Here is a 57,671-nt window from a genome sequence, read left to right as displayed (position 1 = left end):
TGAGCCAGGACAGCGACGGGCACACCGTCGTCCGCCGTGCCCGTGACGTCGTCGTCGCGCTCGGGYTGGAGCCGCGGCTGCCGGCCGGCGTCGCGCTGGACGACCGGGTGTGGCACAACCGCGACCTGCTCGACCGGCTCGGCGACCTGCCGCCGCTGCGGCACGGCCGTTTCATGGTCATCGGTGCCGGCCAGAGCGGCGCGGAGGTCACCGACCACCTGCACCGGACGTTCCCCACCGCCGAGGTCCACGCCGTCTTCGCCCGCTACGGCTACAGCCCGGCCGACAACAGCCCGTTCGCCAACCAGATCTTCGACCCGGACGCCGTCGACGACTTCTTCGACGCGTCGCCGGACATCCGCCGGATGCTCACCGACTACCACCGCTCGACCAACTACTCCGTCGTCGACATGGATCTCATCGAGGACCTGTACCGGCGGGTCTATCAGGAGAAGGTGCGCGGCCCGCGCCGCCTGCACCTGCTGCGTGCCTCCCGGCTCGCGCGGCTGGAGCGGCTGGACGACGGCGTGCGCGCGACGGTCGAGTTCCTGCCGACCGGCGAGCGGCGCGACCTCGACGTCGACGTCGTCGTGTTCGCCACCGGCTACCAGCCGCGGGAGCCACGCGCGCTGCTCGGCGAGGCCGCCGAGGCGTTCCGGTTCGACGACGCGGGCCGCCCGCTGTTCACCCGCGACTACCGCCTGGTCGCCGCCGGTCCCGCCACGGCCGCCGTCTACGTCACGGGAGCGACCGAGCACACCCACGGCATCTCGTCGACCCTGCTGTCCAACGTCGCCGTCCGCGCCGGCGAGATCTCCGCCTCCATCCTCACCCGCGCCGGCTCCCCCGGCAGCCCCACGGCGCGGGACGACTCCCTCACCGGTGACCATCGCCTCGTCTCCGCGCCGCGCTGACACCGGGAGCTACGCGGGGTGGTGGCCGCCGAGGAGGAGGTGGCGGTAGCCGGGAAGGTCGGGGTACCCGGTGGCCTGGTAGAGCGCGTCAGCGACGGCGCGGGCGAAGGTGTCCGCGGCGGCGGCGAGCAGCTCGTTGAGGTTGCCCGCCGGGCGTGCGCCAGTGGCCAGGGCGAAKACGGAGTCGCCGTCGACCATCGTGTGCACCGGGCGGATCGCCCGCGCCATCCCGTCGTGCGCGCTCGCGGCGAGCCGCCAGCACTGCGCCTTCGTCAGCGTGGCGTCGGTCGCGACGACACCGATCGTGGTGTTCATGAGCAGGCCAGAGACCCGCGGGTCCGGAGGCGCCGAGCCGCCCCGCGGGCCGGACTCGCGGGCCGTCGTGGCGAAGTCCGGCGGAAACGGCCTCGGCGCCCGGTCCGAGGCCAGCCAGGCCGCGAGCAGCTCGGGGTCCGGCGACGGGAGCTCGGCGTCCAGGTCGCCGTAGAGACGGCCGGTGCGCGGGTCGACAGCGGAGCCCGCCGAGTTGACCACGGCCAGCGCCGCCACGATCGTCCCGTCGCCGAGCGCGGTCGACGCCCCGCCGACCCCGCCCGCGAGGGCATCGCTGACCGCGCCCGTCCCGGCGCCGACGGTGCCGCGCGCCACGGGCCCGGCGGTCGCGTTGTCGTACGCGAGCGCGCCCAGCTCGGGCCCTGGCACCGCGTGTGACGCCGGCGAGGCACCACCACGGCCCAGATCGAAGATCACCGCGCCGGGAACGATCGGGACCACCCCCGCCGGCCCGACCGGAAAGCCGATGCCCGCGTCCGCGAGCCGGCGCATCACCCCGTCCGCGGCCGCCAGCCCGAAGGCGCTCCCGCCGGTCAGCACCACCGCGTGTACCAGCTCGACGGCGTTGCGCGGGTCGAGCAGATCGGTCTCCCGGGTCCCGGGCGCCCCGCCGGCGACGTCCACGCCGCCGGCCGCTCCGCCCGGCGGCGCGAGCACGACGGTCACCCCGGTCCGCCACCCGTCGTCGACCCGCCGCGCATGCCCGACGGCGATCCCCGGCACGTCCGTCAGCGACCCGCCGAGCCCCGAGGCCGTCCGCCCGCTGGCCGCGCCCGGAGGCGCGCCCGGGTCCGCGGCCTCCGCTGGTCGGCTCGACAGCTTCATCACCCGCATCCTGCCGGCCCTCGGCCTCCCGCGCGACCGGTGCCGCGCGCCGCCAGCACCAGCCGCGTCCCGCGGGACAGCACCCGGCCTGTTTTCCCCGTCAGCCCGGTTTGGGCACTGTCCGGCTGACCCCCGTGACAGCTCAGCGCTCGGCGCTCGGCGCTCAGCGCTGCCCGGGCCACGCGGTCAGCCGATCGAGGATCGCCTCCGTGAGCGCCGCGACCGTGGGCAGCTCCAGCACCAGAGCCGCGGGCAACCGCAGCCCGGTCGTGACGGAGAGCCGGTTGCTCAGCTCCAGTGACGTCAGGGAGTCCATGCCCAGCGACCACAGGTCCTCGTCGGGGGTGACCGCCGTCCGCACGGCCCGCGTGTCCGGCTTGTCGGCCGTCAGACCGAGCACGGCGGCGACCTCCCGCAGGATGAGTCCCTCGACCTCACCGCGACGAGCCCGTGCGGGCATCTCCGCGACGCGGCGCGCCCACCTGCCCGCGTCCGCGCCGGCCGGCCTACCACGATCCGGCCCACGGGGCCTGACAGCGCCGTCAAGGCCACCAACGCGTCCCTGGGACCGCGCCAGGTCCGCGAGGATCGCGGGCACGGCGGGATCCGCGGCGTCCAGTGCCTTCGCGTCGAGCGCCACCGGCGCGAGCACGGGCTCCTCGCGGGCAAGGCAGGCGTCAAGCGCGAGCAGCGCCTGATCCTCGGGCATCGGGGCGAGGCCGGACCGCGCGAGCCGCGCCGTTTCGACATCGGAGAGCCGACCGGCCATGCCGCCCGGATGGCCCCACGGTCCCCAGGCCAGCGAGACGGCGGGCGCGCCGCCGTGACGACGCCGCCGGGCGAGCGCGTCAAGGAATCCGTTCGCCGCCGCGTAGGCCGCCTGGCCCGCGTTGCCGGTCAGCCCGATGACGGACGAGAACAGCACGAAATGCGTGAGCGGTGTCCGCTCCGTCAGCAGGTGCAGGTTCCACGCCGCGTCCACCTTGGGGCGCAGGACACGGTCCAGCCGGCGGGGACTGAGGTCCCCGACCAGGCCGTCGTCGAGCGCGCCGGCGAGGTGGACGACGGCGGTGAGTGGTCGTGACCGCCCGGCACGCTCGACGACCCGCGCGAGCACGGCCCGCTCCGAGGCGTCGCCCGCCTCCACGATGACCTCGGCCCCGAGGCCGGACAGTTCGGCGACCAGCTCCGGTGTCCCCGGCGCGGCCATCCCTCGCCGGCTGAGCAACACCAGATGGCGCGCACCGTGCCGACGGACGAGGTGCCGCGCGACGGCGCCGCCGAGGGCACCCGTGCCGCCGGTCAGCAGCAGGTTGCCGCCGGGATCCAGGGGACGGGCCGCCGGTCGCGGGCCATCATCGCCGACGGGCACCAGACGGGGACGGAGCAGTTCGCCGCCGAGGAGGGCGAGCTGGGGCTCGCCCAGCTCGACGCCGGCGGCCAACGCCCGGTCACGCGAAGCCCGGCCAGGCCCAGGTCCCGCGGCCGCCGCGTCGGCCAGGTCCAGCAGCCAGAACCGGCCGGGATGCTCCGTCTGCGCCGCGCGCACGATGCCCCACACCGCGGCGCCCACCGGGTCCTGGGGCCCCGTGGCATCCCCGGCGCCGACGGCCCCCGCCGTGACGAACAGCAGCGCGCCGCCGTCGAGCCGGTGGTCGGCGAGCCATTCCTGGATCAGCAGCACGGCCCGCGCGGTCGCGGACCGGACCGCCCGGGGAAGGTCGTCCCCGGCGTCCGCGCCTGCCACGGAATCCGCCCCAGCCACACCACCCGCGCCAGCGACGTCGTCTGCGCCGGCCGCACGCCGACCGGTAGCGCACACCGCGACGAGGCCGGGGCGCCAGCCCCCGCGCAGTCGCGCGTCGAGCGCGTTCAGGGTCGGACAGACGGCCGGCTCGGCCAGCCTGGCACCGATCCGCGCGGTCGCCAGCGCGAGCGGGTCGGAGCCGAGCACGGCCCAGTCCGGGCCGGCGGCGGCCGGTCCCCCCGTCCCGGGAAAACCGCGAACCGCGGCCGGGAGCGGGACCCAGACCGGCCGCAGCACCGTTCCGGCGCTCGCCGCGGCGAGGGCACGCAGCCGCGCGGGCTCGACCGCCCGGACCGTGACCTCGTCGACGGTGACGACCGTTCGTCCATGCCGATTCGTGCCGAGCAGGGACACGGTGCCCGCCGCCCGCCGCCGGACCAGAAACCGTACGTGCCCGGCATTCTCGGCGTGCAGCCGGATCCCGCGCCAGGTGAACGGCAGGAGCAGCCCGTCGCGCCGGTCGAGCATCGGTATTAGGGCAGCCTGCAGCGCCGCGTCGAGCAGGGCGGGGTGCAGCCCGTGGCGGCGAGCGGGCCCGGCCACGCTGCCAGACTCGTCAGCAGCGTCAGCGACGTCAGCGGCGCCAGCCGGCAGGTGATCCGCGTCCTCACCCCCCGTGTCCGTGCCACCGACGCCTRCACGGTCGGTCTCCGCGTCCCCGACATCCCAGCCGTCGATGTCCGCGCCGGCGTCGGCCAGCAGGCCGTGCTCGCCCCGCCGAAGCCGCCTCAGCCGCCGGAACGCCGGTCCGTAGTGGTAGCCGCGCTGATCCAGCGTGGCATACACGTCCGCGACGTCAACGTCCTTGCCGACCGCCTCAAGCTCGTCGCGGATCGCGTCAGGTTCGTCGGACCCGTTCTCGCCGGCGCCGGCGCCGGACGACCCGGCGCCGGCGGCCGGTCCGAGGCCCATGGCCGGTTCGGCACCGTCGCCCGGCGCGAGCACGGCGGCGGCGTGCTCGGTCCAACCGGGTCCAGCGAAGGCGCCTGTCCCGCGCGAGTGCAGGCGCAGCGACCGCCGACCGGCGTCATCCGGACCGTCGACCGAGATCCGCACGGACACCGGGTCACGGCGAGTCAGCACGAGCGGCGTGACCATGGTCAGATCCTCGACCACGCCGCATCCGGTCAACGCCGCCGCGTGCAACGCCCAGTCGACCACGGCCGCCGCCGGAAGAAGCACCACGTCGGCCACGACGTGGTCGGCCAGCCAGGGAACATCGGCCAGGTCGAGGCTCCCCGTGAGCATCAGCCCGCCGGCGGGCAGCTCGACGATGGCGCCCAGCAGCGGATGCGACGAGGGGGTGAGCCCGGCCGCGGCGAGCGCGCGCCGCGGCGAACGGGACGGCGGGCCGGCCGGGGACCGCGCCGGCAGCCAGTACCGGGCAGGGCGCACCCGCGGGTGAGCGGGCGGCCTGGTCGGGTCCACCGCTGCCACCGCCGCGCCGTCGAGGAGACCCGCGTCGTCCGACGGCTCTTCCAGAACGACGTGGGCGTTGGTGCCACTGATGCCGAAGGCGGACACTCCGGCGCGTCGCGGACGGTCCGAGCTCGGCCACGCGCGCTCGCGGGTGAGCAGCTCCACGCCACCGCGCGACCAGTCGACCTCGGAGGAGGGAGGATCGGCGTGCAGGGTGCGCGGAAGCCGGCCGTGGCGCATCGCCATCACTATCTTGATCACACCGCCGACGCCCGCGGCCGCCTGGGCATGCCCGATGTTCGACTTCAGCGACCCCAGCCAGAGCGGCGCACCCGGCGGCCGGCGCTGCCCGTACACCGCCAGCAACGCGTGCGCCTCGACGGGATCTCCCAGCCGGGTGCCGGTGCCGTGCGCCTCGACCGCGTCCACCTGCTCCGGCACCAGCCCGGCATCGGCGAGCGCGGCCCACAGCACCTGCCGCTGCGCCGAGCCGTTCGGCGCCGTCAGGCCGTTGCTCGCCCCGTCGGCGTTGACGGCGCTGCCCCGCAGCACCGCGAGCTCCCGCAGGCCACGCCGGCGGGCCCGCGACCGTGTGGCGAGGACCAGCACGCCGACGCCCTCCGCCCAGGCGGTGCCGTCCGCCGCCGCGGCGAACGGACGTGCCCGGCCGTCCGGCGCGAGCGCCCGCTGCGAGCTGAACTCCAGGAACATCTCGGGGTCGGCCATCACGGCCACCCCACCGGCCAGCGCCAGGTCGGCCTCGCCGCCGCGCAGCGCCCGTCCGGCCATGTGCAGCGCCACCAGCGACGACGAGCAGGCGGTGTCGACCGTGAGCGCCGGCCCGCGCAGGCCGAGGACGTAGGCGATCCTCCCGGACAGCAGGCTGAGCGTCGATCCGGTGAGGCCATATCCGCGCGACCGGTCCGGCAGCTCGCCACCGCGGGCGTAGCCGCTCGCGGTGGCGCCGACGTAGACGCCGGTACGGCTTTCGCGCAGCCCGGCCGGATCGACTCCCGCGCCGGCGAGCGCCTCCCACGCGACCTCCAGCAGCAGCCGCTGCTGAGGGTCCATCGCCAGCGCCTCCCGCGGGCTGATGCCGAAGAACTCCGCGTCGAACTGGTCCGCGTCGCGCAGGAAGCCGCCGCGCCGGACGTACGTCCGCCCGGGGCGCCCGGGTTCCGGATCGTACATGCGTTCCAGGTCCCACCCGCGGTCCGTCGGGAACGACGACGTCGCGTCGACGCCGTCGTCCACCACCCGCCAGAGGTCGTACGGGGTGCTCACGCCGCCCGGGAACCGGCAGGCCATTCCGACGATCACTACCGGGTCCGCTCCGGCGCCGTCGACGGAGGCGCCGTGAGCAGCGGTGGCGTGAGCAGCGGTGGCGTGAGCGGCGGTGCCGCCAGCGCCCGGCCGTGGCCGGGCGGGCACCCGGGCGATGCCGGATCCCGGCCTGGAACCAGGGCCGTCGCCATGGGCGGCCGTGGTGCTCGCGGCCTGCTCGGTGAGGAACCGGATGAGCGTGCCCGGCGTCGGATGGTCGAACACCGTCGACGTCGGCACACGCAGACCGGTCGTCTCCTCGAGCCGGCGGCACAGGTCGGTCGTACCGAGCGAGTCGAAGCCGTGGTCCCGAAACGGCCGGTCGTCCTCGATGGCCGCGGGCGCGCCGTGGCCGAGCACGGCGGCGATGGCCGCGCGCACGGTCGCCGCCAGCGCGTCACCGCCGGCCGGCCGGCCCGCCTGGAGCCCGGCGGCCTTCTCGGCGCGCTCGGCGCGCTCGGGTCCAACCGCGCGCTTGGGCTCACCGGCGGTCTCGGGCACGGCGCCGCTCTGCGGCGGTGGGGCCTCGCCGGGTGCATGGGAGCCGGCGAGCGGCGGAATGTCGGCGGATGCCGCTTCGGCCCAGTAGCGGGTGCGGGCGAACGCGTACCGGGGCAGCTCGACCCGGCGAGCGGCGCCGGGGAACGCGCGCCGCCAGTCCACGGGCGCGCCGAGAACGTGCGCACGGGCGAGGGCGGCCAGCGCGCGCGTCCGCGCGTCCGCATCCAGAGCACGGTCCGCGGCGTCGTCCCCACCGACGGCCACGTCCTCGCGCGGGTCGAGGTGCCCGTCGGGGAGGTGCCAGCTGACGCCCCGGTCCCGCGGGACCCGCCTGCGGCCGGCGACGGCGACGCCGCCGTCCGGCAGGTCGAGGACGTCCACCGCGTCGTCCCCGCGATCCCCACCCGGACCGGGGCGATCCCTGTCGGCGTCATCGCCGTGGGCCTGATGGTTGTCGGCGTCACGGTCGGCAGGGCCGGGCCGAACGGTCCGGTCGGCTATGGCGCGCAGTCCGGCGAGCAGGTCGGCACGGCTACGGGCGATGACGACGGCACGGTTCTCCAGCGCTGCCCGGCTGGTCGCCAGCGTGTGGCCGACGTCGCGCGGGGACTGGTCGGGCCGCGCGGTGAGATGCGCGTGCAGCCGGTCGGCCTGCCGGCGTAGCGCGGCGTCGCCGCGCCCGGAGACCACGAACGGCACAACAGCGGGCGGGACAGGCGCGACCGGCGCGGTCCGGCCGGCCGGCGGGGCCGCGAGCACGACATGGCAGTTGGTGCCGCCGATGCCGAACGAGCTGACGCCGGCCACGCGCGCGCGGCTGGCGTCCTCGCCGTCCCCGGACACGCTCGCCGTCGGCCACGGGGTCGGCTCGTCGACCACGGCGACACCGAGCCGGGCGAGGTCCGGGTGGCCGGAGCCGGGACCGTCACCGCGGGCCCGCGGCGCGATGGTCCCGTGCCGCAGGGACAACGCCGCCTTGAGCATCCCGGCGACGCCGGCGGCGCCTTCGAGGTGGCCGATGTTCGTCTTCACCGAACCGACGGGCAGCGGCCGGTCGGGCCGCCGGCCGGCACCCAGCACCGTGCCGAGAGCGCCGGCCTCGGAGCGGTCGCCCGCCCTGGTCCCCGCGCCGTGGGCCTCGACGTAGTCCACGTCGCCCGGTTCCACACCGGCGCGGCGGCAGGCCTCGCTCAGCAGCTCCTCCTGCGCGGCCCGGCTCGGCACCCAGGGCTGCTCGCCGAGGCCGTCGTTGTTCGTCGCGCTGCCGAGGATGACGCAGTACACGTCGTCGCCGGCGGCGAGCGCCGCGGACAGCGGCCTGAGCAGCAGGACGACGCCGCCCTCGCCGCGTACGAAGCCGTCGGCGCGTGGGTCGAAGGCGTGGCAGCGCCCGGTCGGGGACAGCACCCCGAACCGGGCGGCATGCTCGGCGCTGGCGCGGACGAGATTGAGGTGCACCCCGCCGACCAGGGCCGCGTCGCACTCGCCGGACCGGATGCTCGCGCAGGCCAGGTGCGCGGCGACGAGCGACGAGGACTGCCCGGTGTTCACCACCAGGCTCGGTCCGCGCAGGTCGAGGACGCGGGAGATCCTGCCGGCCAGCAGCGCGTCCTGCGTACCGGTGAACGCGTACCGCGCCACCCCCGCGGCTTCGTGGCCGCGCGGGCGCGGGTCGTGCGGGCGCAGGTCGTGCAGGCGCAGCGCGTGGTCATGAGCGCAGGCCCCGACGAACACGCCTGTCCGCCGGCCGTCGAGCCGCGCGGGCGGGGTCCCGGCGTCCTCCAGCGCCTCCCAGGCCAGTTCGAGCAACAAGCGCTGCTGCGGATCCATGGCGGTCGCCTCGTGCGGTGACACGCCGAAGAACTCGGCGTCGAACCCGGTCACGTCGGCCAGGAAGCCCCCGACGTCGATGCCCTGGCCGTCGATGCCCTGGCCGTCGATGCCCTGGCCGTCCGCGCGCCGCGCGGGTGGCCAACGGCCAGGTGGCACCGGGCCGATCGCGTCGGCGCCGGAGACGAGCATGCTCCAGAGCTGGTCCGGATCGTCGGCTCCCGGAAGCCGGCAGGCGGCGCCGACGACCGCCACCGGCTCACCCGCCGGCGCCGGCGACGTGCGTGGGGACATCAGTTCACCCGGCGGTCCCGGCCCGCCCAGAACGGTTCCCGCAGCGTCCGCCGGAGGACCTTGCCGCTCGGGTTGCGTGGAAGCCCGCCGGCGAAGTCGAACGCGGTCGGAATCTTGAACGGGGCAAGCTCGCCACGCAGGAACATCATCAGCTCCCTGGCCGTCGCCCGGTGGCCCGGGCGCAGCACCACCACCGCGTGCACGGCCTCGCCCCACAGATCGTGCGGCACGCCGATGACCGCCGACTCCAGGACCRCCGGGTGCCGCGCCAGCGCGTTCTCCACCTCGACCGGGTAGACGTTCTCGCCCGCGACGATCACGGCGTCCTTGATCCGGTCGCGGATGAACAGGTAGCCGGCGTCGTCGACGTAGCCCGCGTCACCGGTGTGGATCCAACCGTCGACCAGTGTCCGCCGGGTGGCCTCGGGCAGCCCCCAGTACCCGAGCATGTGGGCGGGCGTGCGGAGGCGGACCTCGCCGATCTCGCCGGATCCCAGGGCGCGGCCGTCGTCATCGGCGATCATGACCTCGACGCCCGGGTAGGGGCGGCCGGCCGCGCCGCGCCGCGGACCGCCGGGGACATGGTCGGCCGGCGGAAGGCAGATGGCGGTGTTCCCGGTCTCGGTCAGCCCGTAGATCTGGGCGAACTCGCAGTCGAGGATCGCCGCGCACTCGTCGAGCAACGACGGCGAGATCGGCGCGCCGCCATAGACGACCTTCCGGACGGAGACGAAGTCCGCCTGGCTCACCCCGTCCTCGGAGATCATCATCTGCAGCATGGCCGGCACGACGCAGGCCGTCGTCACGCCCAGGCCCCGGATCGCGTCGACGGCGCCGCGAGGCGTGAACACCCGCATCACGACCAGGGTCACGCCCTCGGCGAAGCCCTGCGTGGCCCACCACAGACCGCCCACGTGGAAACCGGGGATGCCGACGAGACTCACGTCGTCCGCGCGCCAGTCGATCCAGGTCAGCCCCGCGGCCGCCATGGCCGCCCGGACGCGGAAGAAGCTGCGGTGAGCGAGCACCACCCCCTTCGGCAGGCCGGTGGTACCGCTGGTGTAGAGCTGGGCGACCGGATCGTCCGGCCCGGTCGCCGGGCCGGGCTCATGGGCGTCGGCCGGCGGGAGCTCCCCGGGACCTTCACCGAAGGCGTCGGGAAGGTCGCGTCCCGCGTCCACGGCGACCACCCGCGGTCGCGGGTCCAGACAGCCGGCCGCGTCGCTGACCTGGTGGCGGAAGTCCAGCTCGGCGAAGACGACCCGGGCCTGCGCGTCTCCGACGATGTGCCGGACCTCCGGCGCGGTCAGCCTCCAGTTGATCGGGACGAACACCGCGCCGACGCGGGCGCAGGCGAGAAACACCGCGTAGTAGTGCTCGGACTCCTGGCCGAGGTAGGCGACCCGGTCTCCGCGCCGCAGGCCGGCCGTGAGCAGGGCCCGCGCCAGTCGGCCGCTGTCCCGGTGCAGCTGGGCGTAGGTGACGACTCGGTCCTCGCACCGGATCGCGGCGTGGTCCGGGCGGCGCGCGGCCTGCCGGGCCACGGCCTCGTGCACGGTGCCGTCGAGGCACCGGACGACGGACGCGGACGCGGGCTGGCTGTCAGGGGCTGGGCTGTCAGGCATGGTCGGCGGCCTCCGGTTCCGGTGCGCGCAGTCGCTGGTCCAGGAACTCGGCCAGCCGGGACACGGACGGGTAGTCCAGGACGACGGCCGCGGGCAGGGGCAGCCGCAGCGTGGCCTCCAGGGCGTTCTTGAGCTCCACCGCCACCAGGGAGTCGAGCCCCAACTCGCCGAAGGGCACGTCGGGCGGCACGTCCTGAGCGCTGTCGAAGGCGAGCGCGGCGGCGATCCGGCCGCTCAGGAACCCCTCGATCGTCTCGAGGCGTTCGGCGCGGGGCTGGGCGAGCAGCGCCGGCACGTCGATCCGCTCGTCCGCGGCCTCGTCGCGCGCCGCCAGCAGCCGGTACACCGCGTTGGCCGCCGGCCGGGTCGCCACCAGCCGTTCCCAGTCGAACCGCCCGACCAGCAGGTGCGGCGCCGCGGTCGACATCGCCACGCTCAGTGCGGAGCTCGCCTCTGACGGCGAGAGGAAACGGATTCCCTGGTTGACAAGACTGGTGGCGCGCTGCTCCTGAAGAGCGGCGCTCATGCCCACCTCCGACCACGGTCCCCAGCTGATGCTCAGCGCTGGCAGGCCCCGCGCGGCCCGCCAGCGCATCAGGGTGTCCAGGAACGCGTTCGCGGCGGCGTAGTTCGCCTGGGCAGCCGAGCCGATCATCGAGGCGACGGACGAGAAGACCACGAAGAACCGCGGCTGTCCGACGGAGGCGAGCGCCTCGTGCAGCAGCCAGGCGCCCCGCACCTTGGGCCGCGCGACGGCCTCGACCTCGGCCCATCCGAGAGCGTCGACGGGGCGGTCCGTGAGCACGCCCGCCGCGTGCACGACGCCGCCGAGCGGGCGGGCCGAGCGCCGCAGTTCGTCGGCGATCCGCCGCACGTCCTCGGCGACGGCGACGTCACCCGAGCACACCGTCACCGCTAGCGGGACGGCGCCGTCATCACCGGCCTGGCCGCCCGGCGTGGCCCCGCCCGAGGCGTGCGCGGCGAGGCTGTCGGCGAGGGCCGCGGCCCGCTCGGCGGAGACCTCGCGTCGGCTCACCAACGTCAGGTGCCGTGCCCCTCGCCGGACCAGCTCCTCCGCTGTCGCCAGGCCAAGCCCGCCCAGGCCACCGGTGACCAGGTAGTTCTCGTCGGGTGAGAGCGCCAGCGGCGGCGGGGACGCCGCGGCCACGGCGACGGCGACGGCGGGCGCCTGCCCACCAGGGCGGTGCCCGCCGGGCGTGCGCTCGCCTGAGAGCTGGTCGGGAATGGTGAAGACCAGCTTGCCGATACTGCTGCCCCGGCCAAGGACCGTGAACGCGTCCTCGATCTCGTCGAGCCCGTAGCTCGTCGTGGAGACAGAGCGCAGCGAGCCGGCAGCCAGGAGGCCGGTGACCATTCCCATGGCCTCCTGGTTGAGCGCCAGCACCTCCTGTTCGGGGAACTCGCTGAGGTCGAAGCGGTGGTAGTCGACGTCGGCCCGGACGGCACGCACCTGCTCGGGCGTCCAGACGCCGATGCGCCCGAGTTCCAGGAAGCGGCCGTTCTTCGCCAGGCAGCGCAGCCCCGCCGGGATGAACTCCCCGTTGAGGCTGTTCAGGACGATGTCCACGCCCGCGCCGCCGGTGATCCGCTCGATCTCGTCGGCGAAGTCCAGCGTGCGGGAGTTCATGAGGTGCTCGATGCCGCCCACCTCGCGCAGGAAGGCGTGCTTGGGCGTGCTGGCCGTGGCGAACACCCGGGCGCCGGCAAGCCGTGCGAGACCGAGCGCCGCCTGCCCCACGCCGCCCGCGGCCGCGTGGATCAGGACCGTGTCGCCGGCCTTCATCCCGGCCAGGGTGTGCAGCGCGTAGTAGGCGCTGATGTAGGCCGTCGGCAGCCCGGCCGCCTCGGTGAAGCCCACCTCGGCCGGCTTGCGCACCGCCGCGCCCGCGGGGACGTTCACCAGCCGCCGCATCGAGCCGATATGGCTGACGATCACGTCGTCACCCACCTGGAAGCCGGTGTCCGGCCCCGCGTCGACCACCGTCCCGGCGCCCTCGAGGCCAAGCGGCTGCTCGGTGTAGGGGACGCCTCGTTCCTCGGCGTCCGCCCGCAGCAGACCCAGGACGTTCAGCGCGTCCTTGAAGTTGAGACCCGCGGCGCGCATCCGCACCTGGATCTCGCCGGGACCGGGGACGGGCGGCGCCGGCACCGCGACCGGCCGGACATCCCGGAACTCGCCGTAGCCGCCGACGGCCAACTCGAAGTTCCCGGCCACGGGGCGCGCGTCCCCGGAGGCCGGCGGCGCGTCCGCCGCCGGCGCGTCCACCCCACCGGTCGGCGGGGRCACGTCCCCGGCCGCGGGCAGCGCGCCGGCCGGGCTGAGGACGTCGGCCAGGACCGGGTCAGCCGGCACGATGCGCCGCACGTGCCGGACGCCGGGGCCCCGGTACGCGATCTGGAACTCCTCCGGTTCGCCCTGTGCCCACTCGTCCAACAGCGCCCAGCGCCCCCGGCCGCCGCTCGGCAGGTCCACCAGGGTCACCCGCCAGGTCGGGCGTTCGGTCCACAGCGACAGGCCGAACCCCCACAGCAGGGAGGCGGCGAGGTCCACGCCAGTGCGCAGGCCGTCGCCGGGTTCGTCGCCTGGCAGGACCTGTGCGCTCTCGGTGACCAGCCACAGACGCTGGTCCCGGCCGAACCCGGCGCTGTCGAGTGCCGCGACCAGCTCGAGGAAGCCACGGCTGTGGCGCTCCGCCTCGTCGCCGAGCCACTCGACGTCGCCGAGCCGGTCGAGGCTGTCCGGGAGATCGACAAGGCCGCGTTCGTCGACGCCGCCGGGCCGGCTGACGCCGGAGCGTTCTCCTTCCGCGGCGGCGAGCGAGCCGGCGGGAATGGTCGCGCGCCGCCAGAACCAGCAGACGTCCGCCGGCCGCGCCCGCAGCATGTCGACGGCCGCGCCGGCGTCGGCGGCGAACCGGAGCGACACGCCGGCCGCGGCCGCCTCCGCCGTGAGGCCCGCCCGGACGGGCGCGTCCGCCCCCACGACCACCACATGCGCGGACCGGCGTTCCATGTGCTGAGGCAGGGCGCGCTTCACCCAGCGGGACTCGTGGAACATGCGGCTGTCGTCGCCCGCGGCACGCCGCTCGGTTCGAGCGGGCCGGGACGTTCGCCGCACGGTCAGCCCCTCCACCAGGCAGACCGGCCGCTCCCCCTCGAGCAGCACCAGATCCAGCCGCACGTCCCGGCCGGCCCCGACCGCCGCGTCCGGGTGGTCCGGGCCGTCGGGCCCGCCAGGGCCAGGCGGCATGACCAGCCGCATCAGGCAACGCAGCGCGGCGCCTCTGGGGCGGCGCAGGTGCCGGACGCGGTCGAACGCGATGGGCAGATGCGGTTCGTCCAGGAGCGCGACGAGGGCCTGCATCGCGCAGTCCAGCAGGAACGGCGGGAGCTGGTCCAGCGGGCCGGCGTCACCCCCGCGGATGTCCGCCGAGACGACGCCGGCGCCGTGCCGGACGGCGCCGCGCACCCGTCGGAAGGCCGGGCCGTAGTCGAGCCCACGGGCGACGAGCTCCGCGTACACCCCGTCCCGCGGCATGACCGCGTCAGCGGGGGCCGGGCCGGCGCAGGCCGCGCGCAGCTCCTCCACGACCTTCTGGACATCGCCGCTCGGGACATCGACGCCTGGAACGTCGCCGGCGAGCACCGCCGTCACGTGCCGCCGTTCGAGCGCGTCRCCGGCACCCGCCACCACGCTGCTGATCTCCATCTCGGCGCCGCCGTCCGGACGGGGCCGAACCCGGGTCCRCAGCTCGGTCGCCTCCTCGCCAGCGAGCATGAGCGGTTCGAGGATGCGCAGGTCCTCGATGGCGCGCCCGGTCTCCCCGAACACCGCGTCCTGCGCGGCCAGAAGGATCTCCACGAAGGCGGCGGCGGGGAAGACCACCTTCCCCAGCACCCGGTGGTCACCCAGGTAGGCGGGCCGGTCCGCGGCCACGTGCGCGGCGAACACACGCTCCACGGCGGCGCCGCCCGCCTCGTCGACGACCGGCACACCTCCCGGCGTCATCTCCCTGTCCGCGCGTGCGGTCGGAGTGGTCTCGGCGCCGAGCAGCTGATGATGGACCCGCGACGTGTCCGTGGCCACGCCCCGCGCCCGGCCGGCCGCGCCCACCCACCAGTGCCTGCGCCGCTCGAAGGGGTAGGGCGGCAGCGGGGCGCGGCGAGCCGCCGGGCCGCCGCGCACCGCCGGCCAGTCGAGGTCGGCCCCCGCCTGGTAGGCCTCCGCGACGGAGCCGAGGATGACCTCGTCGGCGGCGGCGCCCGGGCGCAGGCTCGGCAGCCACAGGTGCTCCCGGGGCCGCGCGACGCAGCGGCGGCCCAGCCCCAGCAGGGTCGGTGCCGGCCCCAGCTCGACCAGCACGCCGTCGCCGCGGCGTTCCACCGCGCGCATCCCCGCCTCGAAGTTCACCGGGGCGCCGATGTGGCCCACCCAGTAATCCGGATCACTCATCTCGCCGGCGCGGGCGACCTCGCCGGTGACGTTGGAGACCACGGCGATCTCCGGCTCATGGAAACGAATGCCGGCCAGCTCCGCCCGGAACGCGCCGAACACCTCGTGCATCAGCGGCGAGTGGAAGGCGTGCGAGACCGCGAGCGCCCGGACGCGCGCGCCGGCGGCCTCCAGTCGCGGGGCGACCTCGGCCAACGCGTCCCGGCCGCCCGCGACGACGCACTGGCCCGGCGCGTTGAAGGCCGCGAACGACAGGTCCGGATACTCGTCGACGAACGGGGCGACCTGATCCGCGGGCATACTCACCGCGATCATGCCGCCTGGCGCCTGGACCGACTGCATCAGCCGCCCCCGCGCGGCGACCAGCCGGACGGCGTCCTCGGTCGAGAACACCCCGGCGACGGCCGCCGCCACGACCTCGCCGATGCTGTGGCCGATGAGCGTGCTCGGCGTGACGCCGAACGAGTGCCACAGCCGGGCCGCCGCGTACTCCAGCGTGAACAGGGCCGGTTGGGTGTAAGCGGTCTGGTGCACCGCGTGGGAACGGGACTCCTCGTCGCCAGCGGGCTCCAGCAGCAGCGATCGAACGGAACGCCCGACCAGCGGCGCGAACAGCGCGTCACACTCGTCCACGCATGCCCGGAACACCTCGAACCGGCGGTACAGGCCGCGTCCCATCCCCGGGTACTGCGAGCCCTGCCCGGTGAAGAGGAAGGCGACCCGGCGCCCCAGCCGGGCCGCCGTTCCAGCGCGGGCCGAGCCCGCGGACGCCGAGCCCCCGGAAGGTGAGTCCCCGGACGTGTCCGGGTCCAGCCGATCGCCAAGCCGCGAGAGCAGCGCGTCGAGCCCGGCGCGGTCGCGCACGACGCCCGCGACCCGCTCGGCGAAGTGGGCGCGACCGGTCGTGCTCGTCGCGCAGATCTCCGCCAGGGGCAGGTCCGGGCGGTCGGCGAGGAGCCGCCGATGGTCGCGTACCCGCGCGCGCAGCGCGTCGGCGGTGCGCGCCGACAGCGCGAACACCCGCGGCACGTCCCGCCCCGCCTCGTCGTCGCCCTCGCCGACGCCCGCCCCGGTCGTGTGCTCCGCGACGGCGAGGACGGCGCCGGCCGGCGCCTCCTCCAGCACCGCGGAGGCGATCGTGCCGGCGAAGCCGAACGAGTTCACGATCGCGCGGCGGGGCCCCGCGTCCCAGCCGCGGGCCTCGGTCGGCACCTCGACCGGCAGGGTGTCCCACGGGATGTGTCGCGACGGGTTCACCAGGTGCAGGTGCGGATAGATCTCCCGGTGGTGCAGCTGCAGCACCGCCTTGATCACGCCGCCGATGCCCGCCGCGGACTCCATGTGCCCGAGGTTGGTCTTCAGCGAGCCAACCGTGACCCGTCGCTCCATGCTGTGTGAGGCCGCGAAGACCCCCCGGATGGCGCCCATCTCGATCGGGTCGCCCAGCGCCGTGCCGGTCCCGTGCGCCTCGACGTAGGAGATGTCCGCCGCCTCCAGCGGAGAGCTCGCGATCGCCGCTCGCATGACGGCCTCCTGCGCCGTGCCGCTGGGTACGGTCAGCCCGGCGCTGCGGCCGTCCTGCCGGACCGCGGACCCGCGGACCAGGGCGAGCACCGGATCGCCGTCGCGCAGCGCGTCGGACAGGCGTCGAAGCACCACCGTGCCGCAGCCCTCGCTTCGGGCGTAGCCGTCGGCCGCGTCGTCGAACGTCTTGCACCGCCCGTCGCGGGACAGCATGTTCGCCTGCGAGAAGATGATGTGGTTGCGCGGATGGTGGATGAGGTTGACCCCGATGGCGAGCGCGACGTCGCAGATCCGGCGGCGCAGGTCCTCCGCGGCCAGGTGCAGCGCCACCAGCGAGGACGAGCAGGCCGTGTCGACCGCGATACTCGGGCCGCGCCAGCCGAGGAAGTACGACAGCCGGCCGGGAACCGCGCTGTGGGCGGTTCCCGTGCCGATGTAGGCGTCGAGCTCGGTGTCGGGCAGCTCGGTCATCTCCACCGCGTAGTCCGCCGAGGTCACGCCGACGTACACGCCGCCGCTTGACCAGCGGCGGTCGAACGGGTCGATTCCGGCGTCCTCCAGCGCGTGCCAGGAGGTCTCCAGCACGAGCCGCTGCTGCGGGTCGATGTACCGGGCCTCCTTCGGCGAGATGTTGAAGAAGCGCGCGTCGAACTGGTCGATGCCGTCGACGAACCCGCCCCCGGCCGACCGGATGCGGCCGGGCGTGTCCCCGTCCGTCAGATAGGCGTGCGCGTCCCAGCGGTCGGGGGGCACCGGCGTGGTGCACGACCGCCCGCGGCGCAGCGTCTCCAGGAGATCCGCCCGGCTGTTGTTACCGCCGGGGAAACGCAGCCCCACGCCGACGACGGCGATGGGCTCGTACTTCTCCAGCAGCAGCTCGTCGAGAAGCTCACGGTCATCGTCGGCGAGTGCCGGTCCGGCCTGGGCGGGATTGGTCTGTGGCAACGACATCGTCTCGTCTCCTGCTCGCACCGCCGGCTCGCCGCCGGTCAGGTCGTCCGACCGTGCACGGGAACTCAGCCGCCGACGCCGAATCTGCCGATGAGCTCCTCCACCCGGCTGCGCCGCGACGGCGGGCCGTCAGGCTGGACGTCGATGGACATCCGGGCGTCTCCAGCGGCCTGGTCGGGCTCGCCGCTGTCGCGGCCGCCGGGGGCGCCGGGGGCGAGCTGGCTCGCGAGTCCGTGCAACGTCGGATGGTCGAAGAAGACCGCGGTCTCGATCCCGCGGCCGAGCCGGTGTGCCAGCGTCAGCCGCAGCTCGGAGACCCTTAGGGACGTGAGACCCAGCTCGAACAGGTTCGCGTCGGGTGGCAGGTCGTCGTCCCGCGACATGAGCAGCGCCTCCCGCAGCTCCGCGACGAGCACGCGCACCAGCTCGTCGCGGCGCAGGGCCGGTGGCATCTCACGCAGCCGCGCCGCCAGCTCCCCGGCGGGCACGCCTGACACGTCCGCCGCCGCCGGGGCGGGCGCCCCCGAAGCCGCGGCGGCCGGCACCAGCTCTCCGGGCGGGGGGTCGGTGATGGCCACCGTGACTGTTCCGCGGCATTCCCCGCCCGCGTCGTCGGAATAGCCGCACGCGGTACGCAGGACAACCAGCGCCGGGCGCAGGTCGCTGCCCTCCCATTCGGCCGTTCCGGTGATGTTGAGATATCCCACGAAACGGCGTCCACTCATCTGCCGGCGGAACTCGCTCCGGAAGTCCGTGATCAGGATGTCGGACAGCTGCCGGCGCCAGAAGTCGTCCATCATCCAGCTCGAGAATGGTGGGGCGAGTTTCTCCTGGACGGTCTTCGCGATCGTGTAGTAGATCATCTGGTTGTAGCAGATGTTGAATTCGACCGAGTTGAAGTGGCCGGTGTCGTCGATGTAGCAGGAATATGGGATCTCGAACGCGCACTCGGCGCGGACGCGATACTCGCCGGTCGAGTCTGGAACGGCCCGGACGACGGCCGAGCGCAGGTACTTGCAGTGCTGCCGGTATGGCCGCAGGACCTGGTCGAGCAGGACCGGGTCAGTGGGGAACTCGGCCGCCACGATGCCGGGTGGCTCTCCGGGCGCCGTGATGCCGGGCCGCGTGGCGGTCCGGGCCTCAGTCACGCCCGGCCGCCACGCGGGCGGCCGCGACGGGTGCCCGGTCGGTCGCCGGGGCGAGGGTGTCCGCGGCGTAGAAGGGATGGTCGTCGTGGACGGTGACGCGGTGGGAGACKGCCGGCTCCGGTGTCGAGGTGTGCACGGCACGGTGCACCAGGCTGCGGTTGTCCCACATGATCAGGTCATCGTCGTCGTAGGTCTGCCAGTGGATGCCCTCGTGCTCGAACGTGTGGTCCAGCTGGCCGGACTCCGCGAGCAGCGCGCGCAGCAGGTCCTCGTCGAGCGCCGCGCCCGAGCCGTCCTCTATCCCGATGGTGAAGCCCTCGCTGAGGTAGAGCACGGTCTCCCCGGTCACCGGGTGGATGAAGGTGGTGGGGTGGCGGACCACCGGCGTCCGCTCGTCGATCTCCCGTAGCACCTCGATGACCGGCCGGTAGACGTCGCTCGGGCGGATCTTGAAGTAGTTGCGCACGGTGTGCAGGCAGCGAGTGCCCACGACGGCGCGCCGCAGCTCGGCGGGGAGCCGGCCATGGGCCTGGCCCATGTCGATGAAGTAGGTCCCGCGGTTGTGCCTCGGCAGGATGCGCGGGTGGATCAGGGTGATGCCGAAGGGCCTCGGCATGAACTGGTAGTCGGCGTGCCAGAACTGGCCCGTCTTCGGCACGCCGACCGGGCCCGACGACGCCGCGACGTTCCCGGAGACGAAGATCTCGTTCTCCTCTGGGTGGCGGTACATCGGTTCGTAGTACGCCTCCGGGGTGCCGAGCCTCCGCCCGAGCGCGACGAAGTCGCGCGGCGACAGCCGCTGCCCCTTCAGGATCACCAGCTTATCGACGTAGATGGATTCCCGCAGGGCCCGCAGGGCCCCGTCGGAGATGGATTGCGGGTCGAATCCGTGAACCTCGACCCCGAGCTTCACACCACTGGGCCGGACAGTTTCCACTGAAGCCTCCATCGCACGGTTCTCGCCGGTCCGATATAGCGGCGAGCGAGCCCCCGAGACCTTCAATAGGATCCTAACCGCCGCTCGGCTACAACGGGGAAACATTTCCCGGACACCACCCCGAACATCCGGCCAAGAACCAGCCACGAATCTCCGAAATCAAGGCGTGAAAAACCGCTCCATGCTGCGCCTATTGCCACCCGAGATGGATCGATGGACGCACCTTCTCATTGTTGCCGACAATGAGCCGATAGCCGTTTCGGTGACGTCGGGTCGAGGGCCATTCACCTCGCGCGGTCACCGATCACCCGGTCGTGTCGTGGGTGTGCCCGCCCGTCGCGGCGTCCCGAACGAGGAACGTCGAGACGGACGGCGACCTCCCGCGGCGGCATCCGAGATCCGCCACGTGGGCTAGTTCAGGCGGCGGAGGCCGGCGAGGCGACGGAGGTCGAGGAGGCGCAGCCGCTCGGCGACGCGCTCCAGCAGGGCTGGATCGTCCATGAACGTCACGGGCCCCTTCGCGGGCGGCACCGGTCGGCGCACCCGCCGCGGCAGCGGCGCGGCGTCTTCTAGTCCTGTGCTCGGGCGCACCCGGCTCCTCCGTCGCCAACCCTGGCCAAAGTCCCGACAACCCCCCCACCCTGTCATTCTGGCCGCCCCCGCACCACCAGAAACCCCGACTCTGCCATGGCCAGGCACTTCGTGTGGATGCGGGGGCTCGTCGGCGGGACTCGAGAGCCCGGCGGCGTGGACGCGGGGCCCCGCCGGTCCCTCCGCGTTACCGCGTCACCGGGCCTGGCTGCCCGGACCGGGTGGGGCGGACTGACGGAGGGCATCGGCGAGCGACGTGTCGTGGGTGGCCGAGCGGAACCGGGAGTCGTCGAGCACCTGGCGCAGGAACGGCACCGTCGTCGAGACGCCGGGGCCGGCGAGCCGCAGCTCCTCGAGCGCGGCGCGCATCCGGCGCAGCGCGCCGTCACGGTCCGGCGCCCAGACGACGAGCTTGGCCAGCAGCGAGTCGTACATCGCCGGGATCCGGTAGCCGGGGAAGGCGTGGCTGTCGACCCGCACGAACGGCCCACCGGGCAGGTGGCACTCCTCGAGTACGCCCGGCGTCGGCGCGAAGGCGCGGGCCGGGTCCTCGGCGTTGATCCGGCACTCCAGCGCGGCGCCGCGAGGCTGGACCGCGTCCTGGGTGAGGTCGAGCTTCTCCCCGGCCGCGACCCGGAACTGCTCGGCGACGATGTCGATGCCGGTGACCATCTCGGTCACGGGGTGCTCGACCTGCAGGCGGCAGTTGACCTCCATGAAGTAGTAGTCGCCGTCCGGGTCGACGAGGAACTCGACGGTGCCGGCGCCGACGAATCCGGCCGCGCCGGTGCCGCGCAGCGCGTCGCGGCCCATCCGCTCCACCAGCTCGGCGGGCAGGCCGGGGGCCGGGGTCTCCTCGACCAGCTTCTGGTGGCGGCGCTGCACCGAGCAGTCGCGGGCGCCGAGGTGCACGCCGTTGCCGTACTGGTCGAAGAGCACCTGGATCTCGACGTGCCGGGCCGACGGCAGGTAGCGCTCGACGTACACCCGGCCGTCACCGAAGACGGCCTGCGCGCTGGCGCGGGTCTCGGTATAGGCGCGCAGGAACTCCTCCGGCTGCACCACGATCCGCATGCCCCGGCCACCGCCGCCCGCGGCCGCCTTGATGATGACCGGGTAGCCGATGGAGTCCGCGAACGCCCGCGCCTCGTCGGCGTGGTCGAGGGCGGTGTGGCTGCCGGGCAGCAGCGGCAGGCCGGCAGCCACCATCATCGCCCGGGCGACGGCCTTGTCACCGAGGCGTTCCAGCACCCCCGACGGCGGCCCGACGAACGTCAACCCCTCCGCCTCGCAGACCTCGGCGAGGTCCGGGTTCTCCGAGAGGAACCCGTAGCCGGGGTGGATGGCGTCCGCGCCGCCGAGCCGGGCCGCCTCGATGATCGCGGGAATGCTGAGGTAGCTGCGCCCGGAGGGCGCCGGACCGATGTGGATGGCGCGGTCGGCCTGGCGGACCACGGCCGAGTCCCGGTCGGCGGTCGAGTAGACGGCGACGGTGCGCAGGCCGAGCTCGCGGCAGGTCCGCACGACCCGCAGCGCGATCTCGCCCCGGTTGGCGATCAGAACCGTGGTGACCATCAGGCCGCGGCCACCGGGGCGAGCAGGAACAGCCGGTCGCCGAACTCGACGCCGCCGCCGTCCGGCCGGCACACCTCGACGATCCGCCCGGGCCCGCCGGCCTCGATCGGGATCATCAGCTTCATCACCTCGAGGATGGCGAGCTGCTGGCCCGCCTTGACCGTGTCGCCGACCCGGACGAACGGGCGCGCCCCCGGCTCGGGCGCGTGGTAGAAGACCCCTACGCTCGGCGAGGTCACCTCGACCTGGCCCGCGGCCGGTGGGCCGCCGGCCTCCCGGCCCGCCTGGCGGTCGTCGGCGGCGGCAGCGCCCGTGGCCGTGGCGGTGCCCGACGCGGCGCCTCTGCCCGTGGCGGCGCCCGCCGGCGCCAGGTCCCGCCGGGGCGCCGGTACACCGTGACGCGACCAGCCGTTCGAGGCGGCCGCCTCGGCGCCGTTCGCGGTCGGCTCGTCCCAGCCATGCCCCGCCGTGCCGGCGGAGCCGGCGTCCGACCAGGAGACCTCGACGGTCAGCGGCCCGGCGGTGACGCGCAGGCGTGTCGGGGGCCGGCCGGCCTCCTCGCACAGCGCGACGGCGTTGTGCCGGACGGCGGTGAGGACGAGGTCCAGGTCGGCGACGCCAAGGCCGGTCAGAGCCGGGCCGGGGTGGTCGGCGACGCCGGGTGGCGTACGGCCGTCGCCGGCCAGGTCGGCGCCGGATGGAGGGGTGTCGGGACGGCGGGCGGTGCTGACGATGCTCATGCGGGGGCTCCCTGCTCTGCGGCGGTCGGGTCTGCCTGCTCGGCGCCGTCGTCGGCCGCGGGCCCCCCGGTTCCGTCGGCCTGCCCGTGCGGCGCGTCGGCGCCGGCCGCCGGGAACGCGGTGGGCGCCGCCTGCGCGGGTGAGGTCGGCGGCGTGGGCTCGGCAGGCGGCGTGAACGCGGTGGACGGCGGCTCCGGTGACGGGGCGGGCGCGCCGAAGCGGCGAAAGCGTGCGTGCCGGCCGGCGACGAGCTCGGCCGGCCCCTGCCCGACGAGCTCGCCGAGAACGTCGCGCAGCGCCGCCTCGACGAGGGCGGCGGCCTGCACGGGGTCGGCCCCCGAGCCGCCGTCGGGCTCGGGCACGACGGCGTCGATGACGCCGAGGCCGAGCAGCTGGCGGGCGTCGACCCGCAGGGCCTCGGCGGCCCGCGGCGCCGCCGCCGGGTCCTTCCACAGGATCGCGGCGCACCCCTCGGGACTGATCACCGAGTAGACGGCGTTCGCGCACATGAGGACCCGGTCGGCGACGGCGAGCGCGAGCGCTCCCCCGCTGCCGCCCTCGCCGGTGACGAGCGCGACGACGGGCACCGGGAGCGCGCCCATGAGCCGCAGGTTCTCGGCGATCGCGACCGACTGGCCGCGCTCCTCGGCCTCGATCCCGGGATGGGCGCCGGCGGTGTCGATGAAGGTGACGACGGGCAGGCCGAGCTTCGCGGCCAGCCGCAGCACCCGGGCCGCCTTGCGGTAGCCGGCGGGGCTCGGCATGCCGAAGTTGCGCGCCGTCAGCTCCTCGACGGTGTGCCCCTTCTGGGTGCCCATCACGGCGACGCCGAGGTTGCCGAGCCGGCCGAGGCCCGCGACCAGGGCCGGGCAGTCGGCGCCCGCCCTGTCTCCGTGCAGCTCGTTGAAGTCGTCCAGCATGAGCGAGACCAGGTCCAGCGTGGTCGGGCGGGTGAGCCCGCGCGCCAGCCGGACGACGTCCCACGGGTGCCTGGGCGGCAGCCGAGCCGGGTCGGTGATCATGCTGCCCGACGGCGCGGGACCAGCCGGCACCGACTCAGCCGGCGCGGGACCAGCCGGCGCCGGACCACCCGGCGCCGGCTGGCTGGCGGCCGCCTGGGCCGCGGCGGGCGCGCGACGGCCCGAGGCCGCGACCGTCAGCAGGCGCGACAGCATCGCGCGCAGGTCGCCGCGCGGCACGATCTGGTCGACGATGCCGTGCTCCAGCAGGAACTCGGCCGTCTGGAATCCCGGCGGCAGGCTCTGGCGGATCGTCTGCTCGATCACCCGAGGCCCGGCGAAGCCGAGCCGGGCACCGGGCTCGGCCACGATCACGTCGCACAACGTCGCGAACGAGGCGGCCACGCCGCCGAACGTCGGGTCGGTGACCAGCGCGATGGTGAGCACACCGGCCTCGTCCAGCCGGCCGAGCATCTGACTGGTCTTGGCCATCTGCATGAGGGAGAGCACGCCCTCCTGCATGCGGGCTCCCCCGGACGACGTGACCAGCACCAGCGGCACCCGGTCGGCGAGCGCCAGCTCCCCGGCGCGGGTGATGGCCTCCCCGACCGCCGAGCCGAGGCTGCCACCGAGGAACCGGAAGTCCATGGCGGCGACGACGACCGGCGTCCCGTCGAGCTGGCCGCGCACGCACAGCACCGCCTCGTCGAGGCCGGTCGCCGTCCTCGCCTTCGCCAGCCGCTCGGCGTACGGCCGGGTGTCGGTGAACCGCAGCGGGTCGGGGTCCGCCGGCTCGGGCGTCGGCAGCTCGGACCAGCCCGGGTCGAGCAGCAGCGCGATCCGTTCCGGCGCGGTCAGCGGGGCGTGCCAGCCGCAGTCGGGGCAGACCCGGGCGGTCGCGAGGAACCGCTTGCCGTAGAGCAGTGCGCGGCAGCGCCCGCACAGGTGCCATGCCGACCGGTCCGCGACGTCCCGGTCCGCGCCAGCTCCCACGGCGGGCCGCGCGGTGGCGGGCACTGCCGGCGCTCCGGCGGCACTCATGCCGCGCCTCGGTACGCGACGGGGCCACCGGCGACGAGGGTGGCGGCGACGGAGCCGGCGGGCGGGTCGGCGGGGGGCCGGTAGCCGGCCGCGGCGGCCGGCAGGTACCCGCCGGCGAAGCGCAGCGCGGCCGCCCGGGCGGCGTAGGCCGCGCCGAGCATCAGCTCGTCGGCGACGTCGACCACGCTGCGGCTGGTCACGTCGGCGAGGTAGCTGCCCGCGGCCCACTCGTTGAACGCGCCGAGCGCAGGTCCGCACCAGATCTGGTAGTCGGTGACCCGGTCCGCGGCCGCGGAGATCGCCCAGCTCGACGACAGGCCGAGGTACCAGCGGAAGACCAGGGCCATCCGCCGCTTCGGGCTGCCCTCGGCGCGGGCGATCTGCTCGGGGTCGCGGCGGTTGAAGTAGGCGACGGTGTCCGCCCAGACGTCGGCGACCGGGCGGCGCAGCACCGAGCGCTCCAGCCACTCGACGTCGGCGGCGGGCAGCGCCTCGAGCCCGTCGTGCGCCCGGTACATCTCCAGCAGCCGCCGGGCGCGGCCGGCGAACATCGTGCCGGAGCGCAGCACCTGGACCTCGGCGCCGATCTCGAACATGTCCGAGGCCGGCGCGAGGTCGACGTCGGTCGGGCCGGCGCGGCCCAGCAGCGCCTTCGCCGGTTCCGACTGGCCCGACTCGACGCACGACTGGTTGACCGAGCCGGTGACCACGTAGGCGGCGCCCATCGCGAACGCGGCCAGCACGGCCGCGGGCGTGCCGATGCCCCCCGCGGCGCCGACCCGAGGCGGGCGGCGGTAGCCGAGCTCGGCGGCGACGGCGTCCCGCAGCCGGATGATCTCCGGGAGGAGTACCGCGAGCGGGCGGCGATCGGTGTGGCCGCCGGAGTCGGCCTCGACGGTGACGTCGTCGGCCATCGGCATCGCCCTGGCCAGCTCGGCCTGCTCGGCGGTGACGGTCCCCGCCGCCACGAGCGCCCGCACGATCGGCTCGGGCGCGGGACGCAGGAAGTGCTCCGCGACCTCCTGGCGGGACAGCTTCGCGATCACCCGGTTGCTCGCGACGGGCCGGCCGGACCGGTCACGGCGCAGGCCCGAGACGCGGTAGGCGACGATCTGCGGGGTGAGCGCCACGAACGCCGACGCCTCGACGCAGCGGACCTGGTGACGCAGGCAGGCGGCCAGGGTCGCCCGTTCCAGTTCCAGCTCGTTCGGACTGTGGATGAGGTTGCAGACGAACGGCGCCGCGCCGACGCCGCGGCGGATCTCGGCGAGCGCCGCGTCCAGCCGGTCGGGTAGCACACCCGCGGCCCCGTACGACGCGAGCAGGCCGGCCCGGGCCAGCGCGACGACCATCCGCGGCGAGGCGATGCCGTTGGCCATCGCGCCGGTCATGTAGGACAGGCGGACGCCGTGGTCGGCGCGGAACCCGGCCGCGCCGAGCTGCTCGGGCAGCGTGGGCGGGGCGACGGCGAGCACCGCCGCGCCGGCGGCGTGGGCGGCCGCCGGGTCGGCGGTCACCGCGAGCCGGCCCGCCGGGTCGCGGACCAGCAGGCAGGGGTTGCCCACCCGGGCGAGCGCCGCGTAGATCTCGCGCCCCGTGCGGCCGAGACCGTCGGCGCCGAGGATGGCGGGCCCGTCGGCGCCTCGGCCGGCCGCGCGCGGACCATCCGCCACGGGTCGGACCGCCCGGGGTGGGGCCGCCCGGGCCGGGACGGATGCCATGGGCGGGACCGGTCGTGCGAGGACTGGGGGTGGTGTCGTCACGATGCTCAGGCTCCTTCGCCGCGCTCGCCGCGCTCGCCGCGCCCGTCGGTCGGGACGAGGTCGCCCACGCCCTGGCCGCGCGCGTCGGCGGCGCGGATCTCCGCCGCTATGTCGGTGAGTCCGTAGATGCGCAGTCCCGGCTTCCAGACGCTGGCGTCGGCGACGACCCGGACCCGTCCCGGGCCGCGCAGCATCTCGCGGATGTGCGCCTCGATGGTCATCTCGCCGTCGTCGGCGAGGATCTGGCCCCGGTACCGCCAGCTCATCGGCAGGCCGGTCGGCAGGACGAACACCGGCTCGTCGAGCCCGTCGGCCAGGCCGGTGTCGACCATCCACTCCTGGATCGCCTGGATGACGGCCTCGATGCCCAGCGAGCCGGGCATCACCGGGTCCAGCCAGAAGTGMCGGGAGAAGAACCAGTCGTCGGCGCGCACCTGCCGGGTCGCGTGCAGGTAGCCGCGCCCGTGGTCGCCGCCGCCGTCGACGACGGTGACCTCGTCGAGCAGCGCCATCGCACCGGTCGCGCACAGCGGCGCGCCGGTCGCGCGGCGGGCGGCCACGTCGATGGTGCGCGCCGCCGCGGCGGGCGGCCGGGTCCGCTCCAGCCAGGTCGGCACGAAGTCGCCGCCGTCGAGGCCGTTCTGGTTGGCCAGGGTGGTGTCGTTGAAGAAGCCGAACAGCGACTCGCCGGCGTAGAACGGCTCGCCGTCGACGGCCAGCTCGTAGGAGAAGTTCTGCAGGACCGCGCCGGTGAGCACGGTGGTGGACAGCAGGGTCGAGGTCTGTCGGATCGTGCGGCCGGCGAGGTCGACGTCACGCAGCAGGGTCGCGGTGCCGTCGAGGTTGCGCAGGCAGTACTGCTCGTCCGGGTCGGTCAGGGTGGCGCCGAGGTAGTAGCCGAGCATGAGGGCCGACTGCAGCGACGTCTCCATGTGGATGACGTTGGGCATCGTCGGCGTCGCGCTGTCGGTGTAGTACCAGGCGTCGGCCGGCGAGTCGTACTCGGTGACGGCGGTCGCGCCGCCGCCGAGCTCACCCCGGCGCCCCTGGACGGACATGAACCGGTCGACGAGGCGCAGGCCACCGCCCGGCAGCCGGCAGGCGCGCCGGCCCATCGAGGAGGCGAACTCGGGCCCCAGCGCGATGGCGAGGTCGCCGCGGGCGCCGTGCGCCATGTGCAGCTCGCCGAGCAGCGCCCTCGTCCCGTCGGGGCCGCGCCGCCCGAGGAAGCCGGGCACCTCACCGCCGGCAAGCGGGGCGATGGGCACGCCGGGGGCCTCGCGAACGGCGACGGCCATCCCCCGCACGGTCGCGACCGGCCGCCCGCCGACGAGCAGCGCGACGTCGCCGCGCAGCCAGGGCCGCGGCACCAGGTCGACGTCGGTGACGGTCAGTTCCAGCTCCACCGCCGGCCCGGCGGCCCCGAGGCCCGCGGCGTCGTGGATCTCGACGTCCGTGACGCCGATCCCTTCGGGCAGCACGAGGCGCGGGTCGGGCAGCGCGACGTCCAGGTGGCTGTCGGCCATCACCAGGTGCAGGCCCAGGTAGAGCGCGAAGACCGAGACGGCCTGCCAGGCGGCGTCCAGCGCCCACAGCGCCGTGTCCGCGCCCGGTACGCCGGCCGGCGGCGCCGGCGACGCCGCCGCGCGCAGCAGGCCACGGCCGAGCTGACCGCCGCGCGGTTCGAGCTCGGTGACGGCGGCGAGCGGCCACGGTCCACCAAGGCGGATCGCGGGGTTGGCGCCCTCCTGGTCGTAGGCGGCGCCCAGGACACCCGCGACGTCGCCCCGCGCGAGCCGTCCCAGCGCCGCCGCGTCGAGCGTGGTCACGGCCGCGCGGGCGAGCGGCTTGAACGCCGGCTCCGTCCAGCGCGGCGTCCACGCGTACGGCCCCGGCTCCCGGCTGGCGTGCCGGGCAGCCGCACCGTCCGCGCCGTCCGCGCCGCCGCGCGCCGCTGGGCGGTCGACGCCCGCGGTGGCCGGCGACAGCAGGCAGTCGGTCACCTGGACGATCGGCCCGGACGGCCCGTCGATCCGCATCTCGACGGCGAGGCCGGCGCCGGCTCCGCCCATGCCGGTCGCGGCGGCGAGGCCGCCGGCGGCCCGGGTCGTCGCGCGCAGCCACAGCCGCTCACCGGCAGCGGGCAGCGGGCCCAGGGCCCGCACGGTCGCACGGGTCAGTTCGACGCCGCCCGGCGGGAGGCTGGCGAGGTGTGCCGACCGGGCGGCGAGCCGCGCCCAGCCGGCGCGCAGCAGCGCGGGCAGCGTGAGCCAGCCGCCGGTCTCCCCCGGCACGGCCGGGGCGAGCTCCGTCGCCACGGTGATCTCAGCTGGCGGGCTGATCGCCCTGGCAGCCGTCGACGGGAGGGCCGCGGCGACCTGCCGGGCCGCGGGCACTCCCGCCGGCGCGGTGCCGGTGGCGGGCACGGAGGCCGCCTCACGCAGCAGCGCCAGCGCCTGGTCGGCGAACGCCGCCTGGACACGCAGCGCCGAGGCGTGCGCGGCGACGAGCCCGCCGCGCAGCTGACCCACCAGCTCGGTCGCCAGGTCACCTCGCTCACCCGGTACGGGGTCCCCACCGGCGATGTCCCCGCTCGCCATGTCGGCGGGCGCGCCCACGGTGCCGTCCCGGCTGGGAGCGGGGCCGGTGACGCTGGTCCAGACGTCCGGGTCGGCCGGGTCGCCGTCGAAGGCGAGCTCGTCCAGGGCGTCCAGTGCGCCGGTGGCGCCGAGGACGTCTCCGCCGCCGGCTGCGCGCGCGGCGCTCGTGATGGTCGGGCTGGTCACCGTCAGGCCTCCGTCCGGGCGTCGCGTCGGCGAGCCGCCGCGCGGATGTGCTCGGCCATGTCCGGCGTCGGCACGAGCGAGACCTCCGAGAGCCGCTGCAGCACAAGCCCATCCGGGCGGTATGCCGTCACCGTCACCGTCACGCCCGACGAGCGGGGCCGCAGGTCGTCGACGACGGTGACGAACGGCTCATCGTCGGGCAGCGGCGCGAACAGCTCGGCCCGGCCGATGCCCAGGGGCAGGCAGCCCATGTCGTCGAGATACCAGCGGCCGAGCAGCGACGCGGCGGCTACCAGGACGTCGGCGAGGCCTGGGCTGTGCAGCGCGCCGGTGAACGCGCCGGCCGCGAGTGGCGTCTCGGCGAGCTGGCACTCGACGACCAGCCGGGTCCGCTCGCGGACGAGGATCCGGCGGATGCCGGCGAGCCGTGGGCCGTGGGAGAGGACGCCCTCGGCGTAGACCCAGGACGCGTCCGTCGCGTCAGCGGGCGGCCAGGGCAGGACCGGCGGCCAGGCACCGGCCGCGGGTGCCGGCGCGGGCGGCGGCGCGGGTGCGAGGAGCAGCGTCGCGGCGTAGTGCGAGGGGGGCAGCGCCGTGCCGCCGTCACCACGGACCACCGCGCGCACCCGCGCGGGCGAGCCGGGGCGGGCGTCGTCGCCGTCGGTGCCGGGCCGGCCCGGCTGGACGTCCAGCCAGTAGTCGCGCCGGTGCGAGCCGTCGAACACGACGCCCTTGTGCACCTCGTAGTCCTCCGCGCCGACCACCCGCAGGTCCGGCACCGCCCGCTCGACGCCGTTGATCAGCCAGCCGAGGCCGGCGGTCGCCGGCAGCACCGGCGACGGGCCGATCTGGTGGTCGTCGATCACGGGGTCCGTCTCCAGCCCGGCCAGCGACCTGTGGGCGATGAACGGCACCGAAGCGGCGAGCCGGCGTTCCCAGGCCGTCGCGGCCGTCGAGTCACCAGCCGGCCCCACGGGGACGTCGGCCGGCCCGGTCAGCGGCGAGGCCGCGCCGACGACCACGGCGGCCTGCCGGCCGGTGCCCTCGAGGAGCTCCGCGACGAAGCGCGCGGCCGCGTCGGCCGGTTCGAGCAGGGTGACGCCCCTGGCCAGGAACAGCTCCCGCAGGTCGGCACCGACCATGCCCGCGTCCCACGCGCCCCAGTTCACGGCGACCACCCGGCCGTCCAACCGGCGGCGGGCGGTGGCGGCGAGGCGGGTGAGGGCCTCGTTCGCCGCCGCGTAGTCGGCCTGGCCCGGGTTGCCGAACGCGCCCGCCACCGAGCCGAAGAGGACCAGGTGGCGCAGCGGGGCGTCGCGCAGCGCGGTGAGCACCGACGACAGCCCGGCGAGCTTCGGGGTGAGCACGGCGCGGACCGCCGCGGGCGACTTGTCGGCCAGCAGCGCGTCGGCGAGCGCCCCCGCGCCGTGGACGACCCCGGTCGCCCGCTCCCGCCATGGCGCCAGCGCCTGAGCGGTGGCGGCGGGGTCGGCGATGTCGACGGCCAGGTAGTGGGCGTTCGCGCCCGCCGAGGCCAGGGCCGCGAGCGTGGCGCGCACCTCGCGGGACGCGGCGACCCGACGGGCGGCCGCGTCCACCGCCGGCAGGTCGAGCGCGCCGCCGGCGGCGCGGGTCGCGGCGACGAGTGCCGCCTTGAGCTGGTCGTCGGGTACGCCATGGGCCCAGTCCGGGTCGTCCTCCTGCTCCGTCCGGCCGAGCAGGACGAGCTCCGCCGGGCAGGCCACGGCCAGCGCCTCTACGCAGCGGGCGGTCACGCCGCGCGCGCCGCCGGTGACGACGAGCACGTCGGACCCGTCGACCGGAGGCCGGTCGTCGCCGTCGACGACATCCGGCCGCGTCTGGCCCCGCGAGCCGTCACCCGCGGACAGGTAACCGGGGGCCCAGCGCAGCCCGTCCTCGTCGACTCCGACCTCGACGACGTCCCTGGCGACGTCGGTGACCTCGCGCAGGACCGCGCCGGTGAACGCCGCGGCGTCGAGGGCGGGATGGACGTCCACCGCCCGGCAGAAGATCTCGGGTGCCTCCTGGACGAGGGTCTTCACCAGGCCCGCGACGCCGCCCGTCATGGCGGCCGCCGCCGGGGCGTCGCCCCGGTGGCCGAGCGCGCCGTCGAGCCGGGTCACGGCCACGAACGCCGCGCGCCGGCCGGCCGCCGCGGTCGTGCGCAGCGCGCCGACCAGCCTGCCCGCGATGAGCACGGCGTCGGCGAGCCTCCGGGTGGCGCGCGCGGCGCCCGGCTGGTCGACGAGAGCGCCCTCGGCGGGGTGGCCAAGGCCCGTCGGCTCGACGAGGAGCAGGCAGAGGTCGAGGCGCGTGAGGTCGTCGACGGCGGCGAACGCGGCCTCCGCGTCCCCGCCGTCCCAGCCGGCGAGCCCGGTGCCGGCGTGACCGGTGTTCGCGTCCAGCGGCAGGTTGGCCGCGCCGACGGTGACGACGTCGACGCGCAGCCCCTCGGCCTCGAGGCGACGGGCGAGCCTGGCGGCGGGACTGTCACCGGCGTCGTCCGTCTCGGCCGCGGCGGCGGCCCCGCCACCGAGGTTGATGATGAGCGCGCGCGCTCCGGTGCCGAACGGAATGTCGAGAGGGTCGGCGGCGGGTATCCGCCGCAGTGCCAACGGCATCCGTTCGACCACGGCCGGCGCCGCGTCGCCGCCGCCGTCGCGGGGCTGGCCGGCGTCGCCGGGTTCCGGCGAGGCCGGGAGTGGCCGCGAGGAGGGGACGACCGCGGGTGGCGCGGCGGCGGGTGGCGCCGTCGGTGTCCCGGCCGTGAGCCCGAGGCCATCGGTCAGGAAGCCGGCGACGTCGGCGAGGGTGCGCAGCTCGGCGAGGCGTTCCGGACCGACCGCGGGCACACCCGGGAACCGATCCTGAAGCGCGCCCAGGATCTGCACACGCTTGATCGAGTCGACCCCCAGGTCCGACTCCAACGCCATCGACGGATCCAGCACATCCACCGGATAGCCCGTCTTCCCCGCCACCACCTCGGCCACCGCGGCCGACACCGTCGCCGGATCCACGGCCTGGGCCGGGGCCGCGGCGGCGGCAGCCGCGGCGGTCGCCGCCGCGGCGGGCCCGCCCGCCGACGCCAGCCCGTCGGTCAGGAAGCCGGCCACGTCGGCGAGGGTGCGCAGCTCGGCCAGACGCTCCGGACCCACCGCGGGCACACCCGGGAACCGATCCTGAAGCGCGCCCAGGATCTGCACACGCTTGATCGAGTCGACCCCCAGGTCCGACTCCAACGCCATCGACGGATCCAGCACATCCACCGGATAGCCCGTCTTCCCCGCCACCACCTCGGCCACCGCGGCCGACACCGTCGCCGGATCGACAGCCGGAGCCGAGGCGGCCGGCACGATCGCCGGCGCGGGGCGGTCGAGCAGGTCGGTCGCTCCCGCCGGCAGCCAACTTTCCAGGGCCGGCGCCGGGGGCGCCGTCACGTCGAGGTCCGGACCGGTGGCCGGGTGCGTGCTCGGCGCGTGCCCGTTGGACGAGCCATTCAGGTGCCCGGCGGCCGACGGGCCGGGCTGGGCCGGGATCGCGTGAGTGAGGCTGGACGGCGCCAGCGGATAGCCGGCTCCGCCGGGCAGGTCGCCGCGCGAGCCGTCACCGCCGGGCAGGCCGTTTCCGGATCGGCCGGCGGGCTGGCTGCCCACCGCCGCGCCTCCGGCGGCCAGCCCGGTCGTGGCCGCGCCGCCCGGCGCGAGGGTGGCGAGCGACGCGAGGATCTCGTTGACGCGAACGTGGGCGTCGCCGGTCGCGAGGCTCTGGTGGGCCACGGCCTGCGCGGCGAGCCCGATCCCCTGGCCGGCCGCGCCGCCGCCAGGGGCCCGGCGTAGCACGTCGACGAGTCCTTCCGCGACCCGCAGCTGGCCCTCGATGAACTGGCCGTGCAGGGCGAGGTGGTCCCGTGCGAGCGTGCTCAGTTCCGCCGCCGCGGCGGCGGCACCCACCGGCCCCGCGGCACCGGCGCCGGCAGCGGCGAACGCGGCGACGGGGGCCGGCTCAGGCGTGCCCGCGGCGGCCGCGGGCACCATCGTTCCCGGCACGGGCGCCCACCCGGGCACGAACTCCGGCTCCGGCCGCGCGGGCGGGGTCGCCACGGGCGCCGCCTTCACCGGGGTCACCGCGGCCGCGGCGGCCGGCGTCTCCGCGGCGGGCGGCGGCGCCGGGATCGCGGCGAGCTGGCGGCTGGCCGCGATCGGCGCGAGCGCGGTGACCGCGTCGCGGTAGGCCTGGCGGCGCGCCTCGGAGACGTGGTTGGCACCGGTCAGGGTGACCGTCAGGCCGGTCGGCTCCGGCCGCGCGGCGAGCGGGGCCGCGTACCGGTTCAGGCCGGTCAGCTCGACCCCGAGCACGACCAGGCGGACGGCGGCGGCCAGCAGGCTCGCCGCGCCGTCGCCACCACGCCCGGCGTCGACCGCTACCGCGACGACGTCGTCGCCGAGGGCACGGCGGACCAGGCCGGTCAGGACCTGGCCGGGGCCGACCTCGACGAACACGTCGACGCCGKCCGCGCGCAGCGCGGTGAGGCCGGCGGCGAACTCCACCGGGTTGCGCAGCTGCTCCGCGAGCACCTGGCGGTTGGCGACGGGGTCGGAGCCGTAGTCCGCGCCGGCCGTGTTGGCGTACACCGGGACGGCCGGCCGCGCGATGGTGACCTCGGCGAGGTCGGCCGCGAACCGGTCGACGGCGTGCTCGACGAGGCGGGTGTGGAAGGCGGCGGCGACCGGCAGCCGGCGGGCGTCCAGCCCGTGCGTGCCGGTGGCGGCGACGAAGGCCTCGACCGCGGCGGTCGGGCCGCCGACGACCACCTGGTCCGGGGCGTTGTGGTTGCAGACGACCACGTCCGGGTGCTCGGCGAGCGCGGCGGTGACCTCGTCGCGGGAGGCCCGGACGGCGGCCATCGTGCCCGGGTCGAACCCGGGGTCGCCGTCGGCGCCCTCACCGCCGCCGGCCGCGGGCGGCGCCATCGCCTGGCCGCGGGCCCTGGCGAGCCGGAAGAAGTCGTCGGCACTGATCGCGTCGGCGGCCCACAGGGCGGTCAGCTCGCCGAAGCTGTGACCGAGCAGCCCTGACGGGCGCAGGCCGAGCTCGCGCAGGAACCGGAAATGTCCGGCGGACAGTGCTCCGATCGCCGGCTGGGCGTACTCGGTCCTGGTCAGCGTCGCCTCGGCGGCACGCGCCCGCGCCTCGTCGAAGGTAGGCGGGGGGAACACGGCGCGGGCCAGTGTCGGCTCCGCCCCGGCGAAGTGGGCGTTCGCCGCGTCGAACGCGGCCAGCACCGGCGGCACGTCGACGGCCGCCGCGGCGCCCATCCCGACGTACTGGCTGCCCTGGCCGGCGAACAGCACGCCGACCGTGGGGTTCGCGAGCGCCGCCCGCCGGTAGTGGACGCCGCGCGGGTGCGACCAGGCGTCGGCGTCCGGCCGGCTGGCCAGCTGCTCGCCGGCGAGCGCCCGCAGCGCGTCGGCCTCATCGAGGGTGCGGGCGACGAAGCCGACGCGGGCGGCGGACGCCGGGACGGTGTCGTCCCCGTTCGGCTCGCTCCCGGACCGGAGCAGCTCGCCGAGCGCGGCGGGCGTCGGCGCGTGCCACAGGTAGGCGCGGGCGGCACCGTGCAGGGCGGGCGCGACCAGCGTCGCGGCCGCCGCGTCGCCGGCACCGGTGCCGGTGCCGGCCGTGGCGGTGGCCGTGGCGGTGGCCGTGGCGGTGGCGGCGTACTCCTCGAGGACGACGTGGAAGTTGGTGCCGCCGAAGCCCATCGCGGAGGCGGCGGCGCGGCGGCGGCCGAGCGTCGGGTCGAGCACCCAGGGCCGGGTGCTGGTGTTCGCGTACAGCGGCGAGTCCTCGGCTGCGAGCACCTTGTTCGGCGTCGACACGTTGATCGTCGGCGGCAGCAGCCGGTGGCGCAGCGCGAGCGACAGCTTGATCAGGCTCGCTGCGCCCGCCGCCCCCTTGGTGTGCCCGATCTGCGACTTCACGCTGCCGACCGCCGCCGACCGGGGCCGCGCGCCCGCCTCGGTCAGCACGGTCGAGAGCGCGGTCAGCTCGGTCTGGTCGCCGACGGCGGTGCCGGTCGCGTGGGCCTCGAACAGCTCGACCGTGGCGGGGCTGACCCCGGCGTCGGCGTAGGCGCGGCGCAGCGCCCGCAGCTGGCCCTCGGCGCGCGGCGCGTAGATGCTGGTGAACCGGCCGTCGCTGGACGACCCGAGGCCGCGGATCACCGCGTAGACGCGGTCGCCGTCGCGCTCGGCGTCGGCCAGCCGCTTGAGCGCGAGGATCCCGATGCCCTCGCCGACGAGGGTGCCGTCGGCGCCGGCGTCGAACGGGCTGATCTTGTCGGTCCGCGACAGCGCCTGTGTCTTGCTGAAGCACATGTAGCTGAAGATCGTGTTCTCGGTGTCGCAGCCGCCTGTGAGCATGAGATCGGCGCGGTGGTCGAGCAGCTCGCCGATCGCGGCGCGCACGGYGGTCAGCGCGCTCGCGCACGCCGAGTCGACGGTGTAGTTCGTGCCGCCGAGGTCGAGGCGGTTGGCGATCCGGCCGGCGATGACGTTGCCGAGCAGGCCTGGGAAGGTGTTCTCCTCCCACGGCGGGAAGGCCTCGGCGAACGCGGTGGCGACGGAGGCGGCCTCGTCGTCGTTCAGCCCGGCTGCCCGGGCCACCTCGCGGACGACCGGGCTCTCCAGTCGGGCGGCGAGCGGGTGGGCGAGCGACGTCGGCCCGGTCACCCCGAGGACGACGCCGGTGCGCTCGGAGTCGTACCAGCGAGCGCCGGGCGCCCCGGCGTCGGCGAGCGCGTCGCGGGCGACGAGCAGGCTCAGCAGCTGGACGACGCCGGTCACGTCGAGCTGGTTCGGCGGGACGCCGAACTCCATCGGGGAGAACGGCGTCGGCGGCAGGAAGCCGCCGCGCAGGGCGTAGGTGTGGTCCGGCACCCTGGGGTCCGGCGCGTAGTAGTCGTCCGGCCGCCAGTGGGTCGCCGGCACCTCGGTCACGCAGTCGACGGCGTCGACGACGTTGCTCCAGAACTCCCGGACGTCGCGCGCCAGGGGAAACAGCCCGGCAAGCCCGACAATGGCGATCGGATTGTTCGCGAGCCGTCGGTCCTCGGGTCGGTCGGCCTCGTGCACGAGCTTCCCTCTTTCGCTTGCCGCGAGCGGCGGCTGACGGTCCAACTCGGTCTGATAGAGGTTTTCGTGGCTTGCGGCGGGCGTCGGCACGCTCGTCGCGCCGGGATTCCAGGCAAATTCTCAGGGGCAGACAAGGCGGCCATCAATACCGGCGGCCCGAACACTCGATCGGGGCTGCCTATCGCGCGTGCTGAACGCCTTCGAAAGGCCCGCTCACGGATTCTGTAATTCGCGCCACATCACGGGCCGAACGCCATGGCTTCGCTATTTCCCCGGGCCGGCGCGCCCTCGCCRCCACCGGCGCGCAGAAGGGTGACGAAGCCCTCGGCCACGGCCTCGTAGCCGCGCGGGCTCGGGTGGATGCCGTCGGGGTTCCACAGCGACGGGTCGTCGGTGCCGTCCGCGTGCGCCAGGTCGAAGCACGGCATGCCGAGCCGGGCAGCGAGCGGGCGGATGTAGGCGTTGGCGGCGTCGAACCGTTCGCGCAGCAGGTCGCGGAGGCCGGGCGGGATGGGCAGCCGGCCGGGGATGTCGGGGAAGGTGATCGTGAACGCGACGGTGCCGGGCACCGCGAGCGCCTCGAAGATCGCCGCCAGGTTGTCCTCGAACCGAGGCCGGGAGTAGTCGCTGACCAGGTCGTTGCCGCCGACGGTGATGCCGACGAGGCGTGAGCGGGCAGCGGTGGCGAGCGCGAGCTGGCGGTCGACGACGGTCTGCGTGGTGGCGCCGTGCTCGCCGAGGTTGCGCACCCGGCTCGGCGGGATCCCCAGCGCCGCGGCCACCCGCGGCACCCAGCCGAGGTAGCCACCGCCCGGCGCCGGGTCCCCGCGGCCCTGCGCGAAGCTGTCGCCGAGCACCGTGAACATCGGCGCGGGCATGGTCGTCGCTCCTCCTCGTGCGGGCCGGCGGGCGGCCGGATGGCGGCGGTGGTGGATGGTGGCCGTGGTGGATCGCGGCGGGCGACGGCGGGCCGCACCCGCGTGCGGACGCCGGCCGCGTCGGGGCGGGTCAGGCCGCCGAGAGCATGGCCTCGAGGTTCTCCGGCGCGAAGAACACCGACGCGGGGACCACGCCGGCGAGCAGCCCGAAGAACAGCTTCCGCGCGTTGTCGTTCGCGGCCACACCCGTCAGGACGGCGACCAGCTCCGGCGGGAAGTCGAGCTCCGCGACCGTGGTGGTCAGATCGAACACGGTCGACGACTCCTCGTCGCGCAGGCGCTGGTAGTCGGCGAGCGTCTCGTCCAGCGGGCGCGCGCCGCCCAGGCCCTCGTCCACCGCCTCGGCGAGCAGCTCGGCGGCGTGGAACGCGTCGGCGATCCCCTGCCCGGTGACCGGGTCCTTGTGATACCCGGCGTCGCCGATCAGCGCCCAGCCGGGACCGTGCGATGTCCGGTAGTAGTTGTCGGGGTAGCGGATGCCGTAGTAGCGGTCGGCCTGCTCGGCTCCCTCGAGGTCGGCCGCGAGCTGGGGGTCGATGTTGCGGAAGACCTCGCGGATGCTGCCGTCGATGTCGGCGCGGAACGGCTCGAACGCGTCGAGGCGGCGCATCGCGGTGACGAGTGTCAGCCCGTCGTGCGTGGGCCAGCCGGCGCACTGCTCCCGCACCCCGAAACGGCTGTGGAACTGCCAGTCGAGCCCGCTGAAGTACGAGTAGTAGATGAAGCAGGCGGCCGGTACGACCTTGTAGAACTCGGCGCCGACGAGGCCCGCGACGACGGAGTTGCGCCCGTCGGCCCCGATGACCACCCGCGCCCGCTCGGTCACCTCGGCGCCGCCCGCGTCGCGGCCGCGGATACCCGTCACCCGGCCGTCGTCGTCGAACACCAGCTCGCGGACGGAGAAGTTCTCGCGTACCTCGACCCCAGCCTCGGCGGCGCCGTCGAGGAGGATCTTGTCGAGCACGGTGCGCCGCGGCGCGAGCGAGAAGTCGAGGCCGTCGATCGGGTCGGCGAAACCGCTGATCATCAGGTCCCGGTAGGACATCGTCATGTGCCGGATCGGGGTGGGCCCGGTGGCCATCAGTGGGTCGAGCAGGCCCCAGTCGCGCAGCCGCAGCAGGCCGGCCTGCTGGAGGTAGTGCGTGGACAGCGTGTCGCTCGGGAAGCTGCCCCGGTCGACGAGCAGGACCCGGTAGCCACGGCGCGCGAGCAGCATCGCCACCGGCGAGCCGGCGCAGCGCGCGCCGACGACAGCCACGTCGTACATCGGTCAGTCCCCTATCGGTCGTCCGTTCACGTCGTCCGATGCCAGTGCGCCCGGCGCCGTCTCGGCCGGCGCGATCTCGTCCGGCGTTGTGCCGCTGAGCGCCGAAAACGTCGCCCGGCGCCCCGGAGCGCCGCCCAGTCGGGGCGTCGCATATTTTCCTACCGTGCCCGACGGTTTCCAGTCGGACGCTCTGACGCCTTCCAATCGGACTATTGACGGGGGCAATCAAAGACACGTCGAATACTCACGATGCCCGCCTGCGTTTGCTGGCCATTCACCGGCGGTAAATCTTCGCGGGTGAGGCTGGAGGGTATGTCCGCACAGTCTGACATTCCTTCCGCCCTGGCCGAGGCCCGCGCGTCACACCTGCGTTCCCACGGGGACACGGCACCCGACCTCGAACAGCTGCGCCAGGTCATCGACGCGATGGTGCCCTTCTGCGACCTCGTCGGGGTGCGTGTCATCGAGCTGCGCCCGGACGGTGGCGTCGCCGAGCTGCCCGACCGGCCGGATCTGCGCAACCACATGGGCACCGTGCACGCCGGCGCGATCTTCCTCGTGGCCGAGGTGTCCGGCGCCGCGGCCTTCTCCGGGGCGATGGCTGCGCGGATCCTCGGCGTCCAGGCCTTCGTGCTGCGCGACTGCCGGGTGTCCTACCTGAAGCCGGCGCGGGGCCGGCTGCGGGCGCACGGCACGATCGACACCGCCGTCACGCGCGACGTGCTCACCCGCACCGGCACCGAGCGGTTCGACCTGACCGGCCGGTCGCTGGTCTACGACGACGCCGGTGTGCTGGTCGCGAAGGTCGACTTCGACTACGTCGCCACCGTCGCCTGAGGCTGGCGTATCGGCGCGAGCGGCTGGGACATGACGGCCGTCAGCCGTCAGCCGATGGCGGCTGACGGCTGACGGCGCCGCTCTTCAGGTCCTGTGACGGGAACGCGTCACCGGGCTTCCGCCCGGGCGAGGCCGGTCACCGCGTTGGGACGGCACGGGACGAGACGTCCGCGCGGCGGTGTCGGCATCGAAGGTCCGTGGTACTCGTCCGGGCAGGAAGACGCTCGTGGCTTCACTACTGCCCCGGCCGCCCCCACTGCCCCCACTGCCGGCATCGACGGCGGCCGGGCCGGTCCGGGCCGCGGTTCTCGTCAGGCTGAAGCTGCCCTGCTCCGAAAGAACATCCAGAGCCATGATGATCACAAAAGCGAGAACGGTGAACGTCACGAGACACACGGCCAGGCTCATGACGATGGGATCCGCGCCGGCCGTTGGCATACTGGCGTCCGCGCGTTCGACCTGGACGGCTGTCATCGCGGTGTAGTGCATCCCGCATACCGCGACCGTCATGACCGCCGAGGCGAGCACGACGTGGGTCCTGCTGCGAACACGGAAAGCGATGACGAGCGCGGCGAGCGCGGCGCCGATGGCGATGGCGATCGACAGGGCCACTCTCGTCGGATCGTAGGCAATCCTGGATCCGGTCCGCATCGCCGCCATCCCGGTGTAATGCATCGCGGCGACTCCGAGACCGGCCACGGTTCCGCCGACGGCGATGYGGCCGAGACCGCGCGGGTTGTTTCCCACGATGCCGATCCCCAGCGCCGACGCCGCGATCGCGATGACGAGTGACAGGGCGGTCAGGGGAACGTTGTAGGTAATTCCCATGGTGCCGAGGTGATATGCGGCCATTCCCATGAAGTGCATCGACCAGATCGCCCCACCGCCGAGGCTGACCGAGGCCGCCGCTGTCCACCGGAGCCTGCGCCGGCCGGAACTGAACGGAATCCTGACCGCACTGACGAGCGCGGCAAAACATCCAAGGAATGACAACGCGACCGAGATGCCCACGGATAACATGTCGTAACTTGCGTGCTGGTGCGTCATCCGCCCTTCCCACTGAGCCTTTCCGTCTCACCCGCGTCGGCGGGTGTCCACGCTGGTCCGACGCGACGATGAGCAAGGATCACTGTCCGACCGCGGCCCCGGGCCCGGTGAAGGTGACGTGTCGCCGGTCGCCGGATCCCTTGGGAACGGGGTACCGTCGCCCTCCACCGGGTCTGGGTCGCGGCCCCGCAAGACCGCGCGTGACCGCGGCTAGTTCCCGTGACCGCCGGCCAGCTGCCCGAGGAAGCCGCTGTTGTCGTAATAGTTGTGCACCTCGACAAGGCGGAGATCATCAGAAACGCGCGCCACGGTGACCCCGAACATCTCGATCCGTTCGCCGGTCGGGGACATACCCTTGTACGGCCCACTGAACGCGCCCCAGTGGCGCCATTTGAACGTTATCGTGGGCGGCGGCGAGTAGACCTCGAGGACCTCCCAGAAGAACCCGCCCGGGAACGCCTCATGGAAGATCTCGTGAGAGGACTCGAACGTCTCGCCGCTGGCGGAGTAATAAGGGTTCTCGMCGATGAGGACGTTATAGCTTCCGCGCTCGGCCAGCTCCGCGCTGCCGACAGCCGGGCCTCCGTTCACGCTCATCCGAAGCTGGTCGGTGACCGTGCTCACCCACTGCGCCGGATCTTTCTTGTGGGAAAGTTCCATCTCGAACACCTGCACGACTCGCTCCACGATGTCGGCGAGCGAGCCGGCGGGATGATGGACGGTCCTTTCGACCGGCATCGTCTGATGAGACAGGTGATAGTCCGGCGGGGCACCGTCACGCCAGACCACACCCTCCGATTCCGCGACTACCGCGCCTCTCCCACGCATGTGCGGCGGCTCACCCTTGAGTCCGTCCTGACTCACCTGGTTGTTCTCCTCGGCTGTTGATGAAGGAAATCCGGGCCACAAACGGTGGCCCGGATCAAGCTGCACCCCGATCCACTCGGAGCGACCGCTCCATCACGATAGGAGAAGATCACCAATTTATATACCCTAATTCGGGGGTATTGACCACACTTTCGATCCGACCCGCTGCTCTCAGCAACCATGACCACTCGCGGATTGTGATCGTCAAACGGTTCGATCGGACGGCCGCCGTCAGGACGGCCCTCGTCCGTCACCCGCCTGTCGCCGGCCGCCGTCGCTCAGCGCGGCCGCGCGGCGTACATCTCCTCGATCAGCGCGGCGTTCTCCTCGGCCACCACGGCCCGGCGGATCTTCAGCGACGGGGTGATCTGGCCGCCCTCGACCGTCAGGTCCGCCGGCAGCACGCGGAACTCGCGGATCGACTCGGCCCGGGACACCAGCGCGTTCGCCGCGTCCACCGCGGCGCGGACCTCGGCCAGCACGGCCGGGTCCGTGCGGGCGGCCACCGGGTCGTCCGGGCCACCGGTGCGGGCCGCCCAGGCGCGCAGCGCCGCCCGGTCGAGCGTGACCAGCGCCGTCACGAACGACCGACCCTCGCCGAGCACGATCGCGTGGCTGACCAGCGGATGCAGCCGGATCCGGTCCTCGAGCGGAGCCGGCGCGACGTTCTTGCCGCCGGAGGTGATGATCAGCTCCTTGGCCCGGCCGGTGATGTACAGGTAGCCATCCTCGTCGAGGCGGCCCAGGTCGCCGGTACGCAGCCAGGGCTCGTGCGGCGCCGGCCCGTCGCCCGGCCAGTAGCCCGGGGACACCTGCGGTCCGGCGACGAGGATCTCGCCGACGGCTCCGGTCTCACCCTCGCCGATGGCGACGGCCGTGCCCGGCAGCGGCCGGCCGGCGCTCCCGGGCCGGTCGGCGCCGGGCGCGTTGATGCTCACCGCCGTCGCGGACTCCGTGAGCCCGTACGCCCCGAGGATCCGCACGCCGGCGCCGGTGAGGAACTCGGCGGTCGACGGGTCGAGGGTGGCTCCCCCGCAGACGACGTGCCCGAGCCGGCCGCCGAGCGCCACCCGCAGTCGCCGGTACACCAGCCGCTCGAACACCGCTCCGCGCAGTCCCCGGCCGGCGGGGCCGGGCGCCCCGACCGCGTCGACCACCCCGCCGGCACGGGCGTCCGCTCGGGCATCTCGCTCGCCGCGCGCGGCTCGCGTGCCTTCCGTGGCCGCGGCCGGCTCGGGCCGGCCGCGGGCGGCCCGGCCACGCTCGACGGCGTGCCGCTCGGCGGCGGCGAACACCCGCCCGGACAGCCCGCCGCCGGCCCGCGCCCGCGCGCCCTTGCGCAGCTTCTCCAGCGCGGCGGGCACGGCGACGAGGAAGGTCGGCCGGAACGAGGCCAGCGCCGCTGGCAGGTCCCCCGGGCTCGCCACCAGCGCGGTGTGCACCCCCGACCACAGGCAGCCCACCAAGGTCACCCGACCGAACACGTGAGAAAGCGGCAGGAAAAGCGCGGTGGACGGCGCGCCGCCGGCGGCCTGGACGACCGGGTCGAGCATGTCGACGACGTTCACAGCCGCATAAAAGATGTTGGCATGCGTCAGCATGCAGCCTTTCGGTTCACCGGTGGTTCCGCTGGTGTAGACGATGGTGGCCAGGTCCGCCGCCTGAACCGCGTCCAGGCGCGCCGCGAACCGCGATGGGTCGACGCCGCCGCCGACCGCCGCGAGTTCGTCGACCGCGTTGTCGAGCGTCCACAGACGATCGTCGGGAACGCCCGCGGCCCGCAGCAGCCGGGCGTGTTCCGGGGTCTGTGCGAACGCGGCGACGGCGCCGCTGTCACGCAGGATGTGCGCGGTCTGGTGAGCGGACGACGTCGGGTAGACGGGGACGGTGACCGCCCCGACGGACCACAGCGCGAAGTCGACGACCACCCATCCGTAGCCGGTCGCGCCCATGATGGCGACGCGGTCGCCCTGGCCTATCCCGACGGCGACCAGCCCGCGCGCGACGGCGCGGACGTCGGCGCACAGCTCGGTGCCGGTGACGTCGCGCCAGCCGTCGCCCTGGGGGCTCGCCAGCACGGGCCGGCCGCCGGCCGCCTCGACCAGGCCCAGGACCGCGCCGGCCAGGCCCTGCTCGGCGGGTAGCCGCGTCCCGGGCCCGTCACCTCGGTCGCCGGCCGGCGGGTGCCGCTCGGCGAGCGGCTCGCCCGCACGCTGTCCGTCGGGGTGGTGTCCGAGATTCGGGGCGGGCTGGAGGTGCTGCACGGGTTCTCCTCGCGGCGGCAACAACGACGGCGACGGCGGCGGGTGGAGACGGTGACGTGGAGCTGATCTCGGAGCCGTCGGTGGCCCGCCCGCGGGCGCCGGCGACGGGTCCGTCCCGCCCGGGCGCGGTTCACAGCGGCTGCGGCGGTCTGGCCGGCGCCGTCGGCACGGGCACGAGCACGCGGAAACACTCGGCGACTTTTTCCGCACGGCTTCACGAACAAATATCGTCGATATGACCGACGAGGCGCGCCAGAAGACACCCACCGTCACGCGGGTTGTTTGTCGATGATTTTCTTCAGGTGCCTGACGAAAGGTTCACCGAACCTGGATAGTCCGGCCTTCCGGAACTATGCTAACCGCCGGAGGCACCGCGGCGAAGGCCCCGGGCTCACTCGCGGGGCCGTCAACGATTCGCGTTTCACGACCGGCCGATTGTGTGCGTCAATAGCCCTCCTGGCGCACCGGGCAGGATTTCACGGAAGGAGCCCACGGTGACCACGCACCCCGCGAGCGCCGCCGAGGCCGCCACGCGGCCCGAGGTCGAGGAGGTCGAGGTTCGGGTCGGCCCGAACCTCGACACCCGTTTCGTCGTGCGTGTCCGGCCGCGGCCGGACGAATCCGCGCCGGCCCTGGTCTTTCTTCCAGCCATGGGTGTCCGCGCCGGCTACTACGACAGGTTCGTCGACGCGCTGTACGAGGCGGGCTACTCGGTGGTGGTCACCGACCTGCGCGGCCAGGGCGACAGCACGGCGCCGCGGGGACGGCGCGGCGGTGGCTACCACGACCGCATCGAGCTGGACCTCCCCGCGGTCACGGCCGTGGCCCGCGAGCGGTTCCCGAAGGCGCCGCTCTTCGTCGTCGGGCACAGCCTCGGCGGACAGCTGTCCCTCCTTCGGGCCGCCTGCCACGGCGACGAGGACGGCCTTGCCGGGATCGCCGTCATCGCCACCGGCACCGCCCACTGGCGCGCCTTCGGCCGCCGCGTCCCCTACGTGCTCGTCGGCTCCTGGATCATCCCCGCGGTGACCCGGACGCTCGGGCGCTGGCCGGGCCACTGGTTCGGTTTCGGCGGCCGCCAGCCCGCGGCGCTCATGCTGGACTGGAGCCGTCACTCCAGGACGGGCCGCTACCAGCCCACCGGCTACGACCGGGACCTGGCCGAGCTGCTCGCCGGCGTGTCCCTGCCGGTACTCGCGCTGTCCCTGGAGGCCGACCCCCTCGCGCCCCGCCGCGCCGTCGACGCGATGATCGACCGGCTCACCGGGACCACCGTGACCAAGGTGCACCTGACGAGGGCGGACGGCCTCAGCCGCGTCGGGCACTTCGCCTGGGCCCGCGATCCCGCGGTGGTGGCGGACCATGTCGCCTCCTGGGTCCGCGACCAGGCGGCGAGGCCCGACTAGCCCGGCCCGACACCAGCGACACGCACCGGCACGGCACCGGCATCGCTTGTCGGGGCAGGTCACATGGGGGCCAGGAGCTCTGCCTTAGCCCCGATCTCACCTGCCCGACAAGCGGCGGCGGGACGGCGGGACGGGTTGAGGATCAGGGCTGGGTCCGCGGGGCGGGTTGGCGCCGAGCGGGGGAGTCCCTGGGTGCTCAGGGTCGGTCGAGGCGGCCGGTGAGCCAGGCGTCGAGCTGGGCGATGGTGGCGTCGGCGGACACATGGTGGATCGCCGACCAGCCGCGCCCGGCGGCGACGACGCAGTTCTCCTCGGTGTCGTCGATCAGCAGGCAGTCGGCGCCGGCTCGCCCGAGCGCCCGCTCGGCCAGCTCGTAGATCGCCGCGTCTGGCTTGCGGACGCCGGCCTCGAACGAGTTGATCGTGCTCTCGAACACCTGGGACACCCCGGGCAGCAGCGCCTCCCGGTGCGGCTCCCATTCGCGGATGCTGTTGGTCAACAGCCCGAGCCGCACCCCGCGCTCCGACAGCTCGACGAGCCGGGCGAGCAGCGCGTTCTCGGCGCGGTGGGCCGCGTACCAGTGCTCGCCCATCCGGCCCAGGTCGACCGCTGGTGTCCACTCCGGCGCCAGGGCCGCCGCCATCTGGTCTCCCCAGTCGCGTTCGCTGAGCAGGCCGAGCTCCAGCGGGCCGAGCCCGGTAAGGCCGTGGGCCGCGGCGACGTCCTCCATCGCCGCGAGCAGGACGGCGGCCGGGACACCGGCGGCGGCGACCACCCGCCCCAGCGCGTTGGCGACCGGCGAGGTGAGCACCCCGCCGAAGTCGCACCACACCACCGGTCCGCCAGCCGGCCCACCGGCGGGCGCGTCGCCCGCCTCGGCCACGCGGTTCTGGACCGGTTGCCGCGGCTCAGTCACTGTTGGCCTCACTGTCAGGGCCACCCGCCGCGCCGGCAGGCGCCGGGGTGGTGGCTTCCGCGGGGGCCGGCAGACGCCGGCCGCTGTCGGCGTCGAACAGGTGCAGGCGCCGGACCGGCACCCGGACCCGCAGCCACGTGCCGACCACCGGCGGGGCCGACCGGGACGGCACGGTCACCGTCCAGTCGCCGGCGAGCGAGACGCAGTGCGCCACCGCGGCGTCACCCGTGAACTCGACGATGTCGACCCTGCCGAGCAGGGTCAGGCCGTCGCCGTCGCCGTCGCCGTCGCCGTCCGCTCCGTCGCGGGCGACCGTTCCCTCTCCGACGCCCGCTCCTTCCCCGACGCCCGCTCCCCCGCCGGCGCCCAGGCTGGTCTGGCCGTGCTGGGTGAGGTGGTGGTCGGCGGGGCCGAACTCGGGGAGATCGGATTCGGCGAGACCATCGCCGGACGGCACMGTCTCGGCGATGCCGTCGCCCGGGCGCCAGCCCAGCAGGACCCGCGGCGTCGCCCCGGCCTCGCCGCCGTCGACCCGCCACGGCAGCCCGGCGCGCAGGCCAGGCGCGGCCAGCAGCGTCGCCCCGCCGGCCCGCGCCTCGACGTCGACCGGGTGCAGGTTCATCGGCGGGCTGCCGAGGAACGTCGCCACGAAGGTGTCCGCCGGCTGGTGGTAGACCAGCGCGGGCGGGCCGGCCTGCGCCACCCGGCCGGCGTTCATGACCACCAGGTAGGTGCCCATCGAGAGGGCCTCCAGCTGGTCATGGGTGACCAGCACGACCGTGTTCGCGAGCTCGCGGTGCAGCCGGACCAGCTCGGCCCTGGCGTGCTGGCGCAGCTGGGCGTCGAGCGCGGACAGCGGCTCGTCGAGCAGCAGCACGGCGGGGCGGCGCACGATCGCCCTGGCGAGCCCCACCCGCTGGCGCTCACCGCCCGACAGCTGCCCGGGCCGCCGACTGCGCAGCTCGCCGAGGCGGAGCAGGTCCACGGCCTCGGTGACCCGCTGGGCGATCTCCGCCCGCCCTGGTCCAGCGTGATGGCGGCGCCCGGTCCAGCGGCGGCGCCGGGACTCGAGCGTCAGGCCGAAGCCGATGTTGCGCTCGACGGTCAGGTGCGGGTACAGCGCGAAGTCCTGGAACACCATCGACACGCCACGCTCGCCCGGGGGCAGGTGGGTGACGTCGACGCCGTCGACGACGACGCGGCCGGCCTCGGGTGTCTCCAGCCCGGCGACCAGGCGCAGCCCGGTCGACTTGCCGCACCCGGACGGCCCGACGAGCACCGTGAAGCTCCGCGGCGGCAGCTCGAGGCGCCCCACGTCGAACGCCAGCCGGCCGCCGTAGCTCTTGGCGACACCGTCGAACAGGATCCCCGCCGCGGTGTCGCCCGCCGCGACGGCGCTGTCCGCCGCCACGGCGTTGTCCACCGCCACTGTGTCGTCCGCGGTCGCCGCCACCGCGCCGGTCGCCGCCACGGCGGGCGCGCGGACAGCGCCGTCGCCGTCGCCGTCGACGGGGACGGGGACGGGGACGGGGACGGAAGCGGGCACGGCCCGCGCGGGCATGGTCTGGTGGGTCATGGCGCTCACCGCAGTCCGGAGTGGAGGAAGGCGTCGGTGATGCGACGCGATGCCAGGGCGTAGATCAGCGCGATCGGGATGGTGGCGAGCATCGCGCCGGCGAGCAGCGGGCCGTACTCGGGGCCTTCCTGGTTCTGGAAGAGCTGCAGGCCCATCTGCACGGTGGTGTGCTCCGGGCTCGGCGCCACCAGCGCCGGCCACAGGAACTCGTTCCAGGTGGTGATGAACACGACGATCGCGACGGCGCCGAGCGCGGGGCGCAGCAGCGGCAGGACGACGTGGCGCAGGATCTCCCCGTCGGTCGCGCCGTCCAGGGTCGCCGCCCCCAGCAGGGTGGCCGGAACCGTGAGGATGTGCTGGCGCAGCAGCAGCACCGCGAGCGAGCAGGTCGACAGCTGCGGCACGATCAGGCCGACGAACGTGTCACGCCAGCCCAGCCGGGCYACCAGCAGGAAGTCCGGAATGATCAGCGCCTGCGGCGGCACCACCAGCGCGACCAGCACCAGGGCCGACACGAAGCGCTGCCCCCGGCGGGCGTACCGGACGAACGACCAGCCGGCGAGCACCCCGGCCAACAGGTGCAGCACGGTCACCCCGGCGGCGGTCACGAACGAGTTGAGCAGCAGCCGCCAGATCGGGAACGCGTCGATGGCCGCCCGGTAGTTGGCCAGCGTCGCCGGGATCGGCAGCGGGCTCGAGTCGTAGACGTCGGCCGTCGGCTTGAACGAGGTGTTCAGCGCCCACAGCGTCGGGAACAGCATCGCGAGGACGACGGCGACGAGCACCCCGTGGCGCCCCGCCGCCCGCGCCGCGCGCCACGGCCGGCGGCCGCGCCGCGCGACCGGTCCCCGAGCCGCCGCGGCGCCGCCCGTGGGGTTCTCGGTCGCCGGGCGCCTGGGAATGGGCTGCCGTCTCAAGGGAGTCGCGGTGGCGAGCGCGGCGGAGCTCGCTCCGTCGGCGGCGGTGACCGCGGGTGCGGTCCGGTCAGCCGGTGGCACGGCGCCTCCGTGGCAGGCTCACGACGGCGAACGCCAGCGCCAGGCCCCCGACGATCATCATCGCGGCGGCGGCGCCGGTGCCGGCGTCGAAGAAGGTGAACGCGTACTGGTACAGGCGGAAGTAGACGTTGTCGGTGGTGTCGTCCGGGCCGCCATCGGTGAGCACGACGATGTTCGTGAACGTCCACTGGCCGGCGAACACCGCGCACAGGAACGCGAGCAGCGCCGTCGTCCTCACCAGTTGCGGCACGACGAGATGGCGGGTGATCTCCCACTCGGTGGCGCCGTCGACCCTGGCGGCGTCGAGCGAGCGCCGGTCAACGCCGGCGAGCGCCGCGCCGTAGAGCAGCAGGTGCATCGCGACGAACTTCGCCGCCGTGATGAGGGTGATGGCCGGCAGGGCGAAGCTCGGGTCGCCCAGCCAGTCCCGCTGGGGCAGCCCGAGGCCGCCGAAGACCTCGTTGACGATCCCGCCGAGCGGGTCCAGCACGAACCGCCAGGACAGGGCGTTCGCGACCGGCGCGAGCATGACCGGCACGAACAGCAGCGACCGGTAGATGCCGCTCGCCCGCCCCGGCCGCTTCCACAGCATGATCGCCAACGCCATCGGCACCACCGTCGCGAACGGCAGCAGCGCGAGCACGTACAGCCCGGTGCGCAGCACGGCGTTGCCGAACTCGGGGTTCTCGACGAGCTGGCGGTAGTTCGTCAGGCCCACGAACTTCGGGTGCGGCGAGATCAGGTCCCAGTCGAGCAGGCTGAGCACCCCGGTGAAGACCAGCGGGCCGTAGACCCACACCGCCAGCGACACCAGCACCGGCGCCTGGAACAGCCATGGCGTGGCGGCGCCGCGCCAGGCGCCAGCCCGCCGCGCCGCCGACGCCGACGCCCGCGGTCCGGACGCTGGCGGCTCGTCCGTGCGCCTGCCCGCCAGAGCATGCCCACGAGGGGCGGGCCTGTCGGCCCGCCCCCTGGGGAGCGCCGGCTGGGCGCCGGCCTCGCTGGTCGTCATCATCAGCCGACCAGTTTCCTGATCTTGTCGGCGACCGAGGACAGGGTCCCGGCCGGGTCGGCGCCGCGCAGCACGATCGGCTCGACGGCGTCGTCCTGCAGGGTCACGACCGCCTCGTTCGCGTGGTCGCTGGGGAAGGAGGTGTAGGGGGTGACGGTCGCCAGCTGGTCCAGCGCCGGCTTGAGCAGCTTCACGGTCGGGGTGTCGGCGAGCTTGGTCTCGATCGTCTTCCGCAGCGGCAGGTAGCCGATCTGCGAGGTGATGATCTCGAAGCCGGCGTCGCTGGTGAGGAACTTGATGAACTCCCAGGCGGCGCGCTGCTTGTCCGGGTCCTTGGCGAGGATCGCGAGGCCCGCGCCCGAGTAGGTGGGCCGCGCCGGCGTGCCGGCCTTGACCTGCGGGAACGCCGCGGTGGTGAGGGTGAAGTGCCCCGCGGCCGCCTGCTGAGCGCTGACGAGCAGGGCGGTGCTGCCGACGAGCATCCCCATCTCGCCCTTGGTGAACGAGGCGACGGCGGCGGTGGTGTCGACCTTGGGCATGGCGCCGGACGAGGTCAGCCCGGCGACCGCGGTCAGCGCGTCGACGGCCGGCTTCTGGTCGAGGGTCACCGACCCGTCGGACCCGACCAGCGAGCCGCCGGCCGAGGCGATGACGGACTGGGTCAGGTAGTCCGACTTGCCGCTGTCGACGACCGCGACGTAGGCGCCTTCCTTGCCGGTCGCCTTCTTGATCGCCAGGCCGGCGGCGCGGACGTCGTCGAGGGTCTTCGGCGGGTTGGCCGGGTCGAGGCCGGCCGCCTTGAACAGGTCCGCGTTGATGTACATCACCGGGATGGACATCGTGTAGGGCATCGCCGCGACGACGCCGTCCTGGGTGACGGCCTTCATGATCGACGGCGACAGCCCGGCGACGTGCGCGGACCACTCGTCGGCGGGCGCGGCCTTCTGCACGGGGACGACCGGCAGCGTGCGGACGGCCTCGGCCATCTTGCTCCAGCCGATCTGGGCCACGTCCGGCGGCGAGCCGGCGGCCGTGTCGGTCCGCAGCCGGGTCAGCACGTCCGCGACCTTGACGCCCTGGGGCTTGACCGTGATGTTCGGGTGCGCCTTGTGGAAGGCGTCGAGCAGCGACTGGGTGCCCTTGCCGCCGATGCCGGGCGTGCCGTAGTTGTACGACAGGAAGCTGATCGTCACCGGCTTGTCGGCGGTCGGCGTCGCCGCCCCCGTCGCGGCGACCGGCTTCGCGTCATCGGTGGTACCGCCGCAGGCGGCCGCGGCGAGCAGCCCGGCCACGGCCAGCAGTGCGGGAACCAGCCGTGTACCCCACCGCGTTCGCTGTCTCATATGGTCCTGCCCTTTCACGTGGCTTTGTCATGGGAGATCGAGCTGGCTCTCCGGCGGGCGCCGCGGAGCTCTGGCGCTGAGGAACCCCGCGGACGTGATCTGGCCCGCGGACGGTTCAGCCCGCGCGGACGGCGAACTGGCGGCCGGGGTTGGCGAGGTGGACGGGTCCGCCGAACCGGCTGGCGGCCTCCGCGCGCCGGGCCGCGAGCCAGCCGGGGTCGTCGGTGACGAAGTGGGTGAGAACCAGCTGGCCGACGCCGGCGCTCATGGCCGCGTCCCCGGCGTCCAGGGCGCACAGGTGGCCGTGGCCGCTGGGGTCGGGCAGCTCGAGGGTGGCCTCGGCCAGCAGGAGGTCGACGCCGTGCGCGAGATCGAAGAGCGCGTCGGTCACGCCGGTGTCACCGGTGTAGGCGAGTGAGCCCTCGGCCGACTCGACCCGGGTGCCGCAGTTGAGGACCGAGTGCCGCAGCCCGTGCATGCCGATCTTGAGGTCACCGATCGTGAACGTGTCCCCCGGCCGGTACTCGCGCACCTCGAAGGCGACCGAGAAGGCCTTGTCGAGCATCGGGATGGTGGCCACCGGGAAAAGCGAGGCCAACGCCTCGAAGATGGAGCGCCCGCCTTCCGGGACGTAGAGCGGAACGGGCGGGGCAGGTTCCGGGTGCATCTTCTCCGGCAGCGTCGGAAATCGCATCGGATAGCGCACGTGCGCGGCCAGCAGCATCTTTCCCAGAGGCAGCAGGTCATAGCAGTGATCGAGATGCAGGTGACTGATGACGATGCCGTCGAGCTGGTTGGGATGGCCGATCGCGCTCAGCGCCGTCGCCGCGCCCGGCCCGCAGTCCAGCAGAATTTTCGTCGAGGACGTGGAAACCAGGTAGCTAGAGCTGCACCGCCCCCCGGACGGCATTCCGGAGCGGCAGCCGATGACGGTCAGCCACATGTTTCTCGTCCGTTCTTCCGGCGTTTTCAGGCGGGCCAGGAGCACGGCGTGCCCCGGCCTCGGCGGAACACGCCGTTCCGCGACGCAGATGCTCTCGCCCCGGAGTGAACGGTCGCAACCTGAATGTTCCGAACGTGTGATTGGCCAGCGCAATCGCCGGTCACGGCGTCACCCGGCACGGCACCGGCACCGGCGCCGGCACCGGCGCCGGCACGGCCGACCCGCACTCCCCTCAGCCGGAGAAAAATGTTCATTATTAATTCCATGGCAGGACGACGAAAGACCCCGGATTATTCACTGGGCGGCGCCGCGCCTGCCGCCTCCCTGGCGCGGCGATGGGCACCGCGGGCCCCGGTGAGATTCTCGGCATCTCGCCCACCCGGGGACACCAAAGATCACCGGCCGGGTATGAGAAGCGAACTCTCATGCCCGGCCGATGATCCTGGCCAGAGGAAGGAGGCCTAACGGCCCGCGGCGGTGGTCGGGCGGACCGGGGCCTGCCGGCTCGCCGGTATCTGGGGCAGGGTGACGTTCGACGGCGCGGCCGGGCCGGACCGCGCTGACCGCGGCACCGCCGACGCTGGGCCGGCCGGCGGTGGTGAGGCGGCCGGCGGCACTGTCAGGGCCGCCGGATCCGTCGGCGAGGGGGTGGGCATCAGGGCCGGTTCGCTGAACGGGCCCGCGGCCTCCAGGCTGGTCAGGAAGGCGCCGACGGCCGGCTGGGGGTCAGGTCGCCAGACCGCGTACACCCCCACCGTCGGCACCGGGTCCACCAGCCGCACCGCTGACAGGCCCTTGGTCGGCACGACGTGCGCGCCGCGGGCCGCGGAGGCGAACCCGACGACGTCCCTGGTCGTGACCACGATGCCGGTCGCGCCCGAGTCGTCGATCTCGTCGTCGATGGTCAGCCGGATGCCGCTGCGGTCGGCGGCGGCGAGGATGGCGTCGTGCATCGCCGGGCTCTGGTCCCGGTGGAACAGCACGCACCGCTGCTGGGCCAGCTCGCGGAAGGCGACCTGCCGCCGCTGCGCCCACGGGTGCTGGCTGCCGACGATGGCCACGAGCGGCACCGTCAGCACCCGCTGTGAGCGCAGCTGCGCCGCGAGCGGCCCGGCGAAGACGAGGGCGATGTCGAGCCTGCCCTCCACCAGTGCCGCCAGCTGCGGACCGCTGCGGGCCTCCCAGAGCTGGGTGGACACGTGCGGGTAGTCGGCGTTGAAGCGGCGCAGCGTCGGTTGCAGGACCCGCTGCCCCGCGGGGAAGTTGAATCCGATCGAGATCGACCCGGTGCGCCCGGACGCGGCCTCTCTCGCCGCGCGCACGGCGCGTGCCGCCTGGTCGAGAACCCGGCGGGCCTCCACCTCGAAGGCCCGCCCGGCAGGAGTGAGCTTCACCTCGTGCGACGTTCGGTTCACCAGCTCCACGCCAATGTCGCGTTCCAGGCGCTGGAGCTGCTGGCTGAGAGACGGCTGAGCCAGATGCAGCCGGGCCGCGGCCCGGCCGAAGTGCAGCTCTTCCGCGATCGCCAGGAAGGAGACGATGTATCGGAACTCCATCTTGCTCTCCATGGCACCCTCCGGCGAACACGCTACCGGCACCGGCTAACTCACGGTGAATCAGGCATGTGAAACGTCGGAAGGCGTGGTGTAAAGCGCCGACTCGCGCCGGTGTGGCGTGCACCACCATCCGGGGAAAGCGCTTGACCGGGCCGGTCATTTCGTATCGGCATCCGAGTCCGCCTCATCGAGGTCCCGCCGTTACCGGCCGCGGATCCCGGCCCTGCCCGGCGGTGGGCACCGTGGCGAGAGAGTGCGGGATGGCCCTCGCGACAATGTATGTGTCACCGGGAGGCGACCGGTCCGCTCCGACCCGCGCCGAGGTATTCGGTCATTGGAGCGCGTCGCGCTTTCCAGCCGGTGAACAGCCGGAGTACCGTTCGGTGAATTCGTTCGCGGCGGACGCCTATGGAGCGGCCGGTCATTGGCCGAGCGGATCGGCCAATTGACGAAGACCCCCAGGCATTGACGGCCGTCAGCATTGCGACAAGCCTTCCCTGATGGCTGGCGTCATCGCCGGCCGGCCCACGCCGGGTTCCTGCCGGCCCGCCTCGGAAACACCTCGCCCGTCCGCGCCCTCGCCGTCGCGGCGGACGGTCGCGGCGGACGAGAGCCGCACGGACAGCCCGCCCCTCGTTATCCCTCCCGCCACTCCCTCCTTTCGCTCCCTCCCTTCGCTCAGCGCCCGGCGGCCCGGCCGTCGCCCCGCCCGCGGTACCACGCGCCGAACACCAGGCGACGCCGGTCACGGCCGCGGGGCCCGGCCCCGGGCAGGTCTCCGGTCAGGCCTGTGGCCGGCCGACGACACGACGCCATGACACGACGTCCGGAAGACAGGAGCGCCGCCCATGCCCGCCACCCGCAGCCAGCCGGCCGCGACGCGGCCGCCCTTGCCTGGCCAGCGCCCAGCCCCGCCCACCGTGGGCCACCAGCCGGCGCCCGACGAGCAGCCGCACGCGACGACGGCCGCGACGCTGCACACCGCCCTCGACCTCGCGGCGGCCCGCGCGCCGGACGCCACGGTCGACTTCCCGAACGAGCGCGAGACCGTGTCGCTGCGCGAGCTCGCCGACCGGTCCAGGACGATGGCGGGCGCGCTCCTCACCGACGGGGTCGCCCACGGCGAGCGGGTGGGCATCCTGGCCACCAACTCGGCGGACTTCCTCACCGCCCTGTTCGCGGTGAGCCGCGCGGGGGCGGCCGCGAGCCCGCTCGCGCTGCCGACGGCCGCCGGCGACCTGGGCGGCTACGCCAGCCGGCTGACGCGCACGTCCGCCGCCGCCGGCATGCGCCGCGTCATCACCGGCCGGCGCCTGTCCGGCGTGCTCGCCCGCCTCGGCGCCGGCCTCGGCGGCCTGCGCCTCCTGCCCGCGAACGAGCTCGCCGCCGCCGGGCTCGCCACGGACGCACCGGGCGGCGGGCGGCTGCCGGAGGTCGGCGCGGACGACGTCGCGATCGTGCAGTTCACCTCGGGCAGCACCGCGCTGCCCAAGGGCGTGGTCCTCACCCACCGCAACGTGCTCGCCGGCATCCGGGCGATCATCACCGGGATCCGGCTCGGCCAGGGCGACCACGGCGGCAGCTGGCTGCCGATGTACCACGACATGGGCCTGTTCGCGACGCTCAGCGCCGTCATGACGGGCATCGACATGACGGTGTGGTCGCCGGCCGCGTTCATCCGCGACCCGGCGCGCTGGCTGCGGGAGTTCCTCGACCGCGGCGGCACCATCTCCCCCGCGCCGAACTTCGCCTACGACCAGCTGGTCGCGGCGGTGGAGCCCGACGAGGTCGCGGGCCTGGACATGCGCGGCTGGCGGGTGGCGCTCAATGGCGCGGAGCCGATCTCGCCGCTCAGCCTCGAGCGCTTCCTCGCGCACTTCGCGCCGGCGGGCTTCGCCCCGGAGCAGATGTTCCCCGTCTACGGGATGGCGGAGGCGACGCTCGCGGTCACCTTCCCGCCGCTGGGGCGAGCGCCGGTGGTGCTGTGGGTGGACCGCGACCGGCTCACGGCCGACGGCGCGGTCGTGCCGGTGGAGCGGGACCATCCGCGAGCCCGCGGGCTGGTCGGCGTCGGCCGGCCCGTCCTCGGCGTGCGCGTCCGTGTCCGCGCCGCGGACGGCGACGGGGCGCCGGGCGGGCAGGGCGTGCTTCCGGCCGCGGCGGCCACCGGCGACGGGGAACGGGTCGGCGAGATCGAGATCAGCGGCACTCCGGTCACCGCCGGCTACGTGACCGCCGGCGGCACGCCGAACGCCACGGCCGCCGAGGACGGCTGGCTGCGCACCGGCGACCTCGGGCTCCTGCGCGACGGCGAGCTGTACGTCACCGGTCGAGCCAAGGAAATGATCATCATTCGAGGCGTCAACTACTATCCGGAGGACGCGGAGCAGGCCGTCCGCGACCTGCCGGGCCTGCACCGCCGCCGCGCGGTCGCCGTCGGCGGGCCGGACGGCCGCCCCGCCGACGGCGGCCCGACGAGCGAAACGGGCGCGGCGGGCGTGGTCATGACGCTGGTGGGTGAGACGTCGCTGACCGAGCCGGCCGCACGGGACCGGCTGGCGGCCGAACTGGCGGCGACCGCCGCCGCCGCGCTTGGGCTTGGGCGCGCGGAGGTGGCGGCCCGGCTCGTCGATCCGGGGACGCTGCCCCGGACGTCGAGCGGCAAGTTCCAGCGCCTCGCCGTGCGCGGCCTGCTCGACCGGGGTGAGCTGTGACCGGCTCCCCCGGCGAGCCGGCCGAGCCGGCCGAGCCGGCGTACCTGCGGGTGCCGTGGTCGGTGCTGGACGACTACCACTGCTTCGGCTGCTCGCCGCACAACCCCCGCGGCCTCGCCCTGCGCTTCACCGCCCGCGACGCGGGCATCGCGACGACGTTCCGGCTCGACCGCGGCCACGAGTCCTACCCCGGCGTCGTCCACGGCGGGATCGTCAGCGTGATCTGCGACGAGACCATGGGCAACCTGATCGTGCTGCGGCTCGGCCGCACCGCGTTCACCACCGGCATGCGGCTGCGTTACCTGGAGCCGCTGCGCGTCGGCGTCGAGTACACCTGCGTCGCCCGGCTGCGCCCCACCGGCGGGCGTGGCCAGGCCGCGCCGCCCGACGGCGCCGCCGGCGGCGCCGAGGGCGGCGTCCTCCAGGCCGAGGCCGAGATCCTCGACGCGGCCGGCGCGCTGCTCGCGACCGCGACCGCGAGCTACCTGCCGACGCCGATCGAGGTCGCGCGCGAGCGCTTCGCGCTGCGCCCGGACGAGGCCGACCGGGTCGTCGCCGCCCTCGACGCCATCGCGTCCGAGGCCGCCGCCCCGGCCGTCTCCCAGGCGGACGCCGCCCCTCGGGTCGTCGCCCACCGGACCGTCGCCCACCAGGACGTCCCTCACCAGCCCGTTCCCCAGCCGGCCGCCGCGCCGGCGGCCGTCACCGACCACCTCAGGGAGCACTGATGTCCACCGCCCAGGCGACCACCACCCATGACGAGATCGTCGCGACCGTGACCGGGATCGTCGCCCAGGAGCTCGGCGTCCCCGCCGAGAGCCTCGCCCCCGACGCCGACCTGCGCTCGGTCGAGGGCGCCGACTCGGTCAAGGTGCTCCGCATGATCGCCAAGGTCGAGCGGGAGTACGACGTCGAGCTCGAGGACGAGCAGGTCTTCGCGGTGAACTCCATCGACGGCGTCGCCACGGTGGTCCTCGACACCCTCGCCCAGGACGCCGCGTGACCACCACGACGACCGCCCCGCCCGGCACGGCGGCGCCCGCCGCCGGCGTGGAGCTCAGCGACACCAACCAGCACTACGACCTGCCCGCCGAGGTCTTCGGCCTGTTCCTCGACCCGCTGCGCAAGTACAGCTCCGGGCTGTACCTCAGCAAGGGCGACACGCTGGAGCAGGCCCAGCTCAACAAGCTGCGCTTCGTCGCCGGCCGGCTCCAGCTCGGCGGCGGCCAGCGGGTGCTCGACGTCGGCTGCGGCTGGGGGTCGCTCACCCTGTTCGTCGCCGACGAGCTCGGCTGCGAGGTGGTCGGGGTCTCGCCGGCCGGCAACCAGCACGCCTACATAGCCGGGCGGGCCGCCGAGCTGGGGCTCGCCGACAGGGTCTCGACCGTGCGGGGCCACTTCGAGACCGTGGACCTGGGCGAGCGCGCGACCGGTGGCTTCGACGCGGTCACCATGCTCGGCTCGATCGTGCAC

General features: G+C 74.6%; 32 protein-coding genes (2 of these 32 running past the window's edge). 7 read left to right on the top strand and 25 right to left on the bottom strand.

Annotated elements, in window-relative coordinates; genetic code table 11:
- Window positions 1-914: the 3' portion of a lysine N(6)-hydroxylase/L-ornithine N(5)-oxygenase family protein gene (locus tag BL253_RS09790; RefSeq protein ID WP_076815601.1), read on the top strand. It extends 481 nt beyond the left edge of the window; the window shows 914 of its 1,395 coding nt (coding positions 482-1,395); the start codon falls outside the window, past its left edge; its stop codon occupies window positions 912-914.
- 9 nt (window positions 915-923) lie between these two features.
- On the opposite strand, the gene BL253_RS09785 is transcribed toward BL253_RS09790, so the two are convergent.
- The 15 genes from BL253_RS09785 to BL253_RS09715 form a co-directional block, all read right to left on the bottom strand.
- Window positions 924-2,072: a P1 family peptidase gene (locus BL253_RS09785; RefSeq protein ID WP_081438169.1), complete on the bottom strand. Its 1,149-nt coding sequence runs from the start codon at window positions 2,070-2,072 to the stop codon at window positions 924-926.
- 163 nt (window positions 2,073-2,235) lie between these two features.
- Window positions 2,236-9,246, bottom strand: coding sequence for an SDR family NAD(P)-dependent oxidoreductase (locus BL253_RS09780; RefSeq protein WP_076815599.1), 7,011 nt, complete (start codon window positions 9,244-9,246; stop codon window positions 2,236-2,238).
- The gene (locus tag BL253_RS09775) at window positions 9,246-10,871 is read right to left on the bottom strand and encodes a long-chain-fatty-acid--CoA ligase (RefSeq protein ID WP_076815597.1); all 1,626 of its coding nucleotides are present in this window, start codon (window positions 10,869-10,871) and stop codon (window positions 9,246-9,248) included. The genes BL253_RS09780 and BL253_RS09775 overlap by 1 nt, the downstream gene beginning before the upstream one ends.
- A complete protein-coding gene (locus BL253_RS09770; RefSeq protein ID WP_076815595.1) occupies window positions 10,864-17,820 on the bottom strand; it encodes a type I polyketide synthase in 6,957 nt (2,318 codons plus the stop codon). The genes BL253_RS09775 and BL253_RS09770 overlap by 8 nt, the downstream gene beginning before the upstream one ends.
- A gap of 65 nt (window positions 17,821-17,885) precedes the next feature.
- Window positions 17,886-18,968, bottom strand: a complete 1,083-nt coding sequence (locus tag BL253_RS09765; RefSeq protein WP_076815593.1) for an FcoT family thioesterase — start codon at window positions 18,966-18,968, stop codon at window positions 17,886-17,888.
- Window positions 18,961-19,905: a (3R)-3-[(carboxymethyl)amino]fatty acid oxygenase/decarboxylase gene (gene scoE / locus BL253_RS09760; RefSeq protein ID WP_198946226.1), complete on the bottom strand. Its 945-nt coding sequence runs from the start codon at window positions 19,903-19,905 to the stop codon at window positions 18,961-18,963. The genes BL253_RS09765 and scoE overlap by 8 nt, the downstream gene beginning before the upstream one ends.
- A gap of 411 nt (window positions 19,906-20,316) precedes the next feature.
- Window positions 20,317-20,496, bottom strand: coding sequence for a regulator (locus tag BL253_RS09755; protein WP_096335960.1), 180 nt, complete (start codon window positions 20,494-20,496; stop codon window positions 20,317-20,319).
- A gap of 195 nt (window positions 20,497-20,691) precedes the next feature.
- Window positions 20,692-22,071: an acetyl-CoA carboxylase biotin carboxylase subunit gene (locus tag BL253_RS09750; RefSeq protein ID WP_076815590.1), complete on the bottom strand. Its 1,380-nt coding sequence runs from the start codon at window positions 22,069-22,071 to the stop codon at window positions 20,692-20,694.
- Window positions 22,071-22,811, bottom strand: coding sequence for an acetyl-CoA carboxylase biotin carboxyl carrier protein (locus tag BL253_RS42875; protein ID WP_198946225.1), 741 nt, complete (start codon window positions 22,809-22,811; stop codon window positions 22,071-22,073). The genes BL253_RS09750 and BL253_RS42875 overlap by 1 nt, the downstream gene beginning before the upstream one ends.
- A complete protein-coding gene (gene accA, locus BL253_RS09740) occupies window positions 22,808-24,811 on the bottom strand; it encodes an acetyl-CoA carboxylase carboxyl transferase subunit alpha (RefSeq protein ID WP_081438167.1) in 2,004 nt (667 codons plus the stop codon). Before accA ends, BL253_RS42875 begins: the two co-directional genes overlap by 4 nt.
- Window positions 24,808-26,484 (bottom strand): PfaD family polyunsaturated fatty acid/polyketide biosynthesis protein, encoded by a 1,677-nt coding sequence (locus tag BL253_RS09735; protein ID WP_241834665.1) that lies wholly within the window; start codon window positions 26,482-26,484, stop codon window positions 24,808-24,810. Before BL253_RS09735 ends, accA begins: the two co-directional genes overlap by 4 nt.
- A gap of 95 nt (window positions 26,485-26,579) precedes the next feature.
- Entirely contained in the window at window positions 26,580-29,360 is a 2,781-nt protein-coding gene (locus BL253_RS09730) for a beta-hydroxydecanoyl-ACP dehydratase (protein WP_076815589.1), read from the bottom strand.
- 2 nt (window positions 29,361-29,362) lie between these two features.
- Complete coding sequence (locus tag BL253_RS09725; RefSeq protein ID WP_076815588.1) at window positions 29,363-36,514, bottom strand: type I polyketide synthase; 7,152 nt, start codon at window positions 36,512-36,514, stop codon at window positions 29,363-29,365.
- A gap of 239 nt (window positions 36,515-36,753) precedes the next feature.
- A complete protein-coding gene (locus BL253_RS09720; RefSeq protein WP_076815587.1) occupies window positions 36,754-37,392 on the bottom strand; it encodes an SGNH/GDSL hydrolase family protein in 639 nt (212 codons plus the stop codon).
- A gap of 130 nt (window positions 37,393-37,522) precedes the next feature.
- Complete coding sequence (locus tag BL253_RS09715; RefSeq protein ID WP_076815586.1) at window positions 37,523-38,719, bottom strand: NAD(P)/FAD-dependent oxidoreductase; 1,197 nt, start codon at window positions 38,717-38,719, stop codon at window positions 37,523-37,525.
- Window positions 38,720-39,031: 312 nt separating this feature from the next.
- On the opposite strand from BL253_RS09715, the gene BL253_RS09710 reads away from it, so the two are divergent.
- Window positions 39,032-39,556 (top strand): DUF4442 domain-containing protein, encoded by a 525-nt coding sequence (locus tag BL253_RS09710; RefSeq protein WP_076815585.1) that lies wholly within the window; start codon window positions 39,032-39,034, stop codon window positions 39,554-39,556.
- An 84-nt stretch (window positions 39,557-39,640) separates the two neighbouring features.
- Here the strand turns inward: BL253_RS09710 and BL253_RS09705 are convergent, their stop codons facing one another.
- From BL253_RS09705 to BL253_RS09695, 3 genes are all read right to left on the bottom strand, one after another.
- On the bottom strand, window positions 39,641-40,603 hold the full coding sequence (locus tag BL253_RS09705) for an MHYT domain-containing protein (protein ID WP_076815584.1): 963 nt from the start codon (window positions 40,601-40,603) through the stop codon (window positions 39,641-39,643).
- 210 nt (window positions 40,604-40,813) lie between these two features.
- On the bottom strand, window positions 40,814-41,431 hold the full coding sequence (locus BL253_RS09700; RefSeq protein ID WP_420801636.1) for an ester cyclase: 618 nt from the start codon (window positions 41,429-41,431) through the stop codon (window positions 40,814-40,816).
- Window positions 41,432-41,748: 317 nt separating this feature from the next.
- Window positions 41,749-43,734 carry an AMP-dependent synthetase/ligase gene (locus BL253_RS09695; protein WP_081438165.1) on the bottom strand — a complete coding sequence of 662 codons (1,986 nt, stop codon included), beginning with the start codon at window positions 43,732-43,734 and terminating at the stop codon, window positions 41,749-41,751.
- Window positions 43,735-44,228: 494 nt separating this feature from the next.
- On the opposite strand from BL253_RS09695, the gene BL253_RS09690 reads away from it, so the two are divergent.
- Window positions 44,229-45,140, top strand: coding sequence for an alpha/beta hydrolase family protein (locus BL253_RS09690; RefSeq protein ID WP_081438164.1), 912 nt, complete (start codon window positions 44,229-44,231; stop codon window positions 45,138-45,140).
- 196 nt (window positions 45,141-45,336) lie between these two features.
- Here the strand turns inward: BL253_RS09690 and BL253_RS09685 are convergent, their stop codons facing one another.
- From BL253_RS09685 to BL253_RS09655, 7 genes are all read right to left on the bottom strand, one after another.
- Window positions 45,337-46,056 (bottom strand): HAD-IA family hydrolase, encoded by a 720-nt coding sequence (locus tag BL253_RS09685; RefSeq protein ID WP_241834664.1) that lies wholly within the window; start codon window positions 46,054-46,056, stop codon window positions 45,337-45,339.
- A complete protein-coding gene (locus BL253_RS09680; protein ID WP_241834663.1) occupies window positions 46,049-47,632 on the bottom strand; it encodes an ABC transporter ATP-binding protein in 1,584 nt (527 codons plus the stop codon). The genes BL253_RS09685 and BL253_RS09680 overlap by 8 nt, the downstream gene beginning before the upstream one ends.
- A 5-nt stretch (window positions 47,633-47,637) precedes the next feature.
- Window positions 47,638-48,630 carry a carbohydrate ABC transporter permease gene (locus tag BL253_RS09675; protein ID WP_241834662.1) on the bottom strand — a complete coding sequence of 331 codons (993 nt, stop codon included), beginning with the start codon at window positions 48,628-48,630 and terminating at the stop codon, window positions 47,638-47,640.
- The gene (locus BL253_RS09670) at window positions 48,617-49,645 is read right to left on the bottom strand and encodes a carbohydrate ABC transporter permease (RefSeq protein ID WP_241834661.1); all 1,029 of its coding nucleotides are present in this window, start codon (window positions 49,643-49,645) and stop codon (window positions 48,617-48,619) included. The genes BL253_RS09675 and BL253_RS09670 overlap by 14 nt, the downstream gene beginning before the upstream one ends.
- Window positions 49,645-50,985: an ABC transporter substrate-binding protein gene (locus BL253_RS09665; RefSeq protein WP_076815580.1), complete on the bottom strand. Its 1,341-nt coding sequence runs from the start codon at window positions 50,983-50,985 to the stop codon at window positions 49,645-49,647. The genes BL253_RS09670 and BL253_RS09665 overlap by 1 nt, the downstream gene beginning before the upstream one ends.
- Window positions 50,986-51,100: 115 nt before the next feature.
- Entirely contained in the window at window positions 51,101-51,928 is an 828-nt protein-coding gene (locus tag BL253_RS09660; RefSeq protein WP_076815579.1) for an MBL fold metallo-hydrolase, read from the bottom strand.
- Window positions 51,929-52,389: 461 nt separating this feature from the next.
- Window positions 52,390-53,484 carry a LysR family transcriptional regulator gene (locus tag BL253_RS09655; RefSeq protein WP_081438179.1) on the bottom strand — a complete coding sequence of 365 codons (1,095 nt, stop codon included), beginning with the start codon at window positions 53,482-53,484 and terminating at the stop codon, window positions 52,390-52,392.
- A gap of 848 nt (window positions 53,485-54,332) precedes the next feature.
- On the opposite strand from BL253_RS09655, the gene BL253_RS09650 reads away from it, so the two are divergent.
- The 4 genes in view from BL253_RS09650 to BL253_RS09635 are tightly spaced (each overlapping or abutting the next) and all read left to right on the top strand, a layout consistent with a single transcriptional unit that may run on beyond the window.
- Window positions 54,333-56,198, top strand: coding sequence for an AMP-binding protein (locus BL253_RS09650; RefSeq protein ID WP_081438162.1), 1,866 nt, complete (start codon window positions 54,333-54,335; stop codon window positions 56,196-56,198).
- A complete protein-coding gene (locus BL253_RS09645) occupies window positions 56,195-56,926 on the top strand; it encodes a PaaI family thioesterase (RefSeq protein ID WP_076815578.1) in 732 nt (243 codons plus the stop codon). The genes BL253_RS09650 and BL253_RS09645 overlap by 4 nt, the downstream gene beginning before the upstream one ends.
- Window positions 56,926-57,201 carry an acyl carrier protein gene (locus BL253_RS09640; RefSeq protein ID WP_076815577.1) on the top strand — a complete coding sequence of 92 codons (276 nt, stop codon included), beginning with the start codon at window positions 56,926-56,928 and terminating at the stop codon, window positions 57,199-57,201. Before BL253_RS09645 ends, BL253_RS09640 begins: the two co-directional genes overlap by 1 nt.
- A protein-coding gene (locus BL253_RS09635; RefSeq protein ID WP_076815576.1) for an SAM-dependent methyltransferase crosses the window boundary here: on the top strand, window positions 57,198-57,671 show its 5' portion. The gene runs 417 nt beyond the window's last position; the window shows 474 of its 891 coding nt (coding positions 1-474); its start codon is at window positions 57,198-57,200; its stop codon lies beyond the right edge, outside the window. The genes BL253_RS09640 and BL253_RS09635 overlap by 4 nt, the downstream gene beginning before the upstream one ends.

This window comes from Pseudofrankia asymbiotica (assembly GCF_001983105.1).
GTDB classification, from domain to species: Bacteria; Actinomycetota; Actinomycetes; order Frankiales; family Frankiaceae; genus Pseudofrankia; species Pseudofrankia asymbiotica.
The sequence above is the reverse complement of the archived record's forward strand: the minus strand, read 5'-3'. Positions and strand labels throughout refer to the sequence as shown.

What these genes read in the sequence shown, in the direction of transcription:
- BL253_RS09710 (WP_076815585.1), top strand. Translation starts at nt 39,032, where the DNA reads ATGTCCGCACAGTCTGACATTCCTTCCGCCCTGGCCGAGGCCCGCGCG.
- BL253_RS09715 (WP_076815586.1), bottom strand. Translation starts at nt 38,719, where the DNA reads ATGTACGACGTGGCTGTCGTCGGCGCGCGCTGCGCCGGCTCGCCGGTG.
- BL253_RS09650 (WP_081438162.1), top strand. Translation starts at nt 54,333, where the DNA reads ATGCCCGCCACCCGCAGCCAGCCGGCCGCGACGCGGCCGCCCTTGCCT.
- BL253_RS09655 (WP_081438179.1), bottom strand. Translation starts at nt 53,484, where the DNA reads ATGGAGTTCCGATACATCGTCTCCTTCCTGGCGATCGCGGAAGAGCTG.
- BL253_RS09750 (WP_076815590.1), bottom strand. Translation starts at nt 22,071, where the DNA reads ATGGTCACCACGGTTCTGATCGCCAACCGGGGCGAGATCGCGCTGCGG.
- BL253_RS42875 (WP_198946225.1), bottom strand. Translation starts at nt 22,811, where the DNA reads ATGAGCATCGTCAGCACCGCCCGCCGTCCCGACACCCCTCCATCCGGC.
- BL253_RS09670 (WP_241834661.1), bottom strand. Translation starts at nt 49,645, where the DNA reads ATGATGACGACCAGCGAGGCCGGCGCCCAGCCGGCGCTCCCCAGGGGG.
- BL253_RS09640 (WP_076815577.1), top strand. Translation starts at nt 56,926, where the DNA reads ATGTCCACCGCCCAGGCGACCACCACCCATGACGAGATCGTCGCGACC.
- BL253_RS09660 (WP_076815579.1), bottom strand. Translation starts at nt 51,928, where the DNA reads ATGTGGCTGACCGTCATCGGCTGCCGCTCCGGAATGCCGTCCGGGGGG.
- BL253_RS09665 (WP_076815580.1), bottom strand. Translation starts at nt 50,985, where the DNA reads ATGAGACAGCGAACGCGGTGGGGTACACGGCTGGTTCCCGCACTGCTG.
- accA (WP_081438167.1), bottom strand. Translation starts at nt 24,811, where the DNA reads ATGAGTGCCGCCGGAGCGCCGGCAGTGCCCGCCACCGCGCGGCCCGCC.